This is a genomic window from Pseudomonas sp. B424 (assembly GCF_055408345.1).
In genome coordinates, this window is sequence record NZ_JBUZTL010000015.1 from 1 (window position 1) to 57671 (window position 57671).

Here is a 57671-nt window from a genome sequence, read left to right on the forward strand (position 1 = left end):
GTGGAGGTTCTGCGCAGTGGGCCTCCCGGCATGGATGCCGGGAGAGCCGTGCTGGGCCAAGGATGGCCCGTCACGGCGTGCCCACGGAGCGGGACCGGAACGAGGGACACCTGAGCGAAGCGAGGGCCGTACGCTGGGGCAAGGCCTTTTTGCTTACTTTTGTGGCTGTTTGACAAAAGTAAGCCGCCGTAAGGGCGGAACCCGTAGAACGCCGTGGCGCATCGAATGGATATGTACTCGGGGTGAATAACTGCAACACCAAGTACATATCCGCCACACACGCCCAACTGGAATGGGGGCATTCGCGTTGTTTGTACAATCCCCTGGCTACAGAGAAGGCAAAAGCAAAAGCAATAACCAGATTTGAAACAGCACCCATTTTTTGTGGGAGCGAGCCTGCTCGCGAAACAGGCGACGTGATCTTCCTGGCAAACCCCAGTGATGCCTTCGCGAGCAAGCCCGCTCCCACAGAGGAGATGTGCGAGTCTCGCAGACCTCGCCGGCAAACAGGCCCGCCTGCCGCCTCGAACGCCTTTGATCTGCCCGCCCCTTCGACGTGCCCACGGAGCAGGACCGGAGCAAGGGCGAAACCCGTAAAACACCGTGGCACAGCGAATGGATATGTACCCTGTAAAAGCATTTGCTGGCGCTACGCACCAGATCGCAGCCTTCGGCAGCGGCTACAGGTTATGTACCTGCCCCCTCAACCCAGCAATGCCTGCAAATCGTTATACAAAGCCTGCGGTATCTGCACCCCGTCCACCAGACTGCGCGCCCGCGCCTCATACCGGCGTTGCGACGGCAACCGCGCACCCTGCCCCTCAATCCCGGCAAACAACACCTCAGCCCGGGTCAGATGCTGCTCGGTTGCCGCCCCCAGAAAACGCTGCGGATCAAACGCAATAATCAACTCACCATGGTACGGCGAAGACTTGCTCCCCGCGTCATACGCCAACGATTCAGCACTGGTCAAATCACCGATCAAAGGCCCGGCAATCAACTCCACCATCGCCGCCAGCGCCGAGCCTTTGTGCCCACCGAAGGTCAGCATCGCCCCCGCATCAAGCACCACATTGGCATCAGTACTCGGCTGCCCGTGCGCATCCACTCCCCAGCCCTCAGGAATCGCCTTGCCGGCACGGCGATGCAACTCAATATCCCCCCGGGCAATGGCACTGGTGGCGAAATCAAAAACGAAGGGATCATTACCCGCACGCGGCCAGCCAAACGCAATGGGATTGGTGCCAAATACCGGTTGATTGCCTCCTGCAGGCGCCACCCAGGCATGGCTCGGGTTACAGGCCAGCGCCACCAGTCCGGCCGCCGTCAGTTGCTCAATCTCCACCCACAACGCAGAAAAGTGCACACACCGGTTAATCGCCAGCGCCGCAATACCATTAGCCCGGGTTTTTTCCTGCAGCATTGGCAAACCCGCCTGAAACGCCAGCTGAGAAAAACCACCCGCTGCATCCACACGCACGATCGAAGGCGCCTGATCGATGACCTGCGGCACGGCATCAGGCGAAACCTTGCCCGCGCGCAAGGAATTGACACACCCCAACACCCGGTACAGACCGTGGGAAGCGCAGCCGTCGCGCTCCCCTGCCAGCACCGTAGCACTCACCGCACGGGCATGGGCCTGATTGAAACCGTTATGCAACAAGATGGATTCGGCCAGCTCATACGCTTGGGCCAGGGACAGTCGGATCATGGTCAACTCCTTGAACAGACCTTCCAGACTGGCCCGTTCCAGGGTTCGCGGCTTGATCGATTCAGGCCGGGGACATGACGAATTCGGCACAATCTGGCTCAAGCGCCGCCAAGCGGTGGAAGTGTCCGGTAATCGCCTCCACCAACGCCGCATCCTGTATCGGGTGCAACCCCGGATACGGACGCCCGTTGTAGTTCCCGCTCCAGGTCAACACCGCTTCGACACTGCCGCTGTCCTGGTACAGGGTTCGCATCAACAGACACTCCTGATCCTTGCTGTCGGGGCAACGCAGCGCGTAATGCAGGGCCAGGGCACTGCCAAACGCCAGGGCGCTGCTGTCGATGCCGTGCTTTTGGGCCAGGTCGATGCTGCGAAAAATACGCTCGTTACGTTGCAGTTTACGCAGCGGGTCCCGACCCACACGGGCGCAGGGGTCCTTGAACGACGTGCTGCAACGCTCCAGAAAGGTTTTCGAAAAATCCGCAACGGCTTGAGCCATGTGCGGGTACTCAGCCACCAGCGCCGGGCCGACCTCCCGGTCAATCAAGTGTCGGGCCAGGGCGCTGACCCGCGAGTCGCCCATGCCCTGCCCCAACCAGGAATGCCCCAGCAGGCTGGCGTACCAGGCAATGATGGCGTGGGGGCCATTCCACAGCAGGTTTTTCATCACCTGGGTCTGGGTGATGTCATCCACGGTTTTGACCTGGCGCAGGCGCTCCAGAAGATTGCTGCAGCGCTCGGCATACAACGGCATGTCCGACTCGCTGTTGAACAGAATCAGGTGCAACTGGTTCAGCGCATTGCTGGACTGGGCGAAGGGCCGAAAACGGCTGATCAGCCGCTCGTACTCGGGCACCGGTGTCTTGGCGCAGGCTTTCGGTGCATCCACCTCGTCACTCAGGCTGTTCTGGAACATTTTCGACTTGATGCGCAACTGGCGCACCAGCGACTCGGTGGAAATTTTCGAGACGATGCGGCTGACTACGGTTTCGGCAAAGTGCGTATTGGCCAGGATTTTCTGGCACAACTCGGGGCTGACCAGCAGCTCCAGCTGAGCTTGCACGTGACGGCGAACGAAGTCCGCGCCACCGACTTTGTTCAACACAATAAGGATCGTCAGCTCGCGGCCACGACGCTCATAGCGCCGGATCAGGCCCTTGGCAATCACATCCGCCTGTTTGCGGATCGCAGGCTCCGGCAGGGTGAGCCCGACGATTTCCGCCACGTCGTACATGTTGATCACCGCCTCGGCGTCGTCCATGTCGATCATGCGCAGGTTTTCGATGGTCTGATCGAAAGACGTGGCGCCATAACGCACGCTGAACCGGCCGAACGCCTGGATGGTGTCGCGCAGCATCCGCGAACGGGTCGCTGCAATGATCTCGCACGGCCGGGTGTAGCCGTCCCAGTGGGAGAAAATCTGCGTCAGGTAACCGCCGCCCATCGCGCCAAAACCGTGAATACCGGCACTGAACTGGTTGAGTGCCTGGGGGAAACTCTCGGTGAGTTCCGGGGTACCGAGGTCGGGCATGCAATCGTTCAAGTCGGCCAGAAACTGGTGCATGTTCTGGTAAGCCTTCAACGCCCCGGCCTTGACTTCGGGTGCGGGTGGCTTGATGTCTTCGATCAGGATCGGTTGGCCTTCGGCACGGATCGCTGACAGCAGGCCATTTTCAGAGTCCTCCAGCATCAGGCAATGCTGGGGCAGGCAATTGAGCGCGCTGGCCGCCTTGAGGAAAATCTCCGGATGGGGCTTGCCCTGGGTCACTTCATCGCCGCACACGGTGATGTCGAAATACTTGAGCACGTTGGCATTGATCAAGTATTCCTCGGCGATGGCGCGACGGCTCGACGTGGCTACAGCCATGGTCAGGCCGTACTTGCGCAAGCGCTCCAGCACCTCCAGCAAACCGTCCTTGATCGGCACCCCCTGATTGCGCACATGGGCCAGTTCCAGCTCATCGGCGCGCTGGCGGACTGCCGCATACGGGAAGTCTTCACCGTGGTTGGCTTTGGCCAGTTCCTCAGCCTTCTTCGCACTCAGGCCCAATGACCCGATCAGGGTTTCTTCACTGAGCGGCGTACCGTAGATCTCGAGTGCCGCCTGCTTGAGGGTTTTGAAACGCAGGCGCTCGGTGTCGAACATGGTGCCGTCCATATCGAAGATGGCACTGAAAATTCTCTTGCCCTGGAAATAAATCATGGGGGGTGCAACTCCTTGTGTAGCGGGAGCGTCTCGCAGCCATGCGCAGGCCAGAAAACGCTGTCGTGACTTGACCAAAAACCGGCCATTCAAAGGCTCAGGCGGGTCGCAGTACAGTCAGAAAGTGGTGGGGAGCAAATCAGCGCAAATCAGGCGGAGGGACGTAACAAAGGCGCCAGTCGACGCAGCGGCCAGGTAAACAGCGGGGTAAAGCGAAGAGGACAACGAGGCGAGAAACAGACCCTGTCACTGCGTGAACGCAGCCTTTGACGTGAGGCCCACAACTCGCAATCAGGGATGCGAAGTGTGAGCCGAACTGGCGATTGATACGTGTGATTCCATCCATAAGAGCGTTGTAATTTCCTGTAATACGGTTGGTTGCCTTTTTAGCTATACCCCATCCAAAGCCTGCAAATCAAGGTTTGCATGCCCGGCATCGCGATATCCGGGCTACAAAACACAGAAGTGACAGTGCCCTGTCACGTCCCCAAAGCGATCAAATTTCACTGTCCCAAATAACCGTGATATTGCCCCTGTAGGTGCTCCCGGAATGGTCGTTGATCATGCTGTGGGTCTGGTCGCGAGCCACTTCAAAGTGCAATGACGCCTGGCCGTTGTCCACGTAGTGGCTGGGCGAAAACACCGCGGGGGTCGGACTCAACAAAACACGCTCAACCGGCCGGTTCAACGCATCGAGCATGCCCGACGGCAGCGTCACCCGTGTTTCCACCGGGACGGTATGGCCCGCGGCATTTTGTATCGCGCACTGGGTGGCCACCAGGTATTCACATTGCAGCTCCATGCTGAACTGGGAAGAGGACCACATTTTGAAGTTCTTGTTGGCCACCAGCTTTTCCGGGCGCCGCCCGTTGTTCAACCATTGCTGCCAACCCCCTGCAGGGCTGAGTACCACCCGATTGTCCCCGGCCGGGAACAAAAATTTGAGGGTATGTTTGACCTCCAGGGTGAAGTTCATGATGACCTGGTTGTCGGTGGGGAGCATCACATCGCCGAAGTCGAAGTCCATGCCGGGGCCCACTGTATAAGTGATGGAGCCTGTATAAATGCCGCTCTCCATTTTCAGCGGATCGGGGGCGGTCATTCGATAAGCCACACTGGGATTGCGCAATCGCAGACTGTCGATTTCGTATGCCGGTGTTAAGCCGCAGGGCATGGCCTGGGGTGTCATCCAGAAGTAATTGGCGTCGATGGGAGTAGACCCCATCCCTGCTCCCAGCGTGCAGGGCGAGGGAGCATAGTACCCCCAAGGCCTCCCATTCCAAAGATCATAGTTGCCCTCAGTGGAACTCGGCCTTGGTATACCGGTAATCAGCCGAACATCGCGGGCGGTGCGGTTACCCGCGCTAAAGGCAGAAATGGAAAAATCCACCTGCGCCGTATCCCCTGACGCGCTCATCACCTGGAGCGCTCTGGGATCCGCCGGGACTTTGATCATCATGCCATCGCGAATATTGGCATGGTTGGCCAGAATCGGGCGCTGCGATTGCGCCTCGAACCCCAGTCGGATGCTGAACAGCCCCCGTGAGCTGCAAAGTGCGGGGTAGGCGGCGCACATACCAGAATTAGGCGTGGTGTTTGTAAACTGGTTGATATGCGGCTTGGCCGAGTCCGGGGAAAAGGTGGCGCTGATCTCAACCGTGAACGCCTGCGCCCAGGGCGCCATAAGCGCTGCCACAATAGCGCCGAGCAAAGTACCTCTGCGCGCGCCCGCAGCCGGGGGCTTTTTGTTGGATATGTTCATGGCCGGGTGCACACCTTGTTTGGTTTGTTGCCCTCAACCAGTACCCGCTTAAACAGGCGGCTGAGGAAGTCGTAATTGAATTCACTTAACTCGAAAGGCATCTATTGGTAAGCCGCTAAGCATCCGGGATGGGCGAGTCAAACAGGATCAGCACAGCGCCGTAATATTCGCCCGGCTTGAACCCGCCATCCGGTTTTACTGCTTCGATGCGCAGGGGCACCCGCAAACCCGGCAAGGCCTCGCTTTGTGTTGCCACGACGGTATCGCCAAGCACCAGGACATGACCGTTGAATATCACCTTCAGCGCAATGGAATTGTGCAGACTGCCCAATGTCGGGTCGTAACCCAGGCGCGCCCTGACAGGGCCGCTGGAACTGTGCAGATCGAAATCGGCTCGCAAGGGCTCAAGGGTTTCGTTCCCCATGTTCCACTTCATCTGCTGTTCATTTTCAACAAACGCCGGGTTCACCGGCACCACATAAAATTCGTGCGTCGGGATGGTGACGGTGACATCAAACAGCACTTCTTCCCGCGCCAAAGCCTGTAAATCAAGGTTTGCATGCCCGGCATCGCGATATCCGGGCTACAAAACACAGAAGTGACAGTGCCCCGTCACGTCCCCAAAACGATCAGATTTCACTGTCCCAAATAACCGTGATATTGCCCCTGTAGGTACTCCCGGAATGGTCGTTGATCATGCTGTGGGTCTGGTCGCGAGCCACTTCAAAGTGCAATGACGCCTGGCCGTTGTCCACGTAGTGGCTGGGCGAAAACACCGCGGGGGTCGTACTCAACAGAACGCGCTCAACCGGCCGGTTCAACGCATCGAGCATGCCCGACGGCAGCGTCACCCGTGTTTCCACCAGGACGGTATGGCCCGCGGCATTTTGTATCGCGCACTGGGTGGCCACCAGGTATTCACATTGCATCTCCATGCTGAACTGGGAGGAAGACCACATTTTGAAGTTCTTGTTGGCCACCAGCTTTTCCGGGCGCCGCCCGTTGTTCAACCATTGCTGCCAACCCCCTGCAGGGTTGAGTACCACCCGATTGTCCCCGGCCGGGAACAGAAACTTGAGGGTATGTTTGACCTCCAGGGTGAAGTTCATGATGACCTGGTTGTCGGTGGGGAGCATCACATCGCCGAAGTCGAAGTCCATGCCGGGGCCCACAGTGTAGATGAGGGAGCCTCGATAAATACCGCTCTCCATTTTCAGCGGATCAGGGGCAACCATCCGATAAGACACACTGGGATTGCGCAACAGCACGCTGTCGATTTCATACGCCGGCGATTTGCCACAAGGTACCGCCTGGGGGGTCAGCCAGAAGTAGTCGGCGTCGATAGGGGAGGCCCACATCGCGGCTCCCCGAGTGCAGGGCGCTGACGCGTAGTAACCCCAGGCTTGCCCTTTCCAGAGATGACTGTTGGCTGTATCGCCATTCCCCGTCGGTATACCGGTGATCAGCGAAACATCACGGGTCCGGTGGGTCCCGCTGAAAGCCGAGATGGAAAACTCCAGCTGCGCCGTATCCCCTGACGTGTTCGTTACCTGAAGCGTTCTGGCCTCGGCCGGGACCTTGACCATCAAGCCATCACGAATATTGGCATGGTTGGCCAGAATCGGACGCTGCGATTGCGCCTGTATCCCCAGCCGGATGCTGTACAGCCCCAGGGAGCTGCAAAGAGCGGGGAACGTGGTGCACAGCCCGGACATAGGCGTGGTGTTTGTAAACTGGTTGATATGCGGGTTGGCCGAATCCGGGGAAAAGGTGGCGCTGATCTCAACCGTGGACGCCTGCGCCCAGGGCGCCATAAGCCCTGCCACAATAGCGCCGAGCAAAGTACCTCTGCGCGCGCCCGTAGCCGGGGGCTTTTTGTTGGATAGGTTCATGGCCGGGTGCACACCTTGTCTGGTTTGTTGCCCTCAACCAGTACCCGCTTAAACAGGCGGCTGAGGGAGTCGTAATTGAATTCACTTAACTCGAAAGGCATCTATTGGTAAGCCGCTAAGCATCCGGGATGGGCGAGTCAAACAGGATCAGCACAGCGCCGTAATATTCGCCCGGTTTGAACCCGCCATCCGGTTTTACTGCTTCGATGCGCAGGGGCACCCGCAAACCCGGCAAGGCCTCGCTTTGTGTTGCCACGACGGTATCGCCAAGCACCAGGACATGACCGTTGAATATCACCTTCAGCGCAATGGAATTGTGCAGACTGCCCAATGTCGGGTCGTAACCCAGGCGCGCCCTGACAGGGCCGCTGGAACTGTGCAGATCGAAATCGGCTCGCAAGGGCTCAAGGGTTTCGTTCCCCATGTTCCACTTCATCTGCTGTTCATTTTCAACAAACGCCGGGTTCACCGGCACCACATAAAATTCGTGCGTCGGGATGGTGACGGTGACATCAAACAGCACTTCTTCCCGCGCGCCGAACACCGCTGTAGCCCAGAACCCGAACGCAATCACAGTGACCTGCGCGAGCACCCGTGCGGGTTTTATGCGAGGCAGCAACATCAGCCTTTTATCTCCATGGTTTTTCGCGCGTTGCCTTCGATCAGCACAAAGCGGTACAGACGCCCGGCTTGTTTCCCGAAACGCATTGTGCGCCCCGGCCGCACATGATTTTTGGTTGCGGCCAGGCAGTTCTCCGGATCGTTGGCGGCGCAGTCTTTGAACTCGTCGACTACGAATACCGTGTTGCCGTTGTTATGCAGGGAGTACTGTTTTGGCGTGTTTTCGATTTGGGTGTCGAATCTGGGGTTTTCAGGCCGCACGAAAAAGAACGTGCCGTAGCCGGCCAATATATTGACGCCCGCCGAAAGGGTTTTCTTATAGCCGTCACTTTGTTCCTGGGAGAGCGTGAACTCATCTTCCTTCTCGGGCACCACCGGTACAAAACGCACGCGGAAGTAACGCTCGGTATCGCGCTGCCCCAGAAATAACAGTCGGGTGGCCTGGGTGCCCTGGGCTGGCACAATCAAGCGCGCAGGGCTGGCCATCAAACCGTCGCGGACCTGGGTGTTGCCCTGGGATTTAACCGGCACTTCCACGTGGGTACCGTCAGCGTTAAATAAAACTTCCATGACCGAGATTCGGACGAATGCGGTATGGGTTCCGCCATTGAACACACGTTTCAAATAGGAACTTTGATCGCCGTCCAAATAGTCATGGACGGTGCCGACGTTGATATTCGGCCCTGCCAGTGCACTGAATGAAAAAAACAAACCGCTTAATGTCAAATATATTGCTTTCATTTCCAACCTCACTAATCAATCAATAACGCTACCTGGCTCGCCGTATCAGTGGGCCGCCCACTGCTCCAGGGTATTGGGATGGCAAAGCAAATCACCGATCTGCAAGACATTGTTTTCGGCCTTGGCCTTGCTCGGATCAATACGGAACTGGCACAACAACGTGTCGTCTTTGCGAACTTGCAAAGTGGGCGCGCTGGCGTTCATTTCCATCGAGAAGAACCCGTCCACTTCACTCACCCCACGGCTCACGTGGTTAATGATGTGATGGCCCTTCAGCGGGTTACCGGCGGGATCAACCAAACGCCCCAGTACCGTTACGGTTTTCACCACGCTAATGGTGCGATGCTCCACTCCCCCGCGGTTAAGGTGATAACGGGTGCGTGCAGGCTGGATCGCGGCCGCCGGTGCGGCGGTACCTTCGAAATCGAAGCTCACGGAGCCGTTTTTATAAGCGCCAAGCGCAATGAAGTTGCGGCCCTTGTGCAGCATCGTGCTACCGCCATTCAAGTCATCGGCGCGCAACCGGATGTCATCGACATCTGACTCGACGTCGACAATCATCCCCGCACCCTGGCCCTGATGCTGGCTGCTCATGACCATTTTGTTGCCACCCACGGCGAAGGTGTTGTCCAGGTTCAGGCCACCGGTGAGTTTGCCGTTATACGAAGAGCGCTGAACAAAACCATCGGCGTTAAGCGCCTCGTTCTGCAATGAGGCCCTGGCGGACAGGCCAAGGCCGTAGGTGTCAGTGGTCGCAGTGGCGGCAATGCTTTGCAGCAGGTGGCCTTTCAAATCTCTGGTGTATGTCAGACCTGTGTTGTTATCGCGCTCCCCGTTATGGCCGGTGCGTGAGCCGATGCTGGCGGACCAGCGTTCGTCGGACCCGCCAAGGGCCAGGCTGAACGTAAAATCGAACCCGCGATTACGTGAGTTTGCAGTGCCGAGGCTGGCGGGTCGGTCAAACAGCGATAAACGCCAGTTGCCATCGTTGCCAAACAGACGGCTCTGTTGGGTCAAACCCAGATCAAGCCCATAGCCCCGGGTGTAACCGTCACTGTGGGTGAGCCGCGCATTCAGGCTGGTTTTGGGGTTCAAGCGGTGGTTGAGCGAAACCGACGAGTTGCTGGTCTGGCCGACAAATACGTTGCGTTTGCGCACGCGTGTGCCGTCGGACAAGGTTTCATAGGTGTTTCGGGTGTCCAGCCAAGCGCGGGTGTGGTTGAACACCAGGCTGCCTTGCCCATAGCGGTAGAGCCCGTTCAGGTCGATACCTGTGCCGTAGTGCTTGGTTTGGTACAGGTTGGCATACAGGCTGGCGCTATCGGCCAGGGTCCAGTCGATGGAGGTACCGTATTGCATGTTGCCTTTTACCTGGAGCCCGGAGAGGCCCAGCACCACACGCGGGTGCAGCAGGTAATTGAGCGAGGTACCGGCGGTCATGTTGCCGCTGTCCTCCTCGGCCCAGTTGCTGAGCAGATTGGTTTCACGCCCGGCAAACAGGTTGTAGCGCCAGCGCTCATCGGGGTTGCGCCAGTTGTTTGGTTTGTACACCCGTTCCGGGGTGGTGCTGATGATTTGACCGTCTTCTATCAGTCGCACTTCAATTTCATAGATGCCGCCTGGCAGTGGCCGGGTATTGAGGCTTTGCAGGCCTGCGGCAACCGCTTGCGTATTGATCAACAAACCGTTGCGATAAATCTCCACCGAACCTTCACGGTTGGCGGTGACATAAATGGGGTAAACGCTGGGCGTCGCCAGGTTGATGGCTAAACTGTCCGAGCTGCCGTACATCACACCCAAGGCGGTGTCGGGGCTCGCGCCCAGTGTACGTATTTGACGGGTAAGCCCTTCTGCGGATGGCGTGAAATAGCCCAGGCGCAAAAATTGGCCTTCGAACTCGCGCTGGGAGTAGGCCTCGTAGACGGCGTAATGCAGCTTTTGCTCCGCCCCCCCCATACGTGAGAGCTGCATGTTCAGGTCTTGGGTCCAGTTACCCAGGCTGCTGCTGGCATCAATCCCGAGGCGCCCGCCCAGGCTGCCTTGCTGTCCGCCATTAAGGTTGAGCCGGTTGCGCACGATCAAACCCCGGCTACCGTCTGCCGGAAGATCGTAATAACGGCTTTCCTCGACATCGCGCTCGGCATTGGCGGTGAGCAGCGACACCACCGAGTTTTCCAGGTTGTAGTGCACCGCCAGCAATTGCTCCGGGCATTTTTGCTGGCAGGCGCCCAATTTAACGCCTTGCTTCAGATAGTCCGCCCACAGGTCGCGCTCGCTCTCCGGCAGCAGGCTGCCATTCTTGTCGGTAAATTCAAGCAGGGTGAGCAGGTCATCGCGAGATAAAAGGATCATCGCCTCACCCAACAGTTGCTGGTCAACTTCAACTTGAACAGCCAGAGGAACATCAAAAAAGTGTTCCTCAAAGTCTGCCGGCAACCCCTTTGCCTGAGCCAATAAACTTCGCGTCGTGGCGACGCCAGTTACAGTCTCGGCAAAGGCTTGCGCACTCAAGAACATGACGAGCATTACCGCGAGAGAAAATAGCGCAAACATGAACTGGAATACTCTGATAACAGGTTATCGAAGTCGGAGTGCGCTCGGTCTGCCACAAGGCCAACCGAGCGCCTGATATTGCTTGGCCAAATTAATTGCGCAGGCGAGTTATCAAATGATCGTGGGGATGTTGTCGAAGATCACAGTGAACGACGCAGTGAATGTACCTGTTGCAGCAGCAACAGGTGCGGCCGGGGTAATAACCAGTTCGGCTCGCGTGCCTGAAGCAGCCTGCGCGGCAGTTAAAACCTCCTGTGGGGCCGCTGTCAGCGTAATGCCGTTAAAGCTGGTGGCCAGATTAATGTCGTGGGTGCTATTGCCATTGCGCAGCTTGGCTGGACCGCCATCGATATAGGCTTTGATTGAACCCGCTGCGTTTTTGAGTTCGTACATTGCACGCAGGGTGCCCAGCGAGCCGTTGGCAAGGTTGTAGGTCATGGTTTCGTTTTTGCCGAAATCCGAATCTACAGGAAACGCGTAGAAGTCCTTGGCCGGAATCACAGCGGTAATGTTGATAAGGCTGTTGGCGTCATTAGCGGCCCATGCACTGGACGCACTGATTGCCAGAGAGCAAGCGATGAAGGCGGCTGTTTTTTTAAACATGGTTACGTACCTTTTTCTGATGATGAGTAGCAATAAACTCGAGAGGGCATTGAGGTTCTGGTTGTGCCAGTCGGTCAGCTAGTTGAGTTGCAAGGCTAAAGAGGCATTGCGGTGGAAGCCTATTGGGATCCACTCGCCGTGTGAGTAAGGTAAAGCTGGCTGATATGTAGTTTTTTCCTTACAGATTGCACCTGCAAATGCTTTCGCATGTTTTCAAGAAAAACACACACATCAATGAGGTATAAAAATAACGCCTTATTATTTTTTGATTTGCGCTATGGACTTTGTATTGAAACATGCAGTTTGTTGTTAGATCCGCGATGGGCATATGTGTAACGGGTATTGCTAGTTGTGTTGAAAGTGCGCAGGAGCACCTCTAAAAACAGCAATAAATGCGTGTGATTTAAATAGGCGCTCAGGCCCCCGGCAGTAGGCTGGCGCATTTGAAAAACAGGCCTTGAGCTCAAACCTGCCCATCGATCAGGAGAGGGGCATGAAGTGCAATTGCGCCAGGCCGTTGTCCACATAGTACTGGGCGAAAACAACGGCAGGCTGGTGCTGAGCAGTTGTTGTTCTGAGGGTGGCTGAAGGCGTCGCCATTGAATTCACCAAGCCCGCCAGGCGTCTTTCGGCCAGTCACTGCATGCCCCCTTGAATGATCAGCCCGGATAGAGGTGTTACCCGGCCAGTTATGTATGATGGCGCGCTTGAGAAACAGGCCTTGGACTCAAGCCTGCCCATCGTTCAGGAGCTGTGCATGACTATGCTTTACCGGACTTTCAACGAGGCAGAGTCCGCCCCGCGCTTCACGCTTAAACTGCTGAGCCTTGTGTTGCTGACCGCACCAGTGCCTGCGGCCCTTGCCGCCGAAACCGAACTGCCGGCCATCTCCGTGACCGGCGAAGACAACAGCGGCTATCAGGCTGACAGTGCATGGGTCGGCGGTTTCGAGGCGGCGCCGCTGCTCGATACCCCTGCGGCGATTTCAGTGTTCACCGACGCGCTGATCAAGGACCAGCAAGCACGCCTGCTCAGCGAGGTGTTACGCAACGACGCCTCGGTAGGTGAAAGCTACGCGCCGGTTGGCTACTACCAGAATTTTGTGGTGCGCGGCTTCTCGTTGAACTCGGCCAGCAGCTACAAGATCAACGGCCGCACCATCACCGGCGAGCAGAACGTCGGCCTGGAAAACAAGCAGCAGGTGGAATTGCTCAAGGGGCTTGCGGGCCTGCAAAGCGGCGTCTCCGAACCCGGCGGCGCGGTCAATTACGTCACCAAGCGCGCTGCCGATGTACGTTCGGTCACCGTCTCGACCGATGATCGTGGCAGCGGGTACCTGGCCACCGACGTGGGCGGCTGGTTCGGCAGCGAACAACAGTTCGGGCTGCGTGCCAACTTTGCCCATGAAGACATTCACTCCTGGGTCGAACACGCCAATGGCCAGCGCGACTTCGCCTCGGTGGCGTTTGACTGGAACATCAGCCCCGATGCGCTGCTGCAACTGGACGTGGAGTATCAAAACAAGGAGCAGCGTTCGGTGCCGGGCTATCAATTGCTCGGCGGCACCGAACTGCCGCACCACGCCTCGCCGAAAAAGCTGCTGGCGCACCAGAGCGGCTCCAGGCCGGTGACCATTGATTCGCTGAATATCAACGGCAACTTCGAATACCGCTTCACCGACAACTGGAAAGGCAACCTCAGCGCCTCGCGCAGCAAGGTGGTGATCGACGATTACAGCTCGTTTGCCTGGGGTTGCTACGGCTCGGACAGTTGCGCCAATACGGCGGTGCCCAACTACTTCAGCCCCGAAGGCAATTACGACATCTACGACTTCCGCAGCCCCGACGATACCCGGCGCAATGACGAGGTGCAGGCAGCGCTCAGCGGTCAGTTCGATACCGGCGGCATGGGTCACGAATTGACGGTAGGCACCAGCGCATTTCGCCGTGTGGTGGACCAGCGGGAGCTGATCAACGAAATGATCGGCAGCGGCAATATCGATAGCGAACCTGAAGAGTTCGCCCCCTCCGGCAAACCGGTCCAGGACAGCTATCGCCGTCTGGACAGCCGCCAGTACGGGGTGTTTTTCAATGACAAGATCAGCTTCAACGAGCAATGGCAGGCCGTGCTGGGCGGGCGCGAAGTGCGCCTGGACGAACGCACCTTCGACGACCAGGGCGACACCACCCGCCACACCCGGCGCTATGAGTTCCTGCCCCAGACGGCGCTGATCTATAAGCCGGTGCAGAACATCACGCTGTACACCCGCTACAGCAAGGGCCTGTCCCTGGGCGGCGAAGCACCGTGGTTTGCCAGCAATGCCTTTGAAATCCTCGCGCCCACCGTGTCACGGCAGATCGAAGCCGGGGTCAAGTACGACTGGCGGCGCATGAGCCTGAGCGCCACGCTGTTCCAGATCCGTCAGGACTACCAGTACGCACGCCCCGATGCGACGCCGGGTGAGTTCACCTTCGTGCAACAGGGCCAGCAGAAAAACACCGGGCTTGAGCTGGCGGCCAATGGCTGGGCCAGCGATCGGTTGCAGATTGCGGCCAGCGTGGCGGCGATCCGCTCCCGGGTCACCGGCAGCGGCACACCCGAATATGAAGGGCACCAGACCATCAACGTCCCCACCTTGCGCGCCAGCCTCTACGGCGACTACGCCCTGCCCTGGCTCGATGGCCTGGCCCTGCTGGGCGGCGTGCAATACAGCGGCAAAAAATACGCCAGCCAGTTGGGTGAAGTGCAGGCCGATGCCTACGCCATCTTCAATATCGGCAGCCGCTACAGCACCCGCATCGAAGGGTACGACACCGTGTTCCGGCTGAGCATCGACAACCTGTTCGACAAACGCTACTGGCGTGATGTGGGGGAATACATGGGCGACAACTATGTGTTCCAGGGTGCCCCGCTGACAGCGCGGCTGAGTGCTTCGATCAATTTTTGAGAATTACAGGCAAGCAACCGTGGGAGCGAGCCTGCTCGCGAAGGTCTCGACAGGGCTCTTCGCGAGCAGGCTCGCTCCCACCAAAAAGCTGGATTTAATTGATAGCCCCCTATCGAAAACCGCAGGCTAGAGGGCTCTGTTACGCTTTGTATCATTCTGAATGATATTGATCTTCGCTGGGTTCGATTCGTGCGCCAGCACTCGCGCCAGCATTATCCGCCCATCTCAATAGATTGGCGGACTCCCCTCCCATGGAACAGTCACTGAAACATTTGCGCTTCCCACTCGCGGCCTTGGCCATTGTGGTGATGAGTGCATGCGGCAAAACTCCACAAGCGACTGCTCCTGCTCCCGCTGCAAAAGTCAGTGTGGCCAAGGTGCTTGAACAGCCGGTCAATGAATGGGACGAATTCACCGGTCGCCTCGAAGCACCGCAAACCGTTGAAATCCGTCCACGCGTGTCGGGCCAGATTGATCAGGTCGCCTTTACCGAGGGCGCCATGGTGAAAAAGGGCGACCTGCTGTTCCAGATTGATCCGCGCCCGTTCCAGGCCACTGTGCGTCAGCTTGAAGCTCAAGTGCAGCAAGCCCGCGCCAAGGCCAGCCGTTCCGAGAACGAAGCCCAGCGCGGCGAACGCCTGCGCCAGAGCAATGCGATCTCCGCCGAGCTGGCCGATTCGCGCACCACTGCAGCCCAGGAATCCCGCGCCGGGGTCGCCGCCATCCAGGCACAACTGGACCTCGCCAAGCTCAACCTGAGCTTCACCCGGGTCACTTCGCCGATTACCGGCCGGGTCAGCCGTGCCGAAATCACGGCGGGCAATATCGTCACTGCCGATGTCACCCCGCTGACCAGCGTGGTCTCCACCGACAAGGTGTACGCCTACTTCGATGCTGACGAGCGTGTGTTCCTCAAGTACAACCAGCTTGCCCGTGACGGCCAGCGCGGCCAGAGCACACCGGTCTACCTGGGCCTGTCCAACGAAGAAGGCAACCCGCATCTGGGCCAGATGAACTTCGTCGATAACCAGGTCAACCCGAAGACCGGCACCATCCGTGGTCGGGCCGTGTTCGACAACACCGATGGCAGCTTCACGCCGGGCCTGTATGCACGCCTGAAACTGGTGGGCAGCGGGACCTATTCGGCCGTGCTGATCAATGACGAAGCGGTCGGTACCGACTTGGGCAAGAAGTTCGTGCTGGTGATGGGGGCCGACAACAAGTCGGTGTACCGCACTGTCGACCTGGGACCGAAGATCGAAGGCCTGCGCATTGTTCGCAGCGGGCTGAACAAGGACGACACCATCATCGTCAAGGGCTTGCAGAAAGTACGCCCTGGCTCGCCGGTGACGTCTGAAGTGATCCCCATGGCCAACGAACAGACCCTCGCCGCACTGGCACAACAACGACAAGCCCTGGAAGCCAGCAACCTGCCGCAAGTGAAGGCCGCCCAAGGCGCGCCGAAACTGGCCAGCGTCGCGACTCCTCGCGGTTAAGGGACGATAACTCCGATGAATTTTTCCCAGTTCTTCATTCAACGGCCGATTTTTGCCGCTGTGCTGTCCTTGCTGATCCTGATTGCGGGCGGTATCTCGCTGTTCCAGTTGCCGATCAGCGAATACCCCGAAGTCGTCCCGCCCACTGTTGTGGTGCGTGCCAACTTCCCCGGCGCCAACCCGAAAGTGATCGGCGAAACCGTGGCTGCGCCGCTGGAACAAGCAATCACCGGTGTGGAGAACATGCTGTACATGTCTTCGCAGTCCACCGCTGACGGCAAAATCACCCTGACCATCACCTTCGCGCTGGGCACCGACCTCGACAACGCCCAGGTACAGGTGCAAAACCGGGTGACGCGTACCCAGCCCAAGCTGCCGGAAGAAGTGACGCGCATCGGCATCACGGTGGACAAGGCGTCCCCCGACCTGACCATGGTTGTGCACTTGACCTCACCGGACAAGCGCTACGACATGCTGTACCTGTCCAACTACGCCATCCTCAACATCAAGGATGAACTGGCGCGCTTGAACGGTATCGGCGACGTGCAAATGTTCGGCATGGGCGACTACTCGCTGCGAGTGTGGCTGGACCCGAACAAGACCGCGTCGCGCAACCTCACCGCCACCGATGTGGTGACGGCGATCCGCGAGCAGAACCGCCAGGTTGCCGCCGGTGCACTGGGCGCCCCGCCTGCGCCGAACGCCACCAGTTTCCAGCTGTCAGTCAACACCCAGGGCCGTCTGGTCACTGAAGAAGAGTTCGAAAACATCATCATCCGCTCCGGCGATGATGGCCAGATCACACGTTTGAAAGACATTGCCAGAGTGGAGCTGGGCTCCAGCCAGTACGCCCTGCGTTCGTTGCTGAACAACCAGCCTGCGGTGGCGATTCCGATCTTCCAGCGCCCGGGTTCCAATGCGATCCAGATCTCCAATGACGTTCGGGCCAAAATGGCCGAATTGAAGCAAGGCTTCCCGGAGGGAATGGACTTCGACATCGTGTATGACCCGACGATCTTCGTGCGCGGCTCGATAGAGGCGGTGGTCCACACCCTGTTCGAAGCACTGATTCTCGTGGTGCTGGTGGTGATCCTGTTTCTGCAGACCTGGCGCGCTTCAATCATCCCGCTGGTCGCTGTGCCCGTATCGCTGATCGGTACATTCGCAGTGATGCACATGTTCGGCTTCTCGCTCAACGCTTTGTCGCTGTTCGGATTGGTGCTGGCCATCGGCATCGTGGTGGACGATGCGATTGTGGTGGTGGAGAACGTCGAGCGAAATATCGAACTGGGGCTCAACCCGGTGGATGCCACCAAGCGTGCGATGCGTGAAGTGACCGGTCCGATCATCGCCACAGCACTGGTGCTGTGCGCAGTGTTTATTCCGGCAGCCTTTATCTCGGGCCTTACCGGACAGTTCTATAAGCAGTTCGCCCTGACCATTGCGATTTCAACCGTGATCTCGGCCTTCAACTCGCTGACCCTGTCCCCGGCACTGGCCGCCGTATTGCTCAAAGGCCATCACGCGCCGAAAGACCGCTTCACCCGTCTGCTGGACCGCCTGTTCGGCGGCTGGCTGTTTGCACCGTTCAACCGGTTCTTTGTCAAAGCCAGTAACGGTTACGTGGGCACGGTACGTCGCATCATTCGCGGCAGCGGCATCGCGATGCTGGTGTACGCCGGTTTGATGGTGCTGACCTGGGCCGGTTTTGCCCACACCCCGACCGGTTTTGTGCCACCGCAAGACAAGCAGTACCTGGTGGCCTTCGCCCAACTGCCGGACGCCGCGAGCCTGGATCGCAGCGAAGAAGTGATCAAGCGCATGTCCGAGCTGGCCCTCAAGCAGCCAGGCGTAGCCAACTCGATTGCCTTCCCCGGCCTGTCGATCAACGGTTTCACCAACAGTCCCAACAGCGGCATCGTGTTTGTTGCACTCAAGGACTTTGACCAGCGCAAAGACCCAAGCCAGTCGGCAGCGGCCATTGCCGCCACGTTGAATGCCGAGTTCGCGGATATTCAGGAAGCCTATATCGCAATCTTCCCGCCACCGCCGGTACAAGGCCTGGGCACCATTGGCGGGTTCCGCCTGCAGGTCGAGGACCGCGCGGGTCTGGGTTATGACGAACTGTACAAAGAAGTGCAGAACGTGATTGCCAAGAGCCATAACGTGCCGGAACTGGCCGGGTTGTTCACCAGCTATCAGGTCAACGTGCCACAAGTCGATGCGGCCATCGACCGGGAAAAAGCCAAGACCCACGGCGTAGCCATCAATGACATCTTCGACACCCTGCAGATCTACCTGGGTTCGCTGTATGCCAACGATTTCAACCGCTTCGGTCGTACTTATCAGGTCAACGTTCAAGCCGAGCAGCAGTTCCGCCTGGAGCCTGAGCAGATTGGCCAGCTGAAAGTGCGCAACAACAAGGGCGAAATGATCCCGCTGGCGACCTTTATCAAGGTCAGCGACACCGCCGGGCCCGATCGCGTGATGCACTACAACGGTTTTGTGACCGCAGAAATCAACGGCGGTGCAGCACCGGGCTACAGCTCGGGGCAAGCCGAAGCCGCGATGGAAAAACTGCTTAAAGAAGAACTGCCTAACGGCATGACCTACGAATGGACCGAGCTGACGTACCAGCAAATCCTCTCGGGCAACACCGCACTGTTCGTGTTCCCGCTCTGCGTACTGCTGGCGTTCCTGGTACTGGCGGCTCAATACGAGAGCTGGAGCCTGCCACTGGCGGTGATCCTGATCGTACCGATGACGCTGCTGTCGGCGATTACCGGGGTGATTCTCTCGGGCGGTGACAACAACATCTTCACCCAGATCGGATTGATCGTACTGGTGGGGCTGGCGTGCAAGAACGCGATTTTGATTGTCGAGTTTGCCAAGGACAAACAGGAAGAAGGCATGAGCCCGCTGGATGCGGTACTCGAAGCCTGCCGCCTGCGTCTGCGGCCGATTCTGATGACCTCGTTCGCGTTCATCATGGGTGTTGTGCCTCTGGTGCTGTCCAGCGGTGCCGGTGCTGAAATGCGCCACGCCATGGGTGTCGCCGTGTTCTCCGGGATGCTGGGTGTGACCTTCTTCGGCCTGTTGCTGACGCCGGTGTTCTACGTATTGATCCGCCGCTATGTCGAGCGCAGTGAAGCGCGCAAGGCGGCCAGGCACCTCAAGCTGGAGTCGCAACAATGAGCCTGAAAGTTTTCCTGCCAAGTCTGTTGGTGCTGGCCTTGAGTGCCTGCGCCGTTGGCCCGGACTACCAAACGCCCAAGACCGAGCCGGCGCAGATCAGCGCCGACAACCTCAAGGGTTTTGACCGGGCACATTTTGAAGGGATCTGGTGGCAGCAGTTTGACGACCCGACCCTCAACCATCTGGTGAGTGAGTCCCTGGCCGGCAACCGCGAGCTGCGCGTGGCCTTTGCCCGGTTGCGTGCGGCCCGGGCGATTCGTGATGACGTCAGCAATGACGCCATGCCGACCATCACCAGCCGGGCCAGCAGTGATCTGGGCAAAGGCCAGATCCCGGGCACCACCGAAAAGCGGGTCAACAGTGAGCGCTACGACCTGGGCCTGGACATGGCCTGGGAGCTCGACCTGTTTGGCCGCATCCAGCGCGAACTGGAAGCCAGCGACGCCGACGAGCAAACCGCCGCCGCTGATCTGTACCAGCTGCAAGTCACCATGATTGCCGAGCTGGTGGATGCCTACGGGGAACTGCGCGGTGCGCAATTGCGCGAGCGCATCGCCCTGGCCAACCTGAAAAACCAGCAAGACTCCAAGGCCATCACCGAAAGCCTGCGTGATGCAGGTGTAGGCGACCAACTGGACGTCGTTCGGGCTGACGCCCGTCTGGCCGCGGTTGAGGCCAGCGTGCCGCAACTGCAAGCCGAACAAGTGCGCGAACGCAATCGCATCGCCACGCTGCTCGGTCAGCGGCCGGAACAGTTGAGCGTGGACCTGAGCCCCGCGCAGCTGCCGGCCATTGCCAAGGCGCTGAACATCGGCAACCCCGGCGACCTGCTGCAGCGCCGGCCCGACATCATGAGCGCCGAGCGCAAGCTGGCAGCAGCCACGGCCCGGATCGGGGTGGCCAAGGCCGATTTGTTCCCGCGGGTCAGCCTCAGCGGCTTCCTGGGCTTTACCGCCGGGCGTGGATCGCAAATTGGTTCGGCGGCAGCCAATGCCTGGGCACTGGGCCCGCGCATTACCTGGCCGGCGTTTGACCTGGGCAGCGTGCGGGCCCGCCTGCGCGGTGCCGGCGCCGAAGCCGATGGCGCACTGGCCAGCTACGAGCAGCACGTGCTGCTGGCCCTGGAAGAATCGGAAAACGCTTTCAGTGACTACGCCAAGCGTCAGCAACGCCTGGTGTCGTTGATTCGCCAAAGCGAATCCAGCCGCACGGCGGCAGACCTGGCGGCGATTCGTTACCGCGAAGGCACGGTGGACTTCCTGGTGTTGCTGGATGCCCAGCGCGAGCGCCTGGCGGCCGAAGACAGCCAGGCCCAGGCCGAGGTTGAGTTGTATCGCGGCGTCGTAGCGATCTACAAAGCACTGGGTGGCGGCTGGCAAGTCGAGACTGTCGCCAGCGCGAACTGATTTAACGAGCTCCTTTGGTTGGCCGCAACCAACCATTTTTTAGCCCCGCGTTCATTCGGTCGCGGGGCTTTTTTTTGCCCCCGGAGTGGCCAATACCCTGTAGCCGCCGCCGAAAGCTGCGATCGGCTGCGCAGCCGTCGTAAAACCAGAGTGCGGGGGCTGTCTGATTCACCGAGCAAGCCGCCCCGGCGGCGATTGCGTCGCCGAACGCAGCCTCGCTGCGCTCCTCAGCGTATCTACAGCGTTTGACTCCAGCCCCCCACTGTCCCAATCTTGCACCTCATCCGCACGCCTGTTTCTGGATATTGCATGTCCCAGCCTCGCCGATACCTAGTTGTAAGCCTTCTGTCTGCAATCATTGCCGCCGGCCTTTGGTATTCGATGCGCCCTGCTCCGACCGCCCCAGCGCCCACGGTGAGCCAGCGCTATTCAATCGCCCTCGATATGGCCCACAACGGCAAGCCCGGCGCCGCACGGGTGCTTTACCAGCAACTGGCCCGCGATGACCTGTCAGAGAACCGGCGCGCCGACCTGCATGCCGAACTGCCGAACTACCCAAGCCCCCAGGCGCTGAAACTGGCCGACGCCGACTTGCACAACGACTCACCGCTGGTACGGGAAGCGGCCATCCGCAGCATTGTCGGCCTGGTGCCCAATGCCCAGCGCACCTTGCTGCTCGGCCCCTTGCTGGATGACCCCGAGCAACGCGTGCGTTTTGCCGCTGCCAATGCCCTGCTCGGATTGTCCCCGGATGAACAGGGGCTGTACTTCGCACCGTTGCAGCAAGTGATCGACGAGTTCGAACGCGACCTCTTGACCCGGGCCGACGACCCCCGGGCCCAGGGCCAGCTCGCCCGTCTGTACCTGCACGAAGGCCAGCTGGATGACGCCCAGAACGCCCTGGAAAAAGTCACCCGCCTGGACCCGGACAACCTCAAGGCCGTCGTCGCCCGCATTGAGCTGCTGGACAAGCGCGGCAAGCCCGACCAGGCACGGGAACTGCTGGCCAGGCAACTGGAAGCCCACCCGGATTCGGCCTATCTGCAACATGCATTGGGGATCTGGCTGCTCAATCACGGCCAGACGGAATACGCCCTGCTGGGCCTGGCCAAGGCCGTCGAGCTGGAACCCGACAACAGCGATTACCGTTACAAACTGGCCACGGCCCTGCATGACCTCGACCAGCTGGAAGCTGCACAACGCCAGCTCGAAGAGCTGCTGCAACGCCAGCCCGCCAACCGCAAGGCGCGGGTCTTGTTGATCAGTTACTGGAAAGAGGCCGGGCAGTTGCAGAATGTGCAGGTGTTGCTGGCGCAACTGGAGCAGCAGAACCCGGACGATCCGGCGTTGCAGCAGGGGCTGTAACTGCCACATGCGGATTCAAGCCCGAGGGAGTGAGCCTGCTCGCGAACGGCCTTCGCGAGCAGGCTCGCTCCCACAGAGGGAACAGCGTATTTACGCCAGCAGTTTCTGGATCTGCTCTTGCAGGGTGTCGAGGTCAAACGGTTTGGCCAGGATCGGCGCGGTCAGGGTGATCGGGCTGCCGGTGTCGCGGATTTCAGCCGGGTAACCGCTGATGAAAATCACTTTCAGATCAGGCCGCAACTTGAGCGCCGGCTCGGCAATCTGCACCCCCGAGATCCCGCCCGGCAGGCGGAAGTCGGTGATCATCAAGTCCAGATGGGGCTTGCTCGCCAGTATCTCGAACGCCTGCTCGCCGTTTTCGGCCTGCAATACCCGGTAGCCCTCGCTCGACAGGTAAGCGCTAAGGACCATCAGGATCGAAGGATCGTCTTCGACAATCAGAACAACATCTTGCGCATCTTCACTCATGGGAAACCTTAATCCGGATCATTGCTGCCAATACGACCGTGAACGCGGCCACAAGTTTAAGTCTTTTGCGCCAGCGGCAGGCAAACCCTGAACAGGGCACCCTCACCCAGCGCGCTCTGCACCGTGATTGTTCCGCTGTGGGCAGCCACGATCTGCTCCGAGATAAACAGGCCCAACCCCAGCCCAGCTGTCACATGGCTGGCTGAAACCCGCTCAAATTGCTGGAAAACCCGCAGCTGGTTTTCTTCGCTGATCCCGATGCCCTGGTCACGCACGTCAATCACGGCCTGGTCACCGTCGATATACACAGACACATCAATCGGCTTTTTTGCACCATAACGCAAGGCGTTGGTCAGCAAATTGGAAATCACCTGCTCAATCCTGAACTCGTCCCACTGCCCCACCACCGGCGGCCCCGGATTGAAGTTGACGGCCGATTGCGCCGCGCTGATTTGCGCCGCGAAGCTTTGCAGCAACTGGGCCACGGTCTGGGTCAGATCAAACTGCGCAGGCCGGATCGACAGCTTGCCGGTGCGGATGCGCGATACGTCGAGCATGTCTTCGATCAGGCGAATCAGGCTCTGGATCTGGCGCTCGTCGCGCTCGACCATGGCGTGCATCTTGTCCATGGTGAATGCCGCGGCGTTATCCCGGGCCAGGTGCATCTTGCGCAACTGGGTTTCCAGGATCAGCCCGTTCAGGGGGGTGCGTACCTCATGGGAGACGATCGACATAAAGTCATCGCGCATGCGCACCGCATGCTCCAGCTCGACCTGGGTCAGCTGCAACTGCGCCAGCAGGGTCTCCTGCTCGCGGCGGCTCTGTTCCAGGGCTTCGACCTGTTGCTTCATGGCCTTGCTCTGGCGATAGAGCTCGACGAACACGTTGACCTTGCTTTTGACCGCGTGGATATCCAGCGGCTTGTGTAAAAAGTCTACCGCTCCGCTTTCATAGCCTTTGAAGGCGTAGTTCATCTCGCGCCCTGCGGCACTGACGAACACGATGGGGATGTTTTTGGTCTTGGCCGTGCCACGCATCAACTCGGCCAGTTCAAAACCGTTCATGCCCGGCATTTGCACGTCAAGAATGGCCATGGCGAATTCATGCTGCAGCAACAATGACAGCGCCTCGTCCGCAGACAAGGCCTTGTACACGATGCGATCCTCGCGTTTGATCAGCGCTTCGAGCGCCAGCAGGTTTTCCGGCAGATCATCAACGATCAGCAGTTTGGCTTGAATATCACTTAGCAGCATTAGATATGTTCCAGCTCGACTAGCAGACGGCCGATGCCGCGCAGGGGAAGGATGCAATCCGGTTGGAAAAGCTCCAGTGCCGCTCGCGGCATGGTCGAAACCAAGGCTTCGTCAGGGTCCTGGATGATGGTCAAACCGCCTTGCTGCTTGACCGTCTTCAGCCCCTGAGCACCATCCTGATTGGCGCCCGTCAGTAAAATCGCGGCCAGACGCTGTTGGTACACATCGGCCGCGGACTCAAAAAGGTAATCAATCGAAGGGCGCGAGTAATGCACCCGCTCCTCCCGACTCAAGGAGAAACTGTAGTCGTGCTCCACCGAGACGTGATAGCCGGGGGCGGCAAAGTACAGCGTGCCCGGCACAATCGGCTCCTTGTCATCGACTTCCTTGACCGGCAACGCCACGCGCCGGGCAAACACCTCGGCCAGCTGGCTGCGACGCTCGTCCGGCAAGTGCAGGACCACGATAATCGGCAGCCGGAAGCCGGGCTTGAGCTCGGCAAAAATGCTCAACAAGGCCTCGACACCGCCCGCCGATGCGCCGATCACCACCGCCCCTACAGGTCGACGGTGAGCCACGCAGCTGTGTTCGCCGTTCATAGCTTGCGGTAGATCCGCTCTTGCTTGAGCAAGGGCGTGAACTGCCGGCTGTAGTCCGAAAAATCCAGGGTCTCTTTGCTGCCCAGCATCAGGAACCCCCGGTGACACAACGATTCGTGGAATAAGCCAAATGCTTTGTTTTGAAGGTTTTTATTGAAGTAAATCAGTACGTTACGGCACGAAATTAAATTAGTTTCTGAGAACACGCTGTCAGTCGCCAGGCTGTGATCGGCGAAGGTCACGTTCTCACGCAGGCTCTTGTCAAAGATCGCGTAGTCGTAGGCCGCAGTGTAGTAATCGGCAAACGAGCGCTGCCCCCCGGACTTCTGATAGTTGTGGGTGTAGGCGCGAATGTTCTCCAGGGAGAAGATCCCCTGCTTGGCTTTTTCCAGGGAGCGCGGGTTGATGTCAGTAGCGTAGATGATGGTGCGATCGAGCAGGCCCTCTTCGCGCAGCAGGATGGCCATGGAATAGACCTCCTCACCGGTGCTGCAACCTGCAATCCAGATCTTCAGCGAGGGGTAGGTCTTGAGGATCGGCACCACCTCCTGGCGAATGGCCAGGAAGTGCTCCGGGTCACGAAACATCTCGCTCACCGGAATCGTCAGGTACTGCAACAACTGCATGAAGGTCGCAGGCTCGTGCAGGATCCGCTCCTGCAAGGCCGAGATGGTCTTGCAGTCGAGCTGGCGCAGCGCATGATTGACCCGGCGCTTGATCGAAGCGCCGGCGTAATCGCGAAAATCGTAGCTGTACTTGAGGTAGATCGCTTCGATCAGCAGCCGTAGCTCAATGTCGGTGTTTCGGTGCACTTAGAGTCGTTCCATTTTCGGTAGCCAGACCCGGATCAACGAAAACAGCCGGTCCAGGTCAATCGGTTTGGCCAGGTAATCGTTGGAGCCCGCTTGCAGGCAGCGCTCCTGATCGTCCTTCATGGCCTTGGCAGTGACCGCAATGATCGGCAGCTTGCGCCAGCGCGGGTTCTTGCGAATTTCGACAGTGGCTTCGTAGCCATCCATCTCCGGCATCATCACGTCCATCAACACCAGGTCGATGTCATCCACTTCATTCAGGCGCTCGATGGCTTCGCGGCCATTACGGCCAATCACCACAATGGCGCCCTTTTGCTCCAGGGCACTGGTCAGGGCAAAGATGTTTCGCACATCGTCATCCACCAGCAAAACCTTGCGCCCCTCGAAGACCTTGTCGCGGCTGCGGGCGGTCTTGAGCATCGTTTGCCGCTCATGGGACAACTGGGATTCAACTTTGTGCAGAAATAATGTCACTTCATCAAGCAAGCGCTCCGGGGAACGCGCGCCCTTGATGATGATCGAGCGTGAATACTTGCGCAGCTCGGCCTCTTCATCGCGGGTCAGATTACGCCCGGTGTAGACGATGACCGGCGGGAACGAGCAGATGTCTTCGGTGGACATGCGCTTGAGCAAGTCGCCGCCCAGCATGTCCGGCAGCTTGAGGTCGATGATCATGCAGTCGTAAATATTGGTGCGCAGCAGGTCGAGTGCCTCCTGGGCAAAACCGACTGCGGTGATTTCTATGTCTTCCTCGCCGATCAGGCGGGCAATGCTGTCGCGCTGCAGATCATCGTCTTCAACCAGCAGCACCCGCTTGACCTTCTGCGTCAGCTTGGCTTCAAGCCGGGCGAACACGTTTTTCAGCTCTTCACGGGTGGTCGGCTTGACGGCATAGCCCACCGCGCCCATGTGCATGGCGGTTTCGACCCGGTCCTCGGCGGAAATGACGTGCACCGGAATATGGCGCGTCGGCGCCATAGCCTTCAAGCGCTGCAACACCGTCAGCCCCGGGTGATCCGGCAGGCGTATATCCAGCAGGATGGCGTCGGGAATGAACTGTGACGCCAGGCTGAAACCTTCATCCGCCCCGTGGGCGACCAGGCAGCGATAGCCCAGCTCATGGGCAAGATCGAAGAGGATGCGCGCAAAGTTTGGTTCATCCTCGATCACCAGTATGCAGCGCGTGGCAAACGGCGCCTGTTCACGGTCATCCATGAAACGCGGGATGTCGACCGGTGCCACCACCTCCAGCAGCGGCCGGACCACAGGAGCCACCGGAGCGACCCGTGGCGCGGGGCCCACCGGGACTGGTGCAGGCTCCCCGGCCTGCTCCACATATTCTTCAGGCAGGATCAGGGTGAAGATGCTGCCCTGGCCAGGTTCGCTGCTGACGCTGATCGAACCGCCGAGCAGCGTTGCCAGATCACGGGAGATCGACAAGCCCAGGCCCGTGCCGCCATAGCGGCGGTTGGTGGTGCCATCGGCCTGGCGGAACGCTTCGAAGATGCTGTCCTGTTGCTCGACAGAAATGCCGATGCCCGAATCGCTGACCGTGAAGGCAATCCCTTCCCCCGGCTGACGCGACACAATCAGGCTGACCTGGCCTCTTTCGGTGAATTTGACCGCGTTGGACAGCAGGTTTTTCAGGATCTGCTCCAGGCGCTGGCTGTCGGTGTAGATCATCGGTGGCGTGCCTGGCTGCACCTGCACCTCAAACTCCAGTGCCTTTTCACCCGCCAGCGGCTGGAACATGCTGCGCAGGCCCTCGACCACTCGCGTCACACTGGTGTTCTCGGGGCGCACTTCAAGCTTGCCCGCCTCCACCTTGGAGATATCCAGAATGTCGTTGATCAGGTTGAGCAAGTCATTGCCGGCCGAGTAGATCGAGTCGGCAAACTTGACCTGTTCGCAGGTGAGGTTCTGCTGCGGGTTTTCGGACAGCAGCTTGGCCAGAATCAAAGAGCTGTTCAGCGGTGTGCGCAGCTCATGGGACATGTTGGCCAGGAATTCAGATTTGTATTTGCTGGAGCGCTGCAGTTCCTCGGCACGCTCCTCAAGCTGTACCTGCACCTGATTGAGCTGGGTGTTCTTGCGGTCCATGGCATCACGCTGGCCGGCCAGCTCTTCGTTGGTCTGCTCCAGCTCGGCCTGCTGGGTTTCAAGGCTGGTTTGCGACTCTTTGAGGATGCGCGACTGCTCTTCCAGCTCTTCGTTGGCGGTCTTGAGCTCTTCTTGCTGCACTTGCAGCTGCTCATTGAGCTGCTGGGTCTCGGCCAGCACTTCTTGCAGGCGCTGACGGTAACGGGCTGCCTCGATCGACATGCCGATATTGTCGGCAATCAATTCGAACAGCTCGACATCACGGTCTGCCAGAGGCCTGAGGAAGCCCAGTTCAATGACCCCGTTGACCCGTTCGTCATCACTGGTAGGCACCACCAGCACACTGCGCGGGCTGCCTTCGCCCAGGCCGGAGCTGACTTTGATGAAGTAGTCCGCCGGCACGCTGTCCAGGCGAATCAACTTATCCTGCTGCGCGGCCTGCCCCACCATGCCTTCGTCATTGTGAATGAACTGGCCCTGGGCCTCCTGCTCCCGGGAAAACCCGTAACAGGCCACCCGCGTAAGACCACCGTGGTCTTCACGCACGTAGACAGCCGCCACCACCGACCCCAGGTACTGGGCACAAAACTGCAGGATATTGCGCCCCAGGGTATGGAGCGACAGTCGCCCCAGCACCTGCTCGGCCAGTTCGGTTTGCCCGTTGCGCAGCCACGCCTGTTGTTCCAGGCGTTGCGCAGTCTTTATTTGCGACTCGAAGTTATCATTGTAACTCTTTGATAAAGCTATTAAATCGCGACGCCCTATATAGGCCAAAAAGCCGCTCAACCCCAAGACAAACAACAGGTACAGACCAATACTGACAACCGTCGTGCGGCTGACATCTTCATTGCGGGCAACCCGCAATTGCTGTTCCATCTTGATGAAATCGTCGTATTCCTTGCGAATCTCATCGGTCAGGCGCTTGCCACGACCTGCCTGCACAGCCCCACGGTAGTCACCGTTCTGGGCACGGGCATCTACCATTGATTGCGCGTAAACGTTCCATTCGTTCTGCAACGCCTCGAGCCGCATCAGGCGATCGACCTGTTGCGCGTTATCGCTGACGAGGGTTTGCAAGCTCTGCAACTGGGCCGTGATCTGCGGTTTGGCCACGGCATAGGGGTCCAGAAAATGTTCATCACCGGTGATCAGAAAGCCGCGCATTCCGGTTTCCAGATCAACCGTCAACCTCATCGCTTCATTGGCATTATTGATCACCCTATCGCTGTGCTCGACCCACTTAATCACCGACAGCAAATAGCTGATCATCACCACGAACAACACAGCACTGAGCACGCCAACGGCCAGTGGCAAGCCGACGTTGCGACTCAGGAGCTTGCGAAAGCTTCGCTCATCAATAGATGCAGGTGACTTCATTTATCAGGCCTGTGGACTGTCATATAAAAGGGGGAGTTTGCAGGATTACCGAGCTTTTGTTCTACTTTCTTATATTCATAGGCATATTTTCCTACTAACAAGCACACTCGGATGTAGGCGAAGGCTATCCTTGCAGGCCTGAGACCCGTACTTGAATTTTTATCGAGATCATCACTATGTCCGCAACACCCTCCACCATCCTTGTGGTCGAAGACGACGCCATTGTCCGGATGTTGATCGTTGACGTACTGCAAGAGCTGGAGTTCAGCGTGCTTGAAGCCGACGGCAGCGAGCAGGCACTGGAACTGCTTGAAGACAAAAACCAGCACATTGACCTGCTGATGACCGACGTCGGACTGCCGGGCATGGACGGCCGGGCACTGGCGAGCAAGGCCCGCGAGTTGCGCGGGCGGCTACCCATCCTGTTTGCCAGCGGCTACGCCGAAAACCTTGAAGTGACAGAAGGCATGGCGGTGATCGGCAAGCCCTTCTCCATCGACCAGTTGCGCAACAAGGTCACCAGCATGCTGGCAACGGCATGATCTGAACCTCCGGGAGCGGGGGGTTGTGTAAACCCGCATCCCTGTGGTTTCCTACACATCTTGTATCAGGTGCCCTTCACAGGGTGAAACGGGAAACCGGTGCGTCAGGCGTTAATCGTCCTGGCTAGTCCGGCGCTGCCCCCGCAACGGTAAGCGAGAGAAACATCAAATCCACTGTGCAATGGCATGGGAAGGAGATGTTTGCAGGCTCAAGCCATTGAGCCCCTCGCAAGCCCGGAGACCGGCCTGGTCACTTTTGAATAACAAACCCGCGGTGGGCGGGCGCTGTTAAACCCTGCGAACTTCGTTCGCGGGGTTTTCTTGCGCTTTGCTGCCCGTCGTCTGACCAGAGGCAAGCGCCATGTCCATCAGCACCAGCCGTACCCATTCTGCTGCTACCACCGCAACCCAAAGCCAACGCATTGTGGCCGCTGTCGGCGCTGCTGTGCTGGGGGCTTTCCTCGTCTACTTCGCCGGCTTCTCCCATATCGATGCGGTGCATAACGCGGCCCATGACACCCGTCACAGCTCCGCCTTTCCGTGCCATTGAGATTGCCTGCCATGATTAAGCGTATCGCTCAAACCGCAGGCTTCACCGGCTTGCTGGCCGCCCTGCTGCTGACACTGCTGCAAAGCCTGTGGGTGTCGCCGCTGATTTTGCAGGCCGAAACCTACGAAAAACCCGCTGCCGCCGAAGTCCACGAACATGCCGACATGGCGATGCCTGCCCATGAGCATGATGCCCAAGCCTGGGAGCCGGAAGATGGCTGGCAGCGCGTGCTGTCGACCACGGGCGGCAACCTGGTGGTGGCGGTCGGTTTCGCCCTGATGCTGGCGGGCCTGTACACCTTGCGTGCGCCGACCCGCACTTCCCAGGGCCTGCTCTGGGGCCTGGCCGGTTATGCCGTGTTCTGCCTGGCGCCAACCCTGGGCTTGCCGCCCGAACTGCCGGGCACTGCCGCTGCAGACTTGTTGCAGCGGCAGATCTGGTGGGTCACTACGGCGGCCTCGACCGCCGTGGCCATTGCACTGCTGGTGTTCGGCAAGCATTGGGCACTCAAGGTGCTGGGCTTGGCGATTGTGGTGGTGCCGCATATTTTTGGCGCTCCGCAGCCACTGGTGCATTCCAGCCTGGCCCCTGAAGAGCTGGAATCGCAGTTCAAAATTGCCTCGCAATTGACCAACCTGGTTTTTTGGCTGGCACTGGGCGCGATCAGCGCCTGGCTGTTCCGGCGCAAGCCTGCAGGCCAGTACTCGGCATGACGGCTGCCAGCACAGAGCCAGTCATGGTGATTGGCCTGGGCTGTCGCCAGGGTTGCAGCGCACAGGCGTTACTGGCGCTGATCGAACATTCACTGGCACAGGCCGGGATTGCACTGAGTGCGGTCCGCGCCCTGGCCAGTATTGACCTCAAACGCCAGGAACCCGGCCTGCTGCAGCTGGCAACACAGCTGAACCTGAAGTTTGAGGTGTTCAGTGCAGGACAACTTGCCCCATATGCGCCGTACCTGAGTCACCGCTCGGGCATTGCGTTCGAGCAAACCGGTTGTTTTGGCATTGCCGAGAGTGCCGCACTGGCGCTGGCCGAACAGCTCGCAGGTACGTCGGCCGACCTGCTGATAACGCGACAAAAATCGCCCGTGGCCACCTTTGCGTTGGCCTGCGTGGCGCAAAAACCGCGATAATCCCCCGCCTCACTATGAGCGTTGTTCAAGAACAGCTCTATCTCGACCCTTTCAAGAGACTGCCATGACTGTTTATTTCATCGGCGCCGGGCCCGGCGATCCAGAGCTGATTACCGTCAAGGGCCAGCGCCTGATTCGCAGCTGCCCGGTGATTATTTACGCCGGTTCCCTGGTCCCGGCAGCGGTACTGGAAGGTCATCAGGCGCAACAGGTGGTTAACAGCGCCGAACTGCACCTTGAGCAAATCATCGCGCTGATCAAGGCTGCCGATGCCAACGGTCAGGATGTGGCCCGCGTGCATTCCGGCGATCCCAGCCTGTATGGGGCCATTGGCGAGCAGATTCGTTGCTTGCGCGAGCTGGGCATCGCCTTTGAAATCATTCCGGGGGTTACTGCCACGGCGGCCTGTGCGGCAATTCTGGGCGCGGAGCTGACCCTGCCGGATATTTCACAAACGGTGATTTTGACCCGGTACGCGGAAAAAACCGTGATGCCGGCGGGTGAAGAACTGGCCAGCCTGGCGCAGCACAAGGCGACCATGGCCATTCACCTGGGGGTCAAAAACCTTGAGAACATCGTTGCCGAGCTGACCCCGCATTATGGAAGCGACTGTCCGATTGCCGTGATCCATCGCGCCAGCTGGCCGGATCAGGACTGGGTGGCCGGCACTCTGGCGGACATCACGCAGAAGGTTCAGGCCAAGGGTTTCAAGCGCACGGCGCTGATTCTGGTGGGCCGGGTACTGGCCAGCGACAATTTTTCGGACTCGTCGCTGTATCGCGCGGGGCATGCGCATTTGTATCGGCCTTGAACGCTCGCCCCCCTGTGGGAGCGGGCTTGCCCGCGATACGGACGGCGTGGTCTGTCAGGTAGATCCCATTGCTGCCATCGCAGGCAAGCCAGCTCCCACAGGTTCTGCGGCACCCGGACAATCCGAACCGTACAGGGGCTATCGCGCAGGCATAAAAAAACGGTGCTCACGGGGCACCGTTTTTTCTTCAACTTCGCAGCGAACACCCTGTTACCGATAACTCAGTAGTAGGCGTTTTCTTTCTGCGAGTGGTCGGTCACGTCACGTACGCCCTTGAGCTCCGGCACACGCTCAAGCAGGGTGCGCTCGATGCCTTCACGCAAGGTCACGTCCGCCTGGCCGCAGCCCTGGCAACCGCCACCGAACTTAAGCACCGCAATACCGTCTTCAACCACTTCGATCAGGCTAACCTGACCGCCGTGGCTGGCCAAACCGGGGTTGATCTCGGTTTGCAGGTAGTAGTTGATGCGCTCGTTGATCGGGCTATCAGCGTTGACCATCGGCACTTTGGCGTTGGGCGCCTTGATGGTCAGCTGACCACCCATGCGATCGGTGGCGTAGTCCACCACGGCGTCGTCCAGGAAGGGTTCGCTGAACGAATCGATCCAGGCCGTGAAGCTTTTCAGGCCAATGGCGGTGTCTTCAGACTTAACTTCCGCCGGCTTGCAGTAAGCAATGCAGGTTTCGGCGTACTGGGTACCGGGTTGGGTGATAAAAACGCGGATACCGATACCCGGGGTGTTCTGCTTGGACAGCAGATCAGCCAGGTAATCGTGGGCAGCGTCGGTAATCGTTATGGCGCTCATGGAATCTCCTCGCAGACATAGGGCGCAGTTTACGCCAATCGGCGCGCCTGACAAAGTCCTAGTATTTTTGTCAGGAAAGCCGCACCCCCATATCTTCAGATCTGGTGGCTGATTACAGGTTTTCGTAGCGGTTCATATCCAGCACGCCTGCTTCGACCGGGTCGGTTTCATTGATGTACTGCCCGATATCGTGGAAGTACTGCCAGAACTGCGGATGGCTGCGGCGTATCCCCCAGCGCTCGACGATAGTGTCGAAGGTTTGCTGGTCCTGGCATTGCTCCATCGCAGCCACAAACGCCGGCACATCGCCTGTCGGGATATTGAACATGAAGTTGGGGTAACTGCTGAGCACTCCCGGGTAGATGGTCAGTGTGTCCAGCCCCGGCTGCAGGCGGTATTCCTCGCCCATCATGAAGGCCACATTGGAGTGCGCGCGATTGCGCAGCATGCTGTACATCTCGCGCTTGCCCGCGCTGCCTTCGATGCGCAGCATGGTGGCTTCAGGCAATTGATTGATCACCGCCAGCCCTGCGGCAGGACGCGAGGTCAAACGGCTGAGCGATTGCTCGGCGTATCTGAACTCCTGGGCAATATCGGGCCTTGAACAGAACGCCCCCGTGCAACGGTTGATCGGGTCCGGCCGCGCATTCAGGGTGCCGGTGCGCTCGATCAGCTTTTGTGCGAAGTCGCGCTTGGGGTCTGCCGGGTCGAGTTTCATGCCGGTCGGGGTGTCGGTATCAATCTTCTGATAGTCCATCCACATCTTCAGCTTGCCGCTGTTCTGATACCAGTCGCCAAGGATGCCCGAGCGCGAGTCCGCCGGCATCAGGCGCAGGAAGTTGACCTCGGCGCCATTACGGATCAAGTCAAAGTACAAGCGGGTCTGCGCCTGGTGCGAGACGTTGCCGAACACATCAAAGTTGACCGCCAGCTGGTAGTAGGTGCGTTCCAGCAACGGGTAGTCGAACAGCCACATCGTTTGTGGAATCTCGCCGATCAGGCCCTTGCTGACACTGGCGCTGTCGAAATGGCGAAACACTGTCAGCAAGGCGTTGTCGTTACCTGCCCACAGGGTCGACCAGCTCGGCGGCGGCATGTCGGCATAAGCCTCCTGGCGCAGCTTTTCATAATCGTTGCGCTTGTCGCGATAGTTGTGCCACAGCGAGATAACACTGCCAACGTCGTCGATCTGGCCGGGCATCGCCAGCAATGGCGTTGCGATGCCCCGGTAGACCGCGTCGGTGACGTAGCGATCGCGGGCTGGCTCCTGAAACACGGTCCAGAAGTTGTCGCGAATCACATCGGTCGCGATCTGCCCGCGGCACACCGGCCCACGGATAAAGGTGCGCACGAAATACTCGGCGTTATCGAGCATGAACTGATAACGCGCCACTGCGGGGATCGCTTCAAAGGTTTCAAACGGATTGGCCCGGCCACGTGGCCCGTACCCCGGCAGTGACGTGGCATGCCAGTTGCCGCTGTAGAACAGCTGTTTGACCCGCGCCAGCTTGTGCGCACCCATCGGGTAGGTGATGTGGGTTTTATGCACGATCACGCCCTGGACCGGCATCAGGCGGTAGTAAAAAGCGGTACCGGGATCGTCGTTTGGCCGACGGGTAGCGATCAGGTCAACCGGCTGCCCGCTGGGCGTGCGCGAACGGACCCATTGGAAGAAATGCCCCGGCACGCCATTGTCGAAATAGGCATGGGCCAGGAACAGGTGCTCATATAACCAGCGCGCCACCAGCGCTTCTGTCGAGCCGGAGCGGTTGAGCAGTTCTTCCCACTCGGCAATCTGCGCCGCCTCGCCGGCCGTGGGTTTGATTGCATGCTGATCGACGGGGGCGCCCTGCCCCAGCCAGGTTTGTACGGTGTGGTACTGCTTGTCTGTCAGACCGGTAACGGCCAGGGGCATGCCCTCTTTGGGGTGGCTCTGGGCGTAGGCATTGAACTCGCCCGGCGCCGGGCAGACGTTTTCGCGGTTCAGGCCCAGCACGATTTCTTCGGGCAACTTGGCGTTGGGGGTCAGCGGCGTGCTGTGCCCCAGCTCCAGCATGCGCGCCATCAAGGCTGCCTGCGCACCTTGGGCGTCGAGCACCGAGTAGAAGCCTTTGTTGCGCCACTCGTTCGGGCCGCTGGCATCGTAAAAGATCCGCGTCGGCGCGATGGCATCGACACGGTCGCCCTTGTACACGGGCACTTTGCTTGCCCCCCGGGTGGCGCCCTCCGCGCTCCCCAGGTTCAGTTGACAGGCCGCGTCGTTACAGGCGTGGCAGGCAACGCATTTTTCAGTAAGGATCGGCTGGATATCCCGAGTGTAGGAAATAAGCGGGCTAACCAGCGGGGCTTGTGCCAACGCGGTACTGCACACCACCAGCGTCACGGCGCCGGTGAGGAGGCGAAAAAACATGTGCCATTGTCCTGATATCAAAAAATATATCGCGATTCTACCCGTGGAACACTCGCCTTAACATGAATCAAATTCATGTAAATCAGCGAACGCTCAAATCCCACGCAGGTTTGTTATGCTTTGGCATCTTTTGCATGGCTCTAACAGGTAGTCCTATGTCTGACCGCAGCGCTCGTCTCCAAGCACTTCAGCAAGCCCTCAAAGAGCGCATTCTGATTCTCGATGGCGGCATGGGCACTATGATCCAAAGCTACCGTCTAGAGGAACACGACTATCGTGGCACACGCTTTGCCGACTGGCCGAGCGACGTCAAAGGCAACAACGACCTTTTGATCCTCAGCCGCCCCGATGTGATCGGTGCCATTGAGAAGGCGTATCTGGATGCCGGTGCCGACATTCTCGAAACCAACACCTTCAACGCCACCCAAGTGTCTCAGGCCGACTACGGCATGCAGGCGCTGGCCTACGAACTAAACGTAGAAGGCGCACGCCTGGCACGCAAGGTGGCTGACGCCAAGACCCTGGAGACCCCGGACAAACCACGCTTTGTCGCCGGCGTGCTCGGGCCTACCAGCCGTACCTGCTCGCTGTCGCCGGACGTGAACAACCCCGGCTACCGCAACGTGACCTTCGATGAACTGGTGGAGAACTACACCGAGGCCACCAAAGGCCTGATCGAAGGCGGCGCCGACCTGATCCTGATCGAAACCATTTTCGACACACTCAACGCCAAAGCCGCCATTTTCGCCGTACAAGGCGTGTTCGAAGAGCTGGGCGTCGAACTGCCGATCATGATTTCCGGCACCATCACCGATGCCTCCGGCCGTACCCTGTCGGGCCAGACCACCGAAGCGTTCTGGAACTCCATCAGCCACGCCAAGCCGATTTCGGTCGGTCTGAACTGCGCCCTGGGCGCCAGTGAGCTGCGGCCCTACCTTGAAGAACTGTCGAACAAGGCCAGCACCTACGTATCGGCTCACCCGAACGCGGGCCTGCCCAACGAGTTCGGCGAGTACGACGAACTGCCGGCCGAAACCGCCAAGGTCATTGAAGAATTCGCCCAAAGCGGCTTCCTCAACATTGTGGGCGGCTGCTGCGGCACCACGCCGGGCCATATCCAGGCCATCGCCAACGCTGTTGCCGGTTACGCGCCACGCCAGATCCCGGACATCCCGAAGGCCTGCCGCCTTTCGGGCCTGGAGCCGTTCACCATTGATCGCAGCTCGTTGTTCGTCAACGTCGGCGAGCGGACCAACATCACCGGTTCCGCCCGCTTCGCCCGCCTGATCCGTGAAGACAACTACACCGAAGCCCTGGAAGTGGCGCTGCAACAGGTTGAAGCCGGCGCGCAGATCATCGACATCAACATGGACGAGGGCATGCTGGACTCGAAGAAGGCCATGGTGACCTTCCTCAACCTGATCGCCGGCGAGCCTGACATCTCACGCGTACCGATCATGATTGACTCCTCCAAGTGGGAAGTGATCGAAGCGGGCCTCAAGTGCATCCAGGGCAAGGGCATCGTCAACTCGATCAGCATGAAAGAAGGCGTCGAGCAGTTCATCCATCACGCCCGGCTGTGCAAGCGCTACGGCGCCGCCGTGGTGGTAATGGCCTTCGACGAATCAGGCCAGGCCGACACCGAAGCGCGCAAAAAGGAAATCTGCAAACGCTCCTACGACATTCTGGTCAATGATGTGGGCTTCCCGCCGGAAGACATCATCTTCGACCCGAACATCTTTGCCGTGGCCACCGGTATTGAAGAGCACAACAACTACGCCGTGGACTTCATCAACGCCTGTGCCTACATCCGCGACGAGCTGCCGTATGCCCTGACCTCGGGGGGCGTGTCCAACGTGTCGTTCTCGTTCCGTGGCAACAACCCGGTGCGTGAAGCGATCCACTCGGTGTTCCTGCTGCATGCGATCCGCAATGGCCTGACCATGGGCATCGTCAACGCCGGCCAGCTGGAGATCTACGACCAGATCCCGACCGAGCTGCGCGACGCCGTGGAAGACGTGGTGCTCAACCGCACCCCGGACGGCACCGACAACCTGCTGGCCATTGCCGACAAGTACAAGGGCGATGGCAGCGTCAAAGAGGCCGAGACCGAAGAATGGCGCGGCTGGGAAGTCAACAAACGCCTTGAGCACGCACTGGTCAAGGGCATTACCACCCATATCGTTGAAGACACCGAAGAGTCGCGCCAGTCCTTCAAGCGCCCGATCGAAGTGATCGAAGGCCCGCTGATGTCAGGCATGAACATCGTCGGCGACCTGTTTGGCGCCGGCAAAATGTTCCTGCCCCAGGTGGTGAAATCCGCCCGTGTAATGAAACAGGCCGTGGCTCACCTGATCCCGTTTATCGAGCTGGAAAAAGGCGATAAACCCGAGGCCAAGGGCAAGATCCTGATGGCTACCGTAAAAGGCGACGTACACGATATCGGCAAGAACATCGTAGGCGTGGTGCTGGGCTGTAACGGCTACGACATCGTGGACCTGGGCGTGATGGTCCCTGCGGAAAAAATCCTGCAGGTGGCCAAGGAACAGAAGTGCGACATCATCGGCCTTTCCGGCCTGATCACCCCGTCGCTGGATGAAATGGTCCACGTCGCTCGCGAGATGCAACGTCAGAACTTCCATCTGCCATTGATGATCGGCGGCGCGACCACCTCCAAGGCGCACACCGCGGTCAAGATCGAACCCAAGTACCAGAACGATGCCGTGATCTACGTCACAGACGCCTCCCGCGCCGTGGGCGTGGCCACGCAGTTGCTGTCCAGGGAACTGAAGCCGGCCTTCGTTGAAAAAACCCGTCTTGAGTACATTGAAGTGCGCGAGCGCACCGCCAACCGCAGTGCCCGTACCGAGCGCTTGAGCTACCCGGCCGCCATCGCGAAAAAACCGCAGTTCGACTGGAGCAGCTACCAGCCGGTCAAGCCGACATTTACCGGGGCCAAGGTGCTGGACAACATCGACCTCAAGGTACTGGCCGAGTACATCGACTGGACCCCCTTCTTTATCTCGTGGGATCTGGCCGGCAAGTTCCCGCGCATCCTGACCGACGAAGTGGTGGGCGAAGCCGCCACCGCGCTGTATGCCGATGCCCGGGAAATGCTCGACAAGCTGATCGACGAGAAGCTGATCAGCGCCCGTGCCGTGTTCGGGTTCTGGCCGGCCAATCAGGTGAACGATGACGATCTGGAACTGTACGGTGATGACGGTCAGCCGTTGGCCAAACTGCATCACCTGCGCCAGCAAATCATCAAGACCGATGGCAAGCCGAACTTCTCCCTGGCCGACTTTGTCGCGCCAAAAGACAGCGGCGTGACCGACTACGTCGGTGGCTTTATCACCACCGCCGGGATCGGCGCCGAAGAAGTGGCCAAGGCCTATCAGGACGCGGGCGACGACTACAACTCGATCATGGTCAAGGCCCTGGCCGACCGCCTGGCCGAAGCCTGCGCCGAATGGCTGCACCAGCAGGTGCGCACCCAATACTGGGGTTATGCCAAGGACGAGCAACTGGGTAACGATGAGCTGATCAAAGAGCAATACAGCGGCATCCGCCCTGCCCCCGGCTACCCGGCGTGCCCGGATCACACCGAAAAAGGCACCCTGTTCGCCTTGCTCGACCCCGAAGCCGAAGAAATGCGGGCGGGCCAAAGCGGCGTGTTCCTCACTGAACACTACGCCATGTTCCCGGCAGCAGCGGTCAGCGGCTGGTACTTCGCTCATCCCCAAGCGCAGTACTTTGCGGTGGGCAAGGTCGACAAGGACCAGATCGAAAGCTACACGGCACGCAAGGGCCAGGACCTTAGCGTCACCGAGCGCTGGCTGGCGCCCAACCTTGGATACGACAACTGACAGCCCCTGTTGTAACTCCTGTGGGAGCCAGCCTGCTGGCGAAGCAGGCAGCATGGTCTGCCTGAGTCACCCCGGTGATGCTTTCGCGAGCAGGCTCGCTCCCACACATTTTTTGGGGTTTCACACGGGGTCAAGGCTTGTAATCGCTTGCGCCGTGAGGCGTTCGCACAGCAAGCGCACTTCGTATTTCTTGCGTTCGTCCAGGGCGTTGATGTCACTCTGATATTCATCGCCCAAATCGGCATGCCGCTCTTCCAGGGCGGTGTGCTCGGTTGCAAACCGTTGCTCCAACGCCCGAAATTCTTCCGCGTGCTGACGTTTCAGGTAGTTGAGCCAATAGTCCTGCAGAACCAGCTGTTGCACGAAGGCAGGCGAAGCTTCGGCCGCCTTGACGCGTTGGTAGGCATCCTCGATTTCCTGCGCGGTGACTTTGGCTGCCCGCCGGTACTGCATGCCTTTGGGCTGGGCCGGCAGGTCCAGGCGCTTGCTCAAACTGATGCGGTAGGCCAGGCGGATTTCGGCAGCATCGCCGCCCTTTTGCGCTTGAAAGGCCGCCTCGGCGATGTCCTCCACTTGCCCCAGCCGAAACAGCCGCCTGGCCAGGCGGAGCAGGACCGGCCCCTCCTGGCCGGGCACCACGGCCTTGAGCGCATTGAATTCATACACCTTCACTTCCAGATCGCTGAACAGCAGGATGCGCCCGTCGCCACAGGTGACATCCGAATGGCCGATGATAAATAACTCGTTGCGCAACCGGGCGTCCGACTCGGCAGCCTCCAGCACCTCCCACACCCGCTGGGTCAGGCCAGCGCGGTCCTTGATAAAGTCCTGGGTAAACTGCAATTGATCGAGCAAGTAAAACAGGCCCCGGCTCTCGCCATGGGCCCGCAGCGCGTCCCAGGTCGCATGTTTTGGCGAATCGTCGGCAACCCCCTCGAACCAGCGGGCCTGTTGTTGCGCCAATTGCCCCGGGGTCAGGTTATCAAGATGGTCGAGGTTTTCATCAGGGTTGTGTTCGTCTGCCAGACTGCTGCTGGTGCTGTCGTCGACATAAGCCAGGCCATTTTCGATCTCCTCGAGCGAATACCCCAGGCCATGCCCCGAGAAGTCCCAATAGTCGCGCAACGTCTCATAGCCTGAGGCGGACAGCATGTTGTCGGACAGATTGGTATTGGCCATCAGTGCGTCGTTATCGCCCTCGAACAGTTCGGTGGGGATGTACTCGATCTGGTTGTTGCTCAGGTCCAGGTTTCTGAGGGCAGGCGTAGTGAGCACCCGGTTAGGCCAACTGACCAGGTGGTTGCCCTGCAGGTTCAGGGTTTGCAGGTGGTCCATTCCGGTCAGGTCAAAGCTGTCCAGCCGGTTATGGCTCAAGTCCAGCCATTGCAGGTGTGCCAGGGCGCGCACCCCCTCCTCTGTTTCTAAACGGTTGCAGGACGCTTCAAGCCGGGTGAGGTTGGGCAATGAGCCCAACCCCTCGGGCAAACGGGTCAACTGATTGTTATTGAGTTGCAAATTGCGCAACTCGGGAAACTCGCAGATAAACGCTGCCGAACCCTGGGCGGTGATCCGCGCGCCGGTCAGGTTCAACGAAGTGATATGGGGCTGGACCACGGTCAGCGCCGGTATGTCACCCAGGCACAGGTCCGAGAAATCCAGGGCATGAAGGCTGTGGGGCTCGCCCGTTACGCCGGGAATCAGGGCCTGCCCCCAGGACTGCATGATCCGGTCAGCGGCCTGCCTGCGATCGACCGCACTGACCCAGCGCCCTCCTTCCCGATGGCTTGGGGTGTTGATCCAGCCGTTCAGTCGCTGGACCAGCGCGTCATGTTGTCGATTCCACGCAGCCAGCCGGGCATCGATCTCCAGCACACCCAGCCCTTGGGCCTGGAGCCGTTCGAGGCAGTCAACCGCTTCGCGCAGGCTCAACTCAGGGTTGGCGCGCTGCAACAGGGCGGTTCGACTGGCCCCGGGGTCCGCCGGATCGAACACTGGATCGGGGGTCAACAATACCGCATCGGTTTTCAACGACGGGGAATCCGGCAAGAGCAAGTTCGGGTCATCGACGGCGTCTATGGGGAAAAATTCGGGGGTGCCACCGGTTTTACCTGCAGCCAGTAATGTCGTCGCTATATTCCCCACCCTGTCGCGCCCGGTACGTTGCCCGCAGGCGAGCAAGCCCGCGCAGCTCTCGGGGCTCAACTGGCAGCCGTTCAGTTTGGTGCCCGCCAGCAACCCGTCGTGGCCACTGAAAAGGGCATCGGGCAGGGTTTTGATCGCACTGTGGCTCAAGTCCAGTTGTTGTAACTGCCCTAGATCCAGTGCACCGTCCGGCCAGGCCCGAATACCCGTGAGACTCAGATCAAGGGACTGCAGGCGGGTCATGGCACTGACATCCAGGGCCGTGACGCGATTGCCCCGCAGATTGAGCTGCTCAAGCCCGCTCAGCCGGTTCAGGCGGCTCTGCAGCAAGGGGGTGACCGCCAAATCGTTATGGGCCAGGTTCAGGTCAGTCAGGTGCCTGAATTCACTCAGGCTATGGGGCAATGCCGTCAGCCCGTTGCGGCTCAGGTTCAGCTGATGCACCCGGGTAAACGAAGCCAGGAAGCGCTCCAGCACTTCGGCAGGCACCCCCAGTTCGCTCATATTGAGCCGATGCACATGGGCAAATGCTTCGTGGCCCGGCAAGGCCGGCAGATCGCTGAGCACGCCGCCCGACAGGTCCAGCTCCACCGGGTGCTGGCTGACCCGCCATGAAGGCCCGGCGCTGACGTCCTCCAGGCCCAGCCGTCGAGCGACCCCCAGGCTCCAGCAGCGCTGGATTTTTTCCGCCACTTGCCGGTGAAAAAGCTCATGGGCCGTGGACGGGTCCCGGCTCAACCAGGCCTGTACCCCTGCGCCGAGCAACCGGTGCTCTGCATGCATGCTGTTCACCCGTCCGAATAACCCGGCCAGCGCGCCTTCGCCGGGTGCCAACAGGGCAATGGCCCGGCTGGCAAACTGCGAGTCGCGGGGCATAAAACGCGTCAGGCAACCGGTGCAGTAAGCCACCGACCATTTCTCCACATCCACCGGCAGAGCCGGGTTGGCTCGCAGGTATTGGCAGGCTTGCAACACCGTCCCTGGGTCAATGTTCGACCAATCCAGAAGCAACCCGCTCCATATCCGCTCATGACCTGAAAACAGTGAATCGGGCAGTGCCTGGATGGACGTACCGAACAGATCAAGGGTGTCCAGATGCTCAAGTTCGAGTACCCCCGCCGGCCACTGCTCCAGGTGCCCGCTGACGCGCAACACCTGCAGCCGGGGCCAGCCGCTGACGTCCAGCGCCGGCATCGAGCCATTGAGGGTCAAGCGTTCCAGTTGCCCGACTGTCTTGAGTTGATCCATAAATACCGGCGGGAACCCCTGCCATCCAGCCTCCAGTGACAGCCCGGTGACTGTGGGCAGCCGGGTCAAGGCGCGGGCGACCCGGTGCATGTCGTCCTGCTCAATTCGCAATTCCAGCGTGCGAACGCCGCTGAAGCGCTTTACAAACCCCAGGTCAGGCTCGCTAAACATCAGGTCGGCGCTCAGCTTCAGGTTTTTGACATGGGAGAAGTCAGCTTCCAGTGCCGGAAGATCGCTTACCAAGCCCATGTCAAACTCAAGATTGAGGTAAGCCCAAGCCTCCCCCTCGCGGTATACCCTCACCCTCCAGCAGTCGATGAGGCGGTCAGAGGCCAGTTGGCGTATACGTCGAGCAAATGATTCCTCTGTCGCTCCGGCCCACTGTTGCAGGGTGGTACGCAATGCCTCCAGTTCACGTTGCCGATTGGCCAGCACGGCGAATATCTGCTGATCGTTTTTACCCGCATCCAGCTGCCGGCCGATAAAACTCGCGGCCTCCTCGTCCGTGATCATGGGGTACAGATCGCGCACCCGGGTAATCAATGACGGATGGCTATCGAAGGCCTCGCCTCTGCCCGACAGGGCATAGCCGATCTGGCCATTGATCCGTTGCAACGCCGGCCTGGAACCGGGCACGCGCAACTTCAGGGTGCGCGCCATTTGCTCGCGGTGGGAAGTGGCATAACGGGCCACCGACCCCTGCCACTCACCGGGTGCGCTGGCCAGGTGCAGGCCGGCCTCGATGGCCAGGCGTTCACTGTCGATGGAGGCCAGGCCCGGCAGGTACAACCCGCCAAGCGCACGATTCAAGCGCCCCTGTTGCGTGTAATGACGCGCGAGGTTGCCCAGCTCCCCGGTCACGCGCCCGGTCAGGCGCAAACGCTCCAGATCCTTCGCGTCGGCCTGCCCGAGCACTTCCCGGGCCGCCCGTTCGGACAGCCGCGAAAACCTGCGCCGCAGTGCCTGAATCTGTGGGTCGGTGTCCGCCTGCCGGGGGTTATGCAACGCGCTGGCCCGGCGTTGTTTGAGGGCGTCCCGGCGAGAGGTCTGCGGGCCGATCAATGCGTCCAGCGCCTGCTCGTCCCTGAACTGCTCCAGCGTGTCCAGCAACAGGGCGGGCGCGGGCAGCCCCTCCAGGTGTACCTTGCGCAATTGATCGTCGGTCACCCCGCTGACATCGCCGATCTGCCCCAGCACCCGGTCATCGAACCCTTCGGTCTGGTGCCCCAGGCGCCGCAGCAAGGTCGAGCGCTGCCACTGCAACGGTTGCTCATGGCTGTGGCGCCAGGCCCCGGCGTTGTTGTGTTTGAGCAGGGGCCGATAGGCGCTGTCGTCGCCCGGATGCTTGATCCGCCAGGCATCGAGCTGCGGGTCATGGGCCTGCTCGTAGAAATACCGGTCCACCCGCACATAGGTTTTACCCTCGAGCCGATACTGGCCCAGGGCATTGGGTTCGACCTGCGGGCTGAAAGCAGCCTCGCATCGATACGGCTCCAGATCGGGCTGCCACAGCCGGGTTTCACCGTTGGGCAGTACGATTTGCGTCAGTTGGTCGAGCCATTTGGACAGGGCGCCCGAGGCGATATTGCGGGCCAGGCGCCCGCCCCCGTCCATCACACCGATCAGGGCCACATTCAGCGCCACCGACTCCAGATGAGACCAGGCCCCTTCGACATCGCCGACCGCCCATGACTCCATGCCGTGGTAAACCTCCATACCCATTTGCAGCGCCATCACTGCCATCATCACTTCGCCGGCGCCGGGGATAAAAAAAGCAGCCACGTTCAAAACGTCCAGCCCCAGGCCCAGGTAATAGTCCAGGCGTTCCTGCAGCAACCTGGCGTCGGCATCGGCCGTGGGCACGGCCAGCACCCGCGCATTGGCTTTGATGCGCTCCAGGTGAAGGGTATTGAGGGTTCTGAACAGCTCTGCAGGCGCCGTCTCGATACCGGTCACGCTCAGCCGCAGGTCAACTTCGTCCACATACACCGGGGCCTCGATGCCTTTGGGGTCCGGTTTTTTCTGGAACAACTGGTGGTTCAGTCGCGCCAGGAACGTCTGCGCGCTGCCCTGGGGTACCAGGCCGGCACACAACTGTTGATACTCAGGCAAACGCAGGTTCAGGCCCAACTCGTACTGAAAAGCTTCCAGCGAGGGATACTCCTTGAGCGGGTGCGACGGGGCTCCGGGCATATAGACCAGCAAGGGCTCCATGTCTGAGTGTTTCATCAGCGGCACGCCACTGATGCCGGTGTTATCCCATTCCAGCACTGGCCACCATGAACGATACGGGCCGATCAGCAGCACCTCGCCCAGAGTCAGGCCATACAGGCTGAGCTGGCTGAAGACCACGGGCTTGCCCGCCATGCGCGGGGCTGGATGCCCCCGCAGCAGCGCCTTGAGCATGTCATGGGCTGGCGCCGAGATTTGCTTTTGCATCAGGGCCGCATGCATGCGCACTGCCAGCAGCTCTTTTTGCGCCCGGATCATCCTCTGCCGCACGACGGCCCCCCTGCCCGGCGCATCGAACACAGCGCTCAGATGGTCCTGATACTGCTGGCCCAGGTCCAGCGCCCGGCAAATCCGCGAAAACACCTCGGGCGACATGTCGCGCTTGACCCGGTAGTTGAAACCGCTGACCGGGCGCAGGTTGTCCCACTCCTCCTTGAGCTTGCCCACCAGCAGTCCCGTGCCGTGTATCAGCGCGTCGGCGACAGACTCTACAGGGTCGGGCCCCTGACGCTGCCGGAGCAGGCCCACCGGCAACGCCCCTTGGGGCGCCAGCGCGCTGGTCCGGCCTTGTACCCGTTGCGAAAAATCTTCGTTGCCTTCGAAGTTAAGCAACGCCGCCTGCAGCAGGCTTTGGTGTTGCACTGGCTGGTTGCGCCGCAGATAAAACAGCCGGTCGTTGTACACATCGAGCGCCTGGCCGGTGGCGCCATGGCTGTGCAAGGCCTCCTTGAGCCGGGGCTCGGCGAACTGGGTAATGCCTTGCAAGTCTTTGAGGCTCCTGGCCAGCGCCTCATTGGCCAGACGGCTGCGCGCCTGTGCGCCCATCAGCGCCTCGCACAGCCATGAAGGTGCGCGGGTGAACCAGGCCGGGGGGGCAAGCCGGGAAACATGCCCGGGAAAGATGCCGGTCTTGAGCCGTTTGAAATCCGCCACGGCACTGTGGTTGATCCAGTCTGGCAGCTTGTTCTTGATAAAAGCGGCATGGGGCCCGAGCCCCGGGGCCGTGTGGGAACTGTCCATGGTGTGGGGTTTCCTGAAAAGTCATTGGCATGAGTTTTCAGTACATCCAAAGCACAGCCCCACAGGGTGTTAGCTATGTATGAACACCGCCCGGGGGGCTGAAGTTGACTACGCTATGGAGTGAAGCTGCCCCATCATCCGAGAGCCGAGGGCCTTATGGACGATCCTGCGAACGACAAGCCACCGAGCATCTGGCAAGTGCTGCACAGCGTGATGGCCGCCGCCTTTGGCGTACAAAGCGCCAAAAACCGGAGCCGCGATTTTACCCACGGCAAACCCAGCCAGTTTTTGATTCTGGGGTTGCTGTTTACTCTGGTGTTTGCGTTGACCCTGTTCGGGATCGTCAAGTTGGTGCTGCATCTGGCGGGGGTATAGAAGACGGTTGTGGAAGCTGGTCTGCCAGCGAAAGCATCACCGCGCTGACTCAGGCAGACCAGGGCGCCTGCTTCGCCAGCAGGCTGGCTCGCGCAAATGACGTTTTAGCTACTGGTGACTGACCCAGAACACGGCGGTGGATACCACCAGGATAATCATGAAAAAAATGGCCCATGCATCGACCTTGCTGTCGCTTTTACGCGCTTTGACTGGAGTGCTCATCGCATCGCCTCTTTTGTATTTTTATGGGTGATTGCTTGAAGACATACTCAGTAAAGTCCAGCAATGCCCTTCTCACAAGTAAGGGATTGAGAATCAACCGCTTATAGTCGTTTTGGTTCTTTGCATATGCTTAAACATCACTTTTGCGCATAACTACAAACTGGTATCGTGCCCCGCTCCGTGGGGAGTGCGCGGCCGTGCGCGCAGATAAGCTGTTAGCAGCCTGAGAACAGGACCTATATGTACGTATATGACGAGTACGATCAGCGGATCATCGAGGACCGCGTAAAGCAGTTCCGGGATCAGACCCGACGCTATCTGGCAGGTGAGCTGAGCGAAGAAGAATTCCGCCCCCTGCGCCTGCAAAATGGCCTTTATGTTCAACGCTTTGCCCCGATGCTGCGGGTTGCGGTGCCTTATGGCCAACTGACTTCGCGCCAGGCGCGAATGATGGCCAAGATCGCTCGCGACTATGACAAGGGCTACGCCCACATCAGTACCCGCCAGAACGTGCAATTCAACTGGCCCGCACTGGAAGATATTCCGGACATCCTGGAAGAGCTGGCAACCGTGCAGATGCACGCCATTCAGACCAGCGGCAACTGCCTGCGCAACGTCACCACCGACCAGTTCGCGGGTGTCGCGGCCGATGAGTTGATCGACTCGCGCCCCTGGTGCGAAATCGTGCGTCAGTGGACGACCTTCCACCCGGAATTCGCCTACCTGCCACGCAAATTCAAAATCGCGATCAATGGCTCGGCCTCCGACCGTGCAGCCATTGAAGTGCATGACATTGGCCTTGAGCCAGTGTTCAACGAAGCCGGCGAGCTCGGCTTCCGCGTACTTGTAGGTGGCGGCCTGGGCCGTACGCCGGTAGTCGGCGCATTCATCAATGAATTCCTGCCGTGGCCAGACTTGCTGAGCTACCTCGAAGCCATCCTGCGGGTTTACAACCGCTATGGCCGTCGTGACAACAAGTACAAGGCGCGGATCAAGATTCTGGTCAAGGCTCTCACGCCTGAAGTGTTCGCCGAGCGTGTTGAAGCCGAAATGGCTCACCTGCGCGGCGGTTCAAACACCCTGACCGAAGCCGAAGTGCAGCGTATCGCCAAGCATTTCGTGGACCCGGACTACAAAGACCTGCCTGACTTCGGCGCTGAATTGACCGAGCTCGACAAACAGCACCCGGGCTTCGCCCGCTGGCGTACCCGCAACACCCTGGCCCACAAAAAGCCGGGCTATGTCGCGGTCACCCTGTCGCTCAAGCCTACCGGCGTCGCACCGGGCGATGTGACCGACAAGCAGTGGGACGCCATTGCCGAAATGGCCGATCGCTACAGCTTTGGCCAACTGCGCACGTCCCACGAACAGAACATCATCCTGGCCGATGTGGAAGAGAACCTGCTGTTCGCCATGTGGGGCGAGTTGCGCGAGAACGGTTTCGCCACGCCGAACATTGGCTTGCTGACCGACATGATCTGCTGCCCTGGCGGCGACTTCTGCTCGCTGGCCAACGCCAAGTCGATCCCGATTGCCGAGTCGATCCAGCGCCGCTTTGAAGACCTGGACTACCTGTTCGACATCGGCGAGTTGGACCTGAACATCTCCGGTTGCATGAACGCCTGTGGTCACCACCACGTCGGTCACATCGGGATTCTGGGTGTCGACAAGAAAGGTGCAGAGTTCTATCAGGTGTCTTTGGGTGGCAGCGCCAGCCGTGATGCCAGCCTGGGCAAGATCCTGGGCCCTTCGTTCGCCCAGGACGCCATGCCGGACGTGATTGAAAAGCTGATCGACGTGTACATTGAAAAACGTACCGAAGACGAGCGTTTCATCGACACCTACCAACGTATCGGCATCGAGCCTTTCAAGGAGCGCGTCTATGCAGCGAATAATTAAGAACAACGAAGTCATCGACGAAACCTGGCACTTGCTGCCCAAGGACGCCAGCTTTGACGAGATCTCCAACTGCGACGACCTGATCGTCCCGCTGGCCCTGTGGCGCGAGCACGGCCATGCCCTCAAGGCCCGCGATGGCGGCCTGGGCGTGTGGCTGGACAGCGATGAAGAAGCCGAGGAACTGGGCGACGACGTGGCGCACTTCCAGGTGATTGCCCTGAACTTCCCCGCCTTCACCGATGGCCGCAGCTACTCCAATGCCCGCCTGCTGCGTGACCGTTACGGTTACAAAGGCGAATTGCGAGCCATTGGCGATGTGCTGCGCGACCAGTTGTTCTATCTGCATCGCTGCGGGTTCGACGCGTTCGCCATTCGCGCCGACAAAGACCCGTACGAAGCACTGCAAGGCCTGAAGGATTTTTCGGTAACCTACCAGTCTTCAACCGACGAACCGATGCCGTTGTTCCGGCGTCGTTGATCCCCGAACCGGCCCTGAGTCGTCCCGGACTCAGGATCGGTTTTCATGTCCGCCATCAAGGCTCTAGCGGGTGTTCCTCGAGCTCCTGGCTGGTCAGTTGACGCACCAACAAGGCCCTGGCCTTTTTCCGCACATCGCCCAACGCATTTGACTGCGTGACATAGTCGTCACTGGACATACTTTCTCGCGCCGCATACAGAACGTCCATGCGCTCATCCTGGGGCTCGTCGGAAGCGGTGAAGGCTTCGGCGTATTTTTTTTCCAGAAAATCTATCCAAAACCCTCTGTTCTCGATCGACGTTGTTATGGCTTCTAACTTTTCCTGCTCAAGCACATAGCTTTTGCCTATTTCAAGCTCGGCGGGCGTCACCTTCGCAATCCTTTCAAAACGCATGCTCTTGGGCCTCGCCGGCAATCCCAGGGAGTCGGCCAATTTAACGTGATAAAACATTTGTACTTGCAACGGATCAAGTTCGGCGACCCGGCTTCTCACCCCGGCCGGGCTCAGCAGTTCCGCCAGCCTCAAGGCTTCAGGCGTACCCAGGCGATAGGCCACACCCTGCAGCTCCACGGGGTCCATGCTGCTCAACGGGGCCGTGGCATACTCCGCGCCGACCTCATCGACCATAAACTGCAACTGCTGCACATACGCCAGTTGCTGGGCCTGAATGGCGGCCAGCCGTACCTCGATAACGCCATTGACATGCTTGTTGAGCAGTTCGATACGGAACAATCCGCGGGCCAGCTTCAAAAGGCTCTCTTCCGTATTGGCGCGGGTATACGCCATAAACACCTGATACTGCAGCTCCATATCGGCAAAAATCATCGCTATGCCGTCAGCACATGTTCGTGGGTCCGACGCGATCTCAAACACCCGTGTGCGCAACTCCTGATGGTCGTGCACCGCATCGAGCAAGGCCCAGATACGTTGGGTCAAATCTTCCCGCTGCTGCACAAACTGCGCTGAGGTGCTCAAGTCCTCCAGCACCCGAAAAAAATCGGCCGAGCCGGGGGTACCGAGCAAACCAGCCCATTGGGTCACCTGATCACGGGTGGGCAAGCTTGCCCAATGCTCGATGCCCCGCAGTGGGGCAACATGCTGACGCTGCACATCAACGCCAAAGTCGATGCCATGATCACGGTGATAGATCCGCAGGCGACGCAGGGAATCGTCACTGAACGGATTGTCGTGCAAAAAGGTGACGCGGTTAATCGCTTCCCTGTCCGCAGCTAACACCTCAGGCGGGATATGGCTGATGGCGTTATCCCGCAGATCCAGGGTCTGCAACTGCGCAAGGCGCTCAACCCCCTCCGGCCATTGCGAAAGCCCTGTGTGGCGCAACAACAAGTGTTTGAGCTCGTGCATTTGCCACACCGCCACACGCCTGCCCAACACATTACCGGTGAGGTTCAACAATTTGAGCCTGGTCAGGCCCGACAAGACGGCAGCGGCCCCTTCACTCAGGGCAATCTGGTTGCCTTGCAGGTTAAGCTCGCGCAACTCCGGCAGGCGTGCGATTGAATCCGGTAGCGCCACCAGGTGGCTGTTCTTGAGGGACAAAATGCGCAGATTTGGAAACCGGCCCAGAAACCCGGCAGGGAATGTTCCGCTGGATGAATTGGCCAGGTGCAATGCACTGACATGGGTGAAATCGGCGGAAAGCGTCGGCAAGCTATCCACCGGCCAGGCATCGAGGTCCAGTTCGTACCCGGTGTAACCATCGATGTGCACACTGGGAGTCTGCCGGCGCCATACGCGGATCAGGGCCTGGCTGATAGAACGTTTTTGCGCAGCCCCCAGCAGACTGCGCGGACCATTGTGGGGTTTGGTCCAGACACTCGCGTCTACCCACTCTTCCAGCTCGCGGCGCAAGGTCGCAAGTTCGGCCTTTAGATTCACCAGTGCACGGGTCATTAGCGCTACGGGCATTCTGAGCCTGTACAAAAACTGCCCGGCCTGCACCTCGCTCATTATCGGGTAAAGCTCAAGCACCAGGTCCTTGAGCCGACTCGGCTCGGCGGCGGGCAAGGCACGCCCGGAACGCCCGCCGAGGGTGTAACCCCGGCGTCCATCCGCCAGGCGCAAGGGCGATTTGAACCAGGGTTTTATCCGGTGCATGCCAAGGGTTTTGGCGACATTAGCGCGCTGTTGCGCCGCCAGGCTGGCTACTTTGAAACGCAGTTGGGCGCCGGGGTCGGCACCGGTGAGCCCAAGGGTGGTGCGCTCGGCAGGAATCAGGGCTTTGAGCACGCAACTCAACAGATCTGGGCTGCGATGGACCTCCCCCGCCGTGTCATAAAACTCGTAGACATCGGCATTTTTCAGAAACTCCCGTGGGGAGGCCGTGGCGAGGCCAAGATGGCCCACGACCTGTCGCGTCGCTTTATCACGCACTACAAAACCCGCTGCGCCTGGCCATCCCTGTAATTCAGGCAGCGTTTGCCACGCCACCGCCATGCTGTCCGCGTTGCCCAGTGCCTGATGAAAAATACCTTCAATCGTGCGGTTCACACGCAGCGTCTGTACGTAGACCCGTGCCTCTTCCAGCACAGTCAACGGCATTGCCCCCGTGCTTGCCAGCTGCACCCTTTGCTCGGCGCTCAGATGCTCGAGCAACTCCTCGATCACCGCCACCGGCAAGCTGGGGAACTGACGCTTGAGGCTGGCCGTATCGGCCGTCAGCACCTGCGAGGCGTCATACAGCCGAGATAGCAATGGCCCCTTGTCAGTTTCGGCATACCCGCCAAGCTTGCGCGCCAGGGCCGGTACCTGCTGTTCAAGCCACGGCAAGCGCTCACCCAGCAGGCCGTCGATCTGGGCTGCCGACAAACACTCCAGCGTCACCTTGAGCAGTTCACCCTTGTTGATCTGCGTTTGCACGATCTGCAGCCTGGGCTGCAACGACACCAGGTCAAGCCCGTACTCCTTGACCGTCATACCGTGTACGTCCACGACGCGTAATACCCGGTCCTGCGGCCATCCCGGCAGACGCGTCAACAGCTCCAGCTGCAAGTCCGCCTGTTCTGCGGTACCGGCCAAACCCTGTTTCATCTGGGTAATAAAGGTCTCGATCCTTTCACTCAGGCGTGCACGCTTGATGCTGTCGAACAACAAAGGAGGCGGTGGCAGGTTATCCATGAACAATTTGCGCAACTGCGCTTCGGATGTATGGGTCGAGGCCAGGACATGCTCGGCGCCAGCCTGCGAAAGCCCTTCGGCCTCGGGCCCCAGACGTCGGAGCATCTGCAGGGCGGACCCGTGCATCGCGTTGTCCCATTCATGGGTCCACAGGCCGCGGTTGTTATGAAACAAACGGGGGGTGTGAGCATCGGGATCGGTGGGGTGCCGAACATGGCAACGACCGGTCTGCGGCTCGATGGCGACCTCGAACGCCTTGCCCTCCAGCTTGATGAATTGCTGGCCATTGATGCGGTACAGCCCTTGTTGGTCGGGGACCAGGCCTGCCAGGGAAACATGCTTGAACTCATAAGGTGCAAGGTCGGGTTTCCACAGCCGGCTGTGGCCTTGTACCGTCTTGACCGGCACCAGCGCATCCACCACCGGCTCGGCCTTCAGCGCCCGCGCGGCACCGCCGGTACCGGCCAGCAAGCCAATGTTCTGGGCAACATCAAACAGGTGTTCAAGGGCTGCGGCCCGATCGTTGTGCTGCCAGGCCTCGATGCCCTCATACACCTCCCGGCCTAACTGAACCACACCGCTCGCCAGCAAGACCTGGCCCAGCACCGGCACAAACCCCAGGGCCAGCCCCAGCAAACTCATGCCCAGGTTCAGGTACATGGCCTGGCGCTCCAGGCGGCTCTTGGTGTCTTCATCCTCCGTTGGCACGATCAATTGCCGGGCGTCGTCTTTTATCTGGGCCAATTGCAGCGCCCAGGCCACTTCAAACGGGTTACCCGACTGCGGCTTATGCCGGGTTGCCGCCAGCAACGCGGGTTCATTGACGATGGGCGGGCGCCGCAACAAGAGGGAGTCCCAGGTCATCTGTTTGATCCGGGTACGGCGAATAAACTCGGCCCGGTGGCGGATAGGAACCCGTTGTACAAAATAGTCTGCCCATTTCGGCATCTTTAACCATTGGCGCAATTGAATCTTGAACTGCTCAAAGGTGCTGAACTCATAAAAGGATTTCTGGGGGGGATCCGGCAAATACACAACACAGGGCTGAGCAAGATGGACCGGTTTGCGCTCCGGCCAGAACACTATTATTCCCGGCAGGTCGAAGTCGAGGATTGCCAAAGTACTGTGTGCTGGATCACGACTGTCAAGCTGGGGTGAAGACGCCAATAGAAGATTGACCATCAATGCATATCGATGACTGGTGACTTCAGCTTTCATATAAGCAACGTGTAACGCCGACGCAAACTCATGGTGCTTGTTCATGCTGAACGTCTGGTTGATCTTGTACGCCCTGGAACGCGGATCATCCGCTGGCCAGACATCATCGGGCGGAAAAAAAATACTGTTCAAGTGCGACTGGTACTGTTCGCCCAGATTGAGATCACGGCATAGATGGGCAAAGTTTTCTGGCAACAGGCCACGGACCTCCAGTTTCTGCTGACCTTTCACTTCGAAAACTGAGGTTCCTGCAGAAAAACCACTGTCCCTGGTCTGGGCCAGTTCAAAGTTTTGCATCGCCGCCTGCAGCAAACTGTGATGGGTGATACTGGAGACCAGGTTGAGTTCCAGTGACTGCACAACCAAAACATCAGGAAGCAACCGCTTTATCAGTGTGTCTACCAACTGCAACTGCTGGTTGGCAATAAAGATCAAGAGATTGTTCAACAGATGGACTTCTTTAATGCCACAGGCTCTCGGGTTTAACTCGCCGTGACCATGGGCGACCAGGGCGGCCTTGAGCAACGGCTCTGCAAACTGTTCGATGGGCATGATCTGTGCCAGCACTGCCGACACTGCCGCCCGGGTCTGGTGGCCTTGTTTCATGCTATCGCGCAAGGCTTCACGTAAATAAGGTGGGGCCATTACAAACCAGGCCGGCAGCAAAGGCGGGATATAGGCCGCATGTAAGTTGTCGGCCAGCAGATTACCCAGCGCTGCAGAACGCTCGACAACCGCTAATTCGCTAACGGAAGCAGGAGGTAACGGTAGAGAGGTCATTACTTTGTCCAGATGATTTATCGAGCCATCAGCTTATCGATCACACCTGTTTCAACACCGTTAATTATTTAATTACTCAGCGCGGCCTCAACATCAAAAAACCGTCGCCTACAACTACCGCCCCACACTTCAACAATCATGTTGTTGTTCAACTGTCGCGGGAAGTTAAAGTTGCGCCAGCGGATGCTCATCGATTTCTTTTCGGGTCAGCCGGGCAATAAGTTCGGCTCTTGTCAGTTCCCGGCTTTCGCCAATAGCGTGTGATTGCACGACATAGTCCTGGCTGGACATACTTTCCCGCGCAATAAAAAGCACTTGCATGCGCTCGTGCAGCGGCGCATCAACTGCTTGAAACTCATCAGGGTATTTGCGCTGTAAAAACGTCCCCCAGAACCCGAGCTTTTCAATATAAGCCAACTTCGCCGCCGGGTTATCTTCACTCAATACATGCTGCCTGGCGGTTTCCAGTTGCTCAGGCGTCACCCTGGCCATTCTTTCAAAGATCATGTTCTTGGGTCGCGCCGGCAAACCCAGTTCCTGGGCCAGCTTGACCTGATAAAACATCTGCACTTCCAGGGGTTCCACCCGTTCGATCCGTGCTTGCAAGTCCGCAGGGCTCAGGCGCTGCGCCAGACGCAGCGCTTGAGCCGTACCCAGTTGATAAGCCATGTTTTGCTGTTCTTCGGGTGTCAAGTCAGCTAACGGCCGGGCTGCATAATCGGGCCCTGCGGCATCGATCAAACGCTGTAACTGCTCGATATTCTCTCGCTGCGCGGCATGGATCGCAGCAATCCTGGCGTCAATGACCCCCTGAACGTGCTTGTCCAGCAGCTCGATACGAAAGAGCCCATGTGCCAGCTTTAGCAACTTGTCTTCGGAGTTTTCGGTACTTTGGGCGATAAAAATCTGATGCCGAAGTTCCATGTCGGCAAAGATCATCGGAATGCCATCGGCACAGGTATCGGGATTGGCAGATACGTCGAATAGCTGATCTCGTAGAGCACTGTTTTCGTGCATGACCTTAAAAATGGCCCACACCCGCTGGCTCAGGTTCTCGCGCCCGTGCAGGTACTGGGATGAGGCGCTCAGGTCTTCAATGACGCGGAAAAAATCAGCCGATCCGTCAGTCCCTTTCAAATCACTCCACACCGTGCTCTGCTCAAACGTCGGCTGTGTCGACCAATGAAAGATCCCCTGAGCCTGCACCACATGCCGGCGCAGTGGGTCGATACCAAGGTCAATACCTTGTTCGCGCCGGTAAATCTCCAGGCGCCGTAAAGAATCGACACTCAAGGGGTTGTCATGCAAATAGGTGACGCGATTGATCTCTGCTCTGCTGGCCGTGAGCACTTCCTGGGGTATGCGACTGATGTCGTTATCCCGTAGATCCAGGTTTTGCAGATGGCTTAGCGCCTCAACCCCTTCTGGCCAGGTTTGTATGCCGGTATCGCGTAACCGCAGATGCTGCAGGTTCGCCATGCGCCTGATCGATATCCGCCGGCCCAGGTTATTACCGTTCAAGTTCAGCGATTTAAGTTTGGTTAGCGCCGACAATAGGGCGCTCCCTTGGCTGTTCAATACAATTTGATTGCCCCGCAGATCCAGCTCGATCAATTCCGGCATGGCCGAAAGCTCGGGGGGAAGCGCGCGCAGATGACTATGGGTCAGGGACAACACCCGCAAATTGCGAAATTTCTCCAGAAACCCCCGTGGGAACTTGCCGTTTGGCGAGTAGTTCAAGCGAAGTGAACTGATATGACCGAAGTCGGCAGACAACTCGGGTAAGGCGTCGACCGGCCAGGCATTGAGGTTGAGGACATAGCCTGTGTGCCCATCAAAATGCACACTCTCGGTTTGACGCCGCCAGGCACGGAGCAGCACTTGGCTGATGGCACGCTTGTGCTCGACCGACACTAGCACCTGTGGGCCGTTGGAGAGCTGGCTCCAGACCGGCCTGGACACCCATTGATCGAGATCGTTGCGTAATGTATCCAGCTCGGCCTTGAGCCGGGACAATGCGCGGGCGGTCAGCACCGGTGAGAGATTCAAGCGGTATAAAAATTGACCCGCCTGTGTCTCGTCCATCGTCGGGAACAATTGCGCGACCAGATCCTTGAGCAACAATGTTCTGCTTTCTTGCGCCATATGCCCCGAACGCCCGCCCAAGGTGTAACCCAGCCGGCCATCCGCCAGGCGCAGGGGGGATTTGAACCAGGGTTTTATGTGCTGCATGCCTAACACCTCGGCACTTTGCGCACGCTGCTGCGCGGCCAGGTCGGCGATTTTTCGGCTCAGCACCACTGACGGCTCGACGACGGGCAACCCCAATACAGAGCGTTCATAGGGCGACAATGCCCTGGCCACACACTTCAATAGATAAGGGCTGGTGTAAGCCCCCTCGACACCGGCGCCGGCAACTTCGTACAGGCTGCCATGTTTGAATATTTCACGACTGCCTGCGGCCGAGTCGTTACCCACGGTGTCCAGCACCGCACCGCTGGTTTTATCGCGCAGAACCATGCCCATGGTGTCGGCCCAACCAGGCAAGCGCGCCAATGTGTGCAGCGCCAGCCTGTTGCTGTCGGCACTGTTCAGGGCCTCAAAGTAAAGCCCCTCCAGCGAGCGGTTCAAACGCAATACCTGCGCGTAACCGCGCGCCTCCTCCAGCACATGCAGCGGCAACCGCCCGGTGCCGCCCAAGGCTGAAACCTGGGTAGTTGCATGATGGCCGAGCAACTCCTTCATCACCGTGACCGGCAAGCCGGGAAATTGTTTTTGCAGGGCCGTCATCTGCGGCGTCAGTACGTCGTCAAGGGCATATAGCCGCGTCAGCAATTCAGATTTGTTCTCGTGGGCATGCTTACCGAGCTTGCGCGACAGCGCTTGAACCTGTTGCCTCAACCCGCTGACTGGCTCACCGAGCAATTGCTCGATTTGAGCTGAAGACAAGCATTCCAGCGTGACTTTCAACAGGTCACCGTTTTTGACCTGGACCTCGGCGATTTGCAACCTGGGGTGCAGGGCCTGCAATTGGCGCCCGTACTCCTTGAGCGTTACCCCGTCCATGTCTACCACGCGCAGCACTCGATCCAACGGCCAGCCAGGCAGTTGGGGCAACAGCTCCAATTGCAGCGTGGCATTTTCGACGGTTAGATCGACGGCCTGCTTCATTTGCACGATGAAACGTTCGATGGTTTCACTCAACCGCACACGCTTGATGCTGTCGGCCAACAAGCCTGGTGGGGGGCGATTATCCATATGCAGTTCGCGCAGGACCTGTTCGCGAGTATCGGTCGACGCCAGGATATGTTCGAGGGTGGTATCCGAAAAAGCCTGGGCATCAGGCCCAAGGCGGCGCAGCAACTGCATGCGCGACCATTGCATGGGGGTTTCCAGTTCATGGCGCCAGGCACCATTCCCGTTGTGTTTGAGGCGGGGGGTGTAGGCTTGCGGGTCGTCTGGATGCTGGATAAAGCCGGTTTGTGCGTCCGTATCGGTTGTCACGCAAAACACCTTGTCTTGCAGCCTGACAAATTGCTTGCCGCTCACGCTGTACAGCCCTTGCGCGTCGGGTTTGAGCCCTGTGAGCGATACTTTTTTGAACTCGTAGGGTGTGAGATCCGGCTTCCACAGGCGTTGTTGCCCACTCACGGCTCGAACCGGGACCAAGGCATCCACAAAGGGCGACGGCTTA

Annotated in this window: 33 protein-coding genes and 1 riboswitch (1 of these 34 running past the window's edge); of the genes, 14 read left to right on the top strand and 19 right to left on the bottom strand. The window is 59.3% G+C overall.

Annotation, left to right across the window (positions count from 1 at the left end; all coding sequences use genetic code 11):
* Positions 1-703 precede the first annotated feature (703 nt).
* The 9 genes from ACZRMS_RS17060 to ACZRMS_RS17100 all read right to left on the bottom strand — a co-directional run bounded on the left by ACZRMS_RS17060 (position 704) and on the right by ACZRMS_RS17100 (position 12119).
* Positions 704-1711, bottom strand: coding sequence for an Ldh family oxidoreductase (locus ACZRMS_RS17060; RefSeq protein ID WP_463996222.1), 1008 nt, complete (start codon positions 1709-1711; stop codon positions 704-706).
* Between the two features lie 61 nt (positions 1712-1772).
* The gene (gene mtlD, locus ACZRMS_RS17065; RefSeq protein WP_463996223.1) at positions 1773-3914 is read right to left on the bottom strand and encodes a bifunctional mannitol-1-phosphate dehydrogenase/phosphatase; all 2142 of its coding nucleotides are present in this window, start codon (positions 3912-3914) and stop codon (positions 1773-1775) included.
* 496 nt (positions 3915-4410) lie between these two features.
* Entirely contained in the window at positions 4411-5676 is a 1266-nt protein-coding gene (locus tag ACZRMS_RS17070) for a hypothetical protein (RefSeq protein ID WP_463996224.1), read from the bottom strand.
* Positions 5677-5791: 115 nt separating this feature from the next.
* A complete protein-coding gene (locus ACZRMS_RS17075; protein WP_463996225.1) occupies positions 5792-6214 on the bottom strand; it encodes a CS1 type fimbrial major subunit in 423 nt (140 codons plus the stop codon).
* A gap of 91 nt (positions 6215-6305) precedes the next feature.
* Complete coding sequence (locus ACZRMS_RS17080) at positions 6306-7568, bottom strand: hypothetical protein (protein WP_463996226.1); 1263 nt, start codon at positions 7566-7568, stop codon at positions 6306-6308.
* Positions 7569-7683: 115 nt separating this feature from the next.
* Entirely contained in the window at positions 7684-8190 is a 507-nt protein-coding gene (locus tag ACZRMS_RS17085; RefSeq protein WP_463996227.1) for a CS1 type fimbrial major subunit, read from the bottom strand.
* The gene (locus ACZRMS_RS17090) at positions 8190-8930 is read right to left on the bottom strand and encodes a molecular chaperone (protein ID WP_463996228.1); all 741 of its coding nucleotides are present in this window, start codon (positions 8928-8930) and stop codon (positions 8190-8192) included. The genes ACZRMS_RS17085 and ACZRMS_RS17090 overlap by 1 nt, the downstream gene beginning before the upstream one ends.
* A 45-nt stretch (positions 8931-8975) precedes the next feature.
* Entirely contained in the window at positions 8976-11483 is a 2508-nt protein-coding gene (locus tag ACZRMS_RS17095) for a TcfC E-set like domain-containing protein (RefSeq protein ID WP_463996229.1), read from the bottom strand.
* Between the two features lie 111 nt (positions 11484-11594).
* Positions 11595-12119 carry a CS1 type fimbrial major subunit gene (locus tag ACZRMS_RS17100; RefSeq protein WP_463996230.1) on the bottom strand — a complete coding sequence of 175 codons (525 nt, stop codon included), beginning with the start codon at positions 12117-12119 and terminating at the stop codon, positions 11595-11597.
* A gap of 724 nt (positions 12120-12843) precedes the next feature.
* Here ACZRMS_RS17100 and ACZRMS_RS17105 point away from each other — a divergent pair.
* From ACZRMS_RS17105 to ACZRMS_RS17125, 5 genes are all read left to right on the top strand, one after another.
* A complete protein-coding gene (locus tag ACZRMS_RS17105) occupies positions 12844-15033 on the top strand; it encodes a TonB-dependent siderophore receptor (RefSeq protein ID WP_463996231.1) in 2190 nt (729 codons plus the stop codon).
* Positions 15034-15284: 251 nt separating this feature from the next.
* On the top strand, positions 15285-16529 hold the full coding sequence (mexE, locus tag ACZRMS_RS17110) for a multidrug efflux RND transporter periplasmic adaptor subunit MexE (RefSeq protein ID WP_463996232.1): 1245 nt from the start codon (positions 15285-15287) through the stop codon (positions 16527-16529).
* Between the two features lie 15 nt (positions 16530-16544).
* Positions 16545-19724 carry an efflux RND transporter permease subunit gene (locus ACZRMS_RS17115; RefSeq protein WP_463996233.1) on the top strand — a complete coding sequence of 1060 codons (3180 nt, stop codon included), beginning with the start codon at positions 16545-16547 and terminating at the stop codon, positions 19722-19724.
* Entirely contained in the window at positions 19721-21130 is a 1410-nt protein-coding gene (locus ACZRMS_RS17120) for an efflux transporter outer membrane subunit (protein WP_463996234.1), read from the top strand. Before ACZRMS_RS17115 ends, ACZRMS_RS17120 begins: the two co-directional genes overlap by 4 nt.
* A 309-nt stretch (positions 21131-21439) precedes the next feature.
* Positions 21440-22495: a tetratricopeptide repeat protein gene (locus tag ACZRMS_RS17125; protein ID WP_463996235.1), complete on the top strand. Its 1056-nt coding sequence runs from the start codon at positions 21440-21442 to the stop codon at positions 22493-22495.
* 90 nt (positions 22496-22585) lie between these two features.
* Here ACZRMS_RS17125 and ACZRMS_RS17130 read toward each other — a convergent pair whose 3' ends face one another.
* From ACZRMS_RS17130 to ACZRMS_RS17150, 5 genes are read right to left on the bottom strand one after another with little or no spacing between them, the layout of a single operon-like run.
* Entirely contained in the window at positions 22586-22963 is a 378-nt protein-coding gene (locus ACZRMS_RS17130; protein ID WP_463996236.1) for a response regulator, read from the bottom strand.
* Between the two features lie 56 nt (positions 22964-23019).
* A complete protein-coding gene (locus tag ACZRMS_RS17135; protein ID WP_463996313.1) occupies positions 23020-24213 on the bottom strand; it encodes a hybrid sensor histidine kinase/response regulator in 1194 nt (397 codons plus the stop codon).
* Positions 24214-24215: 2 nt separating this feature from the next.
* Complete coding sequence (locus tag ACZRMS_RS17140; RefSeq protein WP_463996237.1) at positions 24216-24815, bottom strand: chemotaxis protein CheB; 600 nt, start codon at positions 24813-24815, stop codon at positions 24216-24218.
* Complete coding sequence (locus ACZRMS_RS17145) at positions 24812-25627, bottom strand: CheR family methyltransferase (RefSeq protein ID WP_463996238.1); 816 nt, start codon at positions 25625-25627, stop codon at positions 24812-24814. The genes ACZRMS_RS17140 and ACZRMS_RS17145 overlap by 4 nt, the downstream gene beginning before the upstream one ends.
* Positions 25628-29104 (bottom strand): response regulator, encoded by a 3477-nt coding sequence (locus ACZRMS_RS17150; protein WP_463996239.1) that lies wholly within the window; start codon positions 29102-29104, stop codon positions 25628-25630.
* 176 nt (positions 29105-29280) lie between these two features.
* On the opposite strand from ACZRMS_RS17150, the gene ACZRMS_RS17155 reads away from it, so the two are divergent.
* The 5 genes from ACZRMS_RS17155 to cobM all read left to right on the top strand — a co-directional run bounded on the left by ACZRMS_RS17155 (position 29281) and on the right by cobM (position 32142).
* Positions 29281-29646 carry a response regulator gene (locus ACZRMS_RS17155; RefSeq protein WP_463996240.1) on the top strand — a complete coding sequence of 122 codons (366 nt, stop codon included), beginning with the start codon at positions 29281-29283 and terminating at the stop codon, positions 29644-29646.
* A gap of 50 nt (positions 29647-29696) precedes the next feature.
* Positions 29697-29910, top strand: a riboswitch (cobalamin riboswitch).
* Positions 29911-30007: 97 nt separating this feature from the next.
* Entirely contained in the window at positions 30008-30196 is a 189-nt protein-coding gene (locus ACZRMS_RS17160; protein ID WP_019827274.1) for a CbtB domain-containing protein, read from the top strand.
* Positions 30197-30207: 11 nt separating this feature from the next.
* Positions 30208-30909 carry a CbtA family protein gene (locus ACZRMS_RS17165; protein WP_463996241.1) on the top strand — a complete coding sequence of 234 codons (702 nt, stop codon included), beginning with the start codon at positions 30208-30210 and terminating at the stop codon, positions 30907-30909.
* Positions 30906-31331, top strand: a complete 426-nt coding sequence (locus ACZRMS_RS17170; protein WP_463996242.1) for a cobalamin biosynthesis protein — start codon at positions 30906-30908, stop codon at positions 31329-31331. Before ACZRMS_RS17165 ends, ACZRMS_RS17170 begins: the two co-directional genes overlap by 4 nt.
* A gap of 64 nt (positions 31332-31395) precedes the next feature.
* Positions 31396-32142, top strand: a complete 747-nt coding sequence (gene cobM, locus ACZRMS_RS17175) for a precorrin-4 C(11)-methyltransferase (protein WP_463996243.1) — start codon at positions 31396-31398, stop codon at positions 32140-32142.
* 221 nt (positions 32143-32363) lie between these two features.
* Here cobM and nfuA read toward each other — a convergent pair whose 3' ends face one another.
* Together nfuA and ACZRMS_RS17185 are read right to left on the bottom strand one after the other, a co-directional pair.
* Positions 32364-32948, bottom strand: a complete 585-nt coding sequence (gene nfuA, locus ACZRMS_RS17180) for a Fe-S biogenesis protein NfuA (RefSeq protein WP_019827280.1) — start codon at positions 32946-32948, stop codon at positions 32364-32366.
* Positions 32949-33060: 112 nt separating this feature from the next.
* Positions 33061-35358 carry a fatty acid cis/trans isomerase gene (locus ACZRMS_RS17185; RefSeq protein ID WP_463996244.1) on the bottom strand — a complete coding sequence of 766 codons (2298 nt, stop codon included), beginning with the start codon at positions 35356-35358 and terminating at the stop codon, positions 33061-33063.
* A 155-nt stretch (positions 35359-35513) separates the two neighbouring features.
* On the opposite strand from ACZRMS_RS17185, the gene metH reads away from it, so the two are divergent.
* Positions 35514-39224 carry a methionine synthase gene (gene metH / locus ACZRMS_RS17190; RefSeq protein WP_463996245.1) on the top strand — a complete coding sequence of 1237 codons (3711 nt, stop codon included), beginning with the start codon at positions 35514-35516 and terminating at the stop codon, positions 39222-39224.
* 120 nt (positions 39225-39344) lie between these two features.
* On the opposite strand, the gene ACZRMS_RS17195 is transcribed toward metH, so the two are convergent.
* The gene (locus tag ACZRMS_RS17195) at positions 39345-45866 is read right to left on the bottom strand and encodes an NEL-type E3 ubiquitin ligase domain-containing protein (RefSeq protein WP_463996246.1); all 6522 of its coding nucleotides are present in this window, start codon (positions 45864-45866) and stop codon (positions 39345-39347) included.
* 156 nt (positions 45867-46022) lie between these two features.
* Between ACZRMS_RS17195 and ACZRMS_RS17200 the strand changes: the two genes are divergently transcribed.
* The 3 genes from ACZRMS_RS17200 to ACZRMS_RS17210 all read left to right on the top strand — a co-directional run bounded on the left by ACZRMS_RS17200 (position 46023) and on the right by ACZRMS_RS17210 (position 48840).
* The gene (locus ACZRMS_RS17200; protein ID WP_463996247.1) at positions 46023-46241 is read left to right on the top strand and encodes a DUF2970 domain-containing protein; all 219 of its coding nucleotides are present in this window, start codon (positions 46023-46025) and stop codon (positions 46239-46241) included.
* 462 nt (positions 46242-46703) lie between these two features.
* Positions 46704-48362, top strand: a complete 1659-nt coding sequence (locus ACZRMS_RS17205) for a nitrite/sulfite reductase (protein ID WP_463996248.1) — start codon at positions 46704-46706, stop codon at positions 48360-48362.
* The gene (locus ACZRMS_RS17210; RefSeq protein ID WP_463996249.1) at positions 48346-48840 is read left to right on the top strand and encodes a DUF934 domain-containing protein; all 495 of its coding nucleotides are present in this window, start codon (positions 48346-48348) and stop codon (positions 48838-48840) included. The genes ACZRMS_RS17205 and ACZRMS_RS17210 overlap by 17 nt, the downstream gene beginning before the upstream one ends.
* A gap of 55 nt (positions 48841-48895) precedes the next feature.
* On the opposite strand, the gene ACZRMS_RS17215 is transcribed toward ACZRMS_RS17210, so the two are convergent.
* Both ACZRMS_RS17215 and ACZRMS_RS17220 read right to left on the bottom strand, forming a co-directional pair.
* Positions 48896-53977 (bottom strand): NEL-type E3 ubiquitin ligase domain-containing protein, encoded by a 5082-nt coding sequence (locus tag ACZRMS_RS17215; RefSeq protein WP_463996250.1) that lies wholly within the window; start codon positions 53975-53977, stop codon positions 48896-48898.
* Between the two features lie 165 nt (positions 53978-54142).
* On the bottom strand, positions 54143-57671 hold the 3' portion of the coding sequence (locus ACZRMS_RS17220; RefSeq protein WP_463996251.1) for an NEL-type E3 ubiquitin ligase domain-containing protein. 1562 nt of this gene lie beyond the right edge of the window; 3529 of the gene's 5091 nt are visible here — the last part of the coding sequence; its start codon lies beyond the right edge, outside the window — the gene reads right to left on this strand; its stop codon occupies positions 54143-54145.

Excerpts from the sequence above, each read along its gene's own strand:
- ACZRMS_RS17060 (WP_463996222.1), bottom strand. The coding sequence starts at position 1,711 with ATGATCCGACTGTCCCTGGCCCAAGCGTATGAGCTGGCCGAATCCATC.
- mtlD (WP_463996223.1), bottom strand. The coding sequence starts at position 3,914 with ATGATTTATTTCCAGGGCAAGAGAATTTTCAGTGCCATCTTCGATATG.
- ACZRMS_RS17070 (WP_463996224.1), bottom strand. The coding sequence starts at position 5,676 with ATGAACATATCCAACAAAAAGCCCCCGGCTGCGGGCGCGCGCAGAGGT.
- ACZRMS_RS17080 (WP_463996226.1), bottom strand. The coding sequence starts at position 7,568 with ATGAACCTATCCAACAAAAAGCCCCCGGCTACGGGCGCGCGCAGAGGT.
- ACZRMS_RS17085 (WP_463996227.1), bottom strand. The coding sequence starts at position 8,190 with ATGTTGCTGCCTCGCATAAAACCCGCACGGGTGCTCGCGCAGGTCACT.
- ACZRMS_RS17090 (WP_463996228.1), bottom strand. The coding sequence starts at position 8,930 with ATGAAAGCAATATATTTGACATTAAGCGGTTTGTTTTTTTCATTCAGT.
- ACZRMS_RS17095 (WP_463996229.1), bottom strand. The coding sequence starts at position 11,483 with ATGTTTGCGCTATTTTCTCTCGCGGTAATGCTCGTCATGTTCTTGAGT.
- ACZRMS_RS17105 (WP_463996231.1), top strand. The coding sequence starts at position 12,844 with ATGACTATGCTTTACCGGACTTTCAACGAGGCAGAGTCCGCCCCGCGC.
- mexE (WP_463996232.1), top strand. The coding sequence starts at position 15,285 with ATGGAACAGTCACTGAAACATTTGCGCTTCCCACTCGCGGCCTTGGCC.
- ACZRMS_RS17115 (WP_463996233.1), top strand. The coding sequence starts at position 16,545 with ATGAATTTTTCCCAGTTCTTCATTCAACGGCCGATTTTTGCCGCTGTG.
- ACZRMS_RS17120 (WP_463996234.1), top strand. The coding sequence starts at position 19,721 with ATGAGCCTGAAAGTTTTCCTGCCAAGTCTGTTGGTGCTGGCCTTGAGT.
- ACZRMS_RS17125 (WP_463996235.1), top strand. The coding sequence starts at position 21,440 with ATGTCCCAGCCTCGCCGATACCTAGTTGTAAGCCTTCTGTCTGCAATC.
- ACZRMS_RS17130 (WP_463996236.1), bottom strand. The coding sequence starts at position 22,963 with ATGAGTGAAGATGCGCAAGATGTTGTTCTGATTGTCGAAGACGATCCT.
- ACZRMS_RS17140 (WP_463996237.1), bottom strand. The coding sequence starts at position 24,815 with ATGAACGGCGAACACAGCTGCGTGGCTCACCGTCGACCTGTAGGGGCG.
- ACZRMS_RS17150 (WP_463996239.1), bottom strand. The coding sequence starts at position 29,104 with ATGAAGTCACCTGCATCTATTGATGAGCGAAGCTTTCGCAAGCTCCTG.
- ACZRMS_RS17155 (WP_463996240.1), top strand. The coding sequence starts at position 29,281 with ATGTCCGCAACACCCTCCACCATCCTTGTGGTCGAAGACGACGCCATT.
- ACZRMS_RS17160 (WP_019827274.1), top strand. The coding sequence starts at position 30,008 with ATGTCCATCAGCACCAGCCGTACCCATTCTGCTGCTACCACCGCAACC.
- ACZRMS_RS17165 (WP_463996241.1), top strand. The coding sequence starts at position 30,208 with ATGATTAAGCGTATCGCTCAAACCGCAGGCTTCACCGGCTTGCTGGCC.
- ACZRMS_RS17170 (WP_463996242.1), top strand. The coding sequence starts at position 30,906 with ATGACGGCTGCCAGCACAGAGCCAGTCATGGTGATTGGCCTGGGCTGT.
- cobM (WP_463996243.1), top strand. The coding sequence starts at position 31,396 with ATGACTGTTTATTTCATCGGCGCCGGGCCCGGCGATCCAGAGCTGATT.
- nfuA (WP_019827280.1), bottom strand. The coding sequence starts at position 32,948 with ATGAGCGCCATAACGATTACCGACGCTGCCCACGATTACCTGGCTGAT.
- ACZRMS_RS17185 (WP_463996244.1), bottom strand. The coding sequence starts at position 35,358 with ATGTTTTTTCGCCTCCTCACCGGCGCCGTGACGCTGGTGGTGTGCAGT.
- metH (WP_463996245.1), top strand. The coding sequence starts at position 35,514 with ATGTCTGACCGCAGCGCTCGTCTCCAAGCACTTCAGCAAGCCCTCAAA.
- ACZRMS_RS17195 (WP_463996246.1), bottom strand. The coding sequence starts at position 45,866 with ATGGACAGTTCCCACACGGCCCCGGGGCTCGGGCCCCATGCCGCTTTT.
- ACZRMS_RS17200 (WP_463996247.1), top strand. The coding sequence starts at position 46,023 with ATGGACGATCCTGCGAACGACAAGCCACCGAGCATCTGGCAAGTGCTG.
- ACZRMS_RS17205 (WP_463996248.1), top strand. The coding sequence starts at position 46,704 with ATGTACGTATATGACGAGTACGATCAGCGGATCATCGAGGACCGCGTA.
- ACZRMS_RS17210 (WP_463996249.1), top strand. The coding sequence starts at position 48,346 with ATGCAGCGAATAATTAAGAACAACGAAGTCATCGACGAAACCTGGCAC.
- ACZRMS_RS17215 (WP_463996250.1), bottom strand. The coding sequence starts at position 53,977 with ATGACCTCTCTACCGTTACCTCCTGCTTCCGTTAGCGAATTAGCGGTT.